The 57,671-nt window shown below is 54.7% G+C and carries 32 protein-coding genes (2 of these 32 only partly in view); 26 read left to right on the forward strand and 6 right to left on the reverse strand.

The genetic code is table 11. From position 1 onward, the window contains the following. The 16 genes from DFP98_RS07220 to DFP98_RS07295 form a co-directional block, all read left to right on the forward strand. Positions 1 to 1,551: the 3' portion of a glycoside hydrolase family 31 protein gene (locus tag DFP98_RS07220; protein ID WP_116059897.1), read on the forward strand. 12 nt of this gene lie to the left of the window's left edge; the window shows 1,551 of its 1,563 coding nt (coding positions 13-1,563); the start codon falls outside the window, past its left edge; the stop codon is at positions 1,549 to 1,551. 142 nt (positions 1,552 to 1,693) lie between these two features. After that, entirely contained in the window at positions 1,694 to 6,523 is a 4,830-nt protein-coding gene (locus DFP98_RS07225; protein WP_147310139.1) for a discoidin domain-containing protein, read from the forward strand. A 79-nt stretch (positions 6,524 to 6,602) separates the two neighbouring features. Continuing rightward, a complete protein-coding gene (locus DFP98_RS07230; protein ID WP_116059899.1) occupies positions 6,603 to 8,426 on the forward strand; it encodes a cache domain-containing sensor histidine kinase in 1,824 nt (607 codons plus the stop codon). Positions 8,427 to 8,451: 25 nt separating this feature from the next. Further along, positions 8,452 to 10,074 carry a response regulator gene (locus DFP98_RS07235; protein WP_116059900.1) on the forward strand — a complete coding sequence of 541 codons (1,623 nt, stop codon included), beginning with the start codon at positions 8,452 to 8,454 and terminating at the stop codon, positions 10,072 to 10,074. A gap of 164 nt (positions 10,075 to 10,238) precedes the next feature. Then, complete coding sequence (locus DFP98_RS07240; RefSeq protein ID WP_181917536.1) at positions 10,239 to 11,579, forward strand: ABC transporter substrate-binding protein; 1,341 nt, start codon at positions 10,239 to 10,241, stop codon at positions 11,577 to 11,579. 21 nt (positions 11,580 to 11,600) lie between these two features. After that, positions 11,601 to 12,470, forward strand: coding sequence for a carbohydrate ABC transporter permease (locus DFP98_RS07245; RefSeq protein ID WP_116059902.1), 870 nt, complete (start codon positions 11,601 to 11,603; stop codon positions 12,468 to 12,470). Next, positions 12,467 to 13,294 (forward strand): carbohydrate ABC transporter permease, encoded by an 828-nt coding sequence (locus DFP98_RS07250; RefSeq protein WP_116059903.1) that lies wholly within the window; start codon positions 12,467 to 12,469, stop codon positions 13,292 to 13,294. Before DFP98_RS07245 ends, DFP98_RS07250 begins: the two co-directional genes overlap by 4 nt. Before the next feature lie 386 nt (positions 13,295 to 13,680). After that, complete coding sequence (locus tag DFP98_RS07255) at positions 13,681 to 15,069, forward strand: sialate O-acetylesterase (protein ID WP_116059904.1); 1,389 nt, start codon at positions 13,681 to 13,683, stop codon at positions 15,067 to 15,069. An 82-nt stretch (positions 15,070 to 15,151) separates the two neighbouring features. Then, positions 15,152 to 16,189, forward strand: a complete 1,038-nt coding sequence (locus DFP98_RS07260) for a Gfo/Idh/MocA family protein (RefSeq protein WP_116059905.1) — start codon at positions 15,152 to 15,154, stop codon at positions 16,187 to 16,189. Further along, on the forward strand, positions 16,186 to 19,458 hold the full coding sequence (locus tag DFP98_RS07265) for an alpha-mannosidase (protein ID WP_116059906.1): 3,273 nt from the start codon (positions 16,186 to 16,188) through the stop codon (positions 19,456 to 19,458). Before DFP98_RS07260 ends, DFP98_RS07265 begins: the two co-directional genes overlap by 4 nt. 10 nt (positions 19,459 to 19,468) lie before the next feature. Next, positions 19,469 to 20,509: a zinc-dependent alcohol dehydrogenase gene (locus tag DFP98_RS07270; RefSeq protein ID WP_181917537.1), complete on the forward strand. Its 1,041-nt coding sequence runs from the start codon at positions 19,469 to 19,471 to the stop codon at positions 20,507 to 20,509. Between the two features lie 66 nt (positions 20,510 to 20,575). Further along, positions 20,576 to 21,598 carry a LacI family DNA-binding transcriptional regulator gene (locus DFP98_RS07275; protein ID WP_181917538.1) on the forward strand — a complete coding sequence of 341 codons (1,023 nt, stop codon included), beginning with the start codon at positions 20,576 to 20,578 and terminating at the stop codon, positions 21,596 to 21,598. Positions 21,599 to 21,728: 130 nt separating this feature from the next. After that, on the forward strand, positions 21,729 to 23,045 hold the full coding sequence (locus DFP98_RS07280; protein ID WP_116059909.1) for an ABC transporter substrate-binding protein: 1,317 nt from the start codon (positions 21,729 to 21,731) through the stop codon (positions 23,043 to 23,045). Positions 23,046 to 23,129: 84 nt separating this feature from the next. After that, positions 23,130 to 24,029, forward strand: coding sequence for a carbohydrate ABC transporter permease (locus tag DFP98_RS07285; protein WP_116059910.1), 900 nt, complete (start codon positions 23,130 to 23,132; stop codon positions 24,027 to 24,029). A 15-nt stretch (positions 24,030 to 24,044) separates the two neighbouring features. After that, a complete protein-coding gene (locus tag DFP98_RS07290; protein ID WP_116059911.1) occupies positions 24,045 to 24,872 on the forward strand; it encodes a carbohydrate ABC transporter permease in 828 nt (275 codons plus the stop codon). 109 nt (positions 24,873 to 24,981) lie between these two features. Then, complete coding sequence (locus tag DFP98_RS07295) at positions 24,982 to 29,997, forward strand: discoidin domain-containing protein (protein ID WP_116059912.1); 5,016 nt, start codon at positions 24,982 to 24,984, stop codon at positions 29,995 to 29,997. A gap of 75 nt (positions 29,998 to 30,072) precedes the next feature. On the opposite strand, the gene DFP98_RS07300 is transcribed toward DFP98_RS07295, so the two are convergent. After that, entirely contained in the window at positions 30,073 to 30,471 is a 399-nt protein-coding gene (locus DFP98_RS07300) for a hypothetical protein (RefSeq protein ID WP_116059913.1), read from the reverse strand. An 857-nt stretch (positions 30,472 to 31,328) separates the two neighbouring features. On the opposite strand from DFP98_RS07300, the gene DFP98_RS07305 reads away from it, so the two are divergent. Continuing rightward, positions 31,329 to 32,180 (forward strand): AraC family transcriptional regulator, encoded by an 852-nt coding sequence (locus DFP98_RS07305; protein ID WP_116059914.1) that lies wholly within the window; start codon positions 31,329 to 31,331, stop codon positions 32,178 to 32,180. A gap of 13 nt (positions 32,181 to 32,193) precedes the next feature. Here the strand turns inward: DFP98_RS07305 and DFP98_RS07310 are convergent, their stop codons facing one another. Beyond that, entirely contained in the window at positions 32,194 to 33,075 is an 882-nt protein-coding gene (locus DFP98_RS07310; protein ID WP_181917539.1) for an AraC family transcriptional regulator, read from the reverse strand. 156 nt (positions 33,076 to 33,231) lie between these two features. On the opposite strand from DFP98_RS07310, the gene DFP98_RS07315 reads away from it, so the two are divergent. Together DFP98_RS07315 and DFP98_RS07320 are read left to right on the forward strand one after the other, a co-directional pair. After that, complete coding sequence (locus DFP98_RS07315; protein ID WP_116059916.1) at positions 33,232 to 36,126, forward strand: family 78 glycoside hydrolase catalytic domain; 2,895 nt, start codon at positions 33,232 to 33,234, stop codon at positions 36,124 to 36,126. Positions 36,127 to 36,607: 481 nt separating this feature from the next. Then, a complete protein-coding gene (locus DFP98_RS07320; RefSeq protein ID WP_181917540.1) occupies positions 36,608 to 39,880 on the forward strand; it encodes an Ig-like domain-containing protein in 3,273 nt (1,090 codons plus the stop codon). Between the two features lie 63 nt (positions 39,881 to 39,943). Here the strand turns inward: DFP98_RS07320 and DFP98_RS07325 are convergent, their stop codons facing one another. Further along, positions 39,944 to 41,176, reverse strand: a complete 1,233-nt coding sequence (locus DFP98_RS07325; protein WP_116059918.1) for a response regulator — start codon at positions 41,174 to 41,176, stop codon at positions 39,944 to 39,946. Further along, the gene (locus DFP98_RS07330) at positions 41,151 to 43,028 is read right to left on the reverse strand and encodes a sensor histidine kinase (protein WP_116059919.1); all 1,878 of its coding nucleotides are present in this window, start codon (positions 43,026 to 43,028) and stop codon (positions 41,151 to 41,153) included. The genes DFP98_RS07325 and DFP98_RS07330 overlap by 26 nt, the downstream gene beginning before the upstream one ends. A gap of 186 nt (positions 43,029 to 43,214) precedes the next feature. On the opposite strand from DFP98_RS07330, the gene DFP98_RS07335 reads away from it, so the two are divergent. The 7 genes from DFP98_RS07335 (at position 43,215) to DFP98_RS07365 (ending at position 55,156) form a co-directional block, all read left to right on the forward strand. Continuing rightward, complete coding sequence (locus DFP98_RS07335) at positions 43,215 to 44,111, forward strand: ABC transporter permease (protein WP_116059920.1); 897 nt, start codon at positions 43,215 to 43,217, stop codon at positions 44,109 to 44,111. A 31-nt stretch (positions 44,112 to 44,142) separates the two neighbouring features. Next, positions 44,143 to 45,036 carry a carbohydrate ABC transporter permease gene (locus DFP98_RS07340; RefSeq protein ID WP_116059921.1) on the forward strand — a complete coding sequence of 298 codons (894 nt, stop codon included), beginning with the start codon at positions 44,143 to 44,145 and terminating at the stop codon, positions 45,034 to 45,036. A 65-nt stretch (positions 45,037 to 45,101) separates the two neighbouring features. Next, the gene (locus tag DFP98_RS07345) at positions 45,102 to 46,871 is read left to right on the forward strand and encodes an extracellular solute-binding protein (RefSeq protein ID WP_116059922.1); all 1,770 of its coding nucleotides are present in this window, start codon (positions 45,102 to 45,104) and stop codon (positions 46,869 to 46,871) included. A gap of 44 nt (positions 46,872 to 46,915) precedes the next feature. Further along, positions 46,916 to 49,921 (forward strand): discoidin domain-containing protein, encoded by a 3,006-nt coding sequence (locus DFP98_RS07350; RefSeq protein ID WP_116059923.1) that lies wholly within the window; start codon positions 46,916 to 46,918, stop codon positions 49,919 to 49,921. Between the two features lie 403 nt (positions 49,922 to 50,324). Beyond that, positions 50,325 to 51,596, forward strand: coding sequence for a sialidase family protein (locus DFP98_RS07355; RefSeq protein WP_116059924.1), 1,272 nt, complete (start codon positions 50,325 to 50,327; stop codon positions 51,594 to 51,596). Between the two features lie 154 nt (positions 51,597 to 51,750). After that, complete coding sequence (locus tag DFP98_RS07360) at positions 51,751 to 52,686, forward strand: helix-turn-helix domain-containing protein (protein ID WP_116059925.1); 936 nt, start codon at positions 51,751 to 51,753, stop codon at positions 52,684 to 52,686. A 100-nt stretch (positions 52,687 to 52,786) separates the two neighbouring features. After that, positions 52,787 to 55,156, forward strand: a complete 2,370-nt coding sequence (locus DFP98_RS07365; protein ID WP_116059926.1) for an alpha-L-rhamnosidase-related protein — start codon at positions 52,787 to 52,789, stop codon at positions 55,154 to 55,156. Positions 55,157 to 55,607: 451 nt separating this feature from the next. Here the strand turns inward: DFP98_RS07365 and melA are convergent, their stop codons facing one another. Both melA and DFP98_RS07375 read right to left on the reverse strand, forming a co-directional pair. Next, positions 55,608 to 56,990 (reverse strand): alpha-glucosidase/alpha-galactosidase, encoded by a 1,383-nt coding sequence (melA, locus tag DFP98_RS07370; protein ID WP_116059927.1) that lies wholly within the window; start codon positions 56,988 to 56,990, stop codon positions 55,608 to 55,610. Between the two features lie 133 nt (positions 56,991 to 57,123). Then, positions 57,124 to 57,671, reverse strand: partial view of an AraC family transcriptional regulator gene (locus DFP98_RS07375; protein ID WP_116059928.1) — the 3' portion only. 322 nt of this gene lie beyond the right edge of the window; the window shows 548 of its 870 coding nt (coding positions 323-870); the start codon falls outside the window, past its right edge; its stop codon occupies positions 57,124 to 57,126.

Below are 57,671 nucleotides of genomic sequence, written 5' to 3' on the forward strand. Positions count from 1 at the left end.
GAGACCGTTATCGAATTGCTGGAGCAAGAAGGCTGGTGGGGCGGAGCCGTCAACGACGGGATGAGGATGCCCTTCGGATCGCTTCCTATCGATCGGGACTTGGCCGCCGGCTTGGAGATGAATCAAGGCGTTCCTTTGCTGATTTCAAACCGGGGCCGGTACGTGTGGTCGGAAGAGCCGTTTCGTTTCGCTTTCGAAGAGGGACGGCTATCGGTTCGGGGCAAGGCGGCTATTCGGTTCGGACGGCAGGGCAACACGCTTAGAGAAGCGTTTCAATTCGCGTCCCACGCTTTTTTTCCGCCCGACGGCCTAATTCCCGACCCGCTACTCTTTCGCGCCCCCCAGTACAATCTGTGGATCGAGATGAAGTACGAACCGTCGCAGGACAAAGTCGTCGCGTATGCGCAGCAACTGCTCGATAACGGATTTCCTCCGGGAGCGATCATGATCGACGACAATTGGCACGATTCCTACGGTTCGTTCGAGTTTCACCCCGGGAGGTTCCCGGATCCCGCATTAATGGTAGAAACGTTGCACAAGAAGGGGTTTCAAGTAATGCTATGGGTCAGCCCGTTTATTACGCCCGACACGGTAACGTTCCGAATGCTTCGGGATAGAGGCTATCTGCTGAAGGACCGGACCGGGGAGATCGCTGTACGGGAATGGTGGAGCGGATACAGCGCCCTGCTGGATTGCACGAACGAGGAAGCGGCGGCTTGGTTGCGCGGCAGGTTAAACGAACTGAGGGATCGTTACGGCATTGATGGATTCAAATTCGACGGCGGCGACCCGGATTTTTACGAGGATTCCGATCTGTCCGCGAATCCGGCAAATAAAAACCGGCATTGCGAGGCGTGGGGCGAGCTCGGACTCTCTTATTCTTTGAATGAGTATCGGGCTTGCTGGAAGCTGGCCGGCAGAGCGATTGTTCAAAGGCTAAAAGACAAATATCATCAGTGGGAGCAGGAAGGGCTTGCTGCATTGATCCCATGCGCTCTGGCACAGGGGCTGGCGGGCTATGCCTATATTTGCCCGGATATGATCGGCGGCGGGGATATTCAAAGCTTTATTCATCCGGATTTTACTTTTGACGAGGAGCTGTTCGTTCGTTATGCGCAATGCTCGGCCTTATTCCCGATGATGCAATTTTCCGCGGCTCCCTGGCGATTGTTGAATGAGGAGAATCTGTCCTATTGTGCAGAGGCCGCTCGTCTGCATGTGAGGATGGGGGACCGGATTCTCGCCTTGGCCGAAAAGGCCTCGGTTACCGGGGAGCCCATTATGCGAGCGATGGAATACGCATTCCCGGGGCCGGGATACGAGGGCATTCAAGACCAGTTTATGCTCGGAGACGACATCCTGGTTGCTCCCGTTCTGAAGAAGGGCCTTCTTGCACGCGAGGTTGTCGTTCCCGAAGGCTGCTGGAAGGGCGACGACGGCGTAGTCGTTACAGGTCCGTGCGTATTAGAGACGGCAACGCCGCTGTCCAGATTGCCTTGGTACGAGAGAGCGGCTCCGGATTCAACGAATGGAGCAAGCTTCGCTCGCTAACCGATTTAAATAATACCTTTAGGAGATTAAGATCGTCCAACTGAAAGCGCAACCATCTCTGCTACAATCAAGGCACTTGGCGATCCGCGAAGGGAATTCGCACAATTCGCGAGGATTGCCGCACATCGAGGAGGAGATCGGTTTGCGTTTTCAACGAAGTATGACCGTCCTATTATCGCTATGCATGACGATCGGAATGTTCGGAGTCAACCTGTTTGCACGGAGCTCGACCGCATCGGCGAACGGGCAGACGCTGACGGCGGAAATGTGGCGGGTGGCGGAGATCGGGATGAGCAGCGCGGTTGCGTACAGCAATCCGTTTCTGGATGTTGAGGTGACGGCGACCTTCACGGGACCGGGCGGAGAGGTGATCGTTCGTCCGGGCTTCTGGGACGGCGGGAACGAGTGGAAGGTGAGGTTTGCCCCGACCGCTCTGGGAGAGTGGAGCTATCGGATTTCCAGCAGCGATCCCCTCAACGCGGGATTGAAGCTTAACGGTACGCTGACGGCCGTTCCGTACTCCGGGGACCGGGAAATCTACCAGCGCGGCTTTCTTCACGTTAGCGATGAAGGGTCGCATCTGTCCTATGCGGACGGAACGCCGTTTTTCTGGCTGGGAGACACCCATTGGTTCTTCGATAAAAACGAGTCCTGGGATACGTCGAACAAGCCCGGCACGTCCTCGCAGTTTAAAAGCATAGTCGACCGAAGAGTCGCGCAGAAATTTACCGTGTACCAGAGCGTCATTTTTGGCCCGCACGATTCCTACTGGGCCGCGGGACAGCAGGGAACGGAGATCAATCCGGATTATTTCAAGAACGAGCTGGATCGCAAAATGGCTTACATCGCCGACAGCGGCCTGGTCAACGCATTCGGAATCGGCTTTCACTCGAATATCGACGGCTTCGTGCAAGGCTCCGAAAGATTGGCCGCTTATGTCGCGGCGCGCTATGGAGCTTATCCGGTCGTCTGGATTACGTCTGGTGAAGGAGCGGGCTACGACCTAGGTCCCCGCGAAGCCCGGATTGACGGTTGGAGGAGCGTCGGCAAGGCAATCAACAAGTACGACGGCTACAATCATCCGCAGACGGCTCATAGCACGGCTTTGACGGAGAAGGAGAGCCTCGGTCTGCCGCAGTTCTATGAAGGGGAGGGCTGGTTCGACTTCGAAATGTTCCAGGGCGGCCATCAGAAAATGGTGCCGAGCGGGGATTACGATTACTATCATCGGCAATACGGGCTTCCGTTCCTGGAGTCGGAAGCGAATTACGAGCAAATTTATAACGGTTGGGCCACCGATACGATTGTGCGGCAGTCCGCCTACCGTTCCGTTCAAGCCGGGGGGATGGGCTACGGCTACGGCGCGCACGGAATCTGGAACGCATCGTGGGACGATGCGGACACGGCGAACGACTACGGCTACGGGCATCGCAACTGGTACGACGCGATAGATTTCGTCGGCGCCGACCAGATGACTCATTTGATCGATTTCTACCGTTCGCTTGATTGGCAGCGAATGACGTATCGCCCAACGGGGTGGGCGACCTGGACAGGCGAGCATGCGGAGGAGCTGACCGATCCGCTGCTTCGCGCCGACGATGCGGCCAATGCGGTGACGGTGTACTTCAATGCGGATAACTCTTCGCAAGGTACGCTGACGCAATTGGATGCCCAGGCCGCTTACGAAAGCCGCTGGTTTAATCCGCGCACGGGAGCCTATACGACGATCAACGGTTCGTTTACGCCGGCCGGCGGAGCTTGGTCCGTTCCGGAGAAGCCGGACGCTCAAGATTGGCTGCTGCTGGTGAAGAAGCTGACTCCGTCGCCTTCGACGCTTGTCCCCGCGTCGCTGGAAACGCTCGTATCGCAGGGCAAGCCGGCAAGCGCCTCGACAATCAATCAAGGCACGCTCGTTCCCGCCGATGCGGCATTCGACGGAGACTACGGCACGTTCTGGACGGCGGCGGACGGCCAGTTCCCGCAATGGCTGCAAGTGGACTTGGGCAAAATCTACGAGCTGTCGGGCATTGAGCAAACGTTCTATAACGCGAACGACTGGAACTACGCCATCGAAGGCTCGACGGACGGTCAAAGCTGGCAGCGCTTGATCGACCGTACGGGCGCGCCCGTATACGGTACGAAGTTTGCCGAGCGGGTCAGCGGCAAGGCTCGTTACGTCCGCCTGCTGGCGACCGGTTCCTCCAACGACTGGGCGTCGAGCACGGAGTTCAAGGTGTACGCGAAAATCAATTCGGCCGCGGCTGTCCGATCGACCGCGTATTTGGTAGACGACCGCGAACGGACGGTCAGCAAGGTGCCGGCCGGGACGTCGGTGCAGCAGTTTATGGACGACGTCGTTCCGAGCGTTAATGCGTCTATGCGGCTTCTGCTCGCAGATGGGGTTACGGAGGTTACGCAGGGAAGCGTCGGCAACGGCATGACTCTGTCCGTCGAATCCGAAGACGGCTCGACCGTTCGTTCCTACACCGTGCAGACGGTATCCAACAAAGGGGTTAATCTGGCGAGGACGGCGACCGTTACCGTCTCATCCGTAGAGAACGAGTTTTATTCCGCGGCTAACCTAATTGACGGTAACAGCGATACGCTGACCTGGTCGGGCTGGGCGGCCAAGCTGTTCCCGGCGTGGGTGGAGCTGGATTTCGGCAGCGAGAAGACGTTTAACCGGATCGACCTGTATACGAAGAAAAACTATGAACAAAAAGAATACACGATGCAGATCTGGAACGGTACCGCTTGGACCGATCTGTTCCCGACGGTGACGGACAACACGGCGGATCATCGGGCGCACGTGTTCGAGCCGGTCGCGGCCTCCAAGCTGCGGGTATGGATGACGCGAGGCAACGTCCAGCAGGATACGGAGCCCTCGGAAGGTCAGCCGGGCGAGAAGGTGGCGCGAATCAACGAGCTGGAGGTGTATCTGTCTCCCGGCGATAAGCTGATCGATCAACTGACGGTACAAGGAGCCGGAGGCGTGAACGAAATCGTCTCGGCTGGCGGGACTTTGCAGATGACGGCGACGGCCCAGCCCTCCGATGCGTCCGAGCTTGGAGTTGTCTGGACCGTAACCGGAACGGACGATGCGCCGACTACGCTGGCTTCCATCTCGAAGGGCGGCTTGCTGACCGCCAAGAAGAACGGAACCGTGAAGGTGACGGCTGCGGCGCTCGACGGTTCGGCGGTGAAAGCCAGCGTGTCGGTCGCAATCTCCGGGCAGTCGACGGAGCCCCAGAGCGAGCTGCTGTCGCTGAACAAGCCGGTGCAGGCTTCGAGCGTGAACGGCCCGGCGGAGGCGGCGACGGACGGGAACGAGAGCACGGCGTGGATCGCATCGGACGGCACGTTCCCGCAATGGATCGTTGTCGATTTGCAGCAGGTTTACGAAGTCGATCGGATCGACCAGACGTTCTTTAACGAGGATCAATGGAAATACAGGCTCGAAGGCTCGACAGACGGCACTGCTTGGACGGAGTGGATCGACCGTACGACCAACCAACAAGCGACCTCGTCGTTCTCTCACGCGGTTGACGGAACCGCCCGTTACGTGAAGATGACGGTGACCGGCGCCAAGAGCGAATGGCCGAACTGGGCTTCCAGCGTGGAGTTTTCCATCTACGGGAAACCGCCCGCAGTCGATCCCGGTAATGGCAACGGGAACGGAGAAGGCAACGGCGGGGAAACTGGCAACAACGGAAATAACGGAAACGGAGGAGAAACGGGCAATTCTGGCGGTAGCGGCAATAGCGGCAGCGGAGCCGGCGGCGCGCAGACCGGCCAGGCCGGAGGCGGGGCGTTGAGCTGGGCCGACGGCTCGGGCGGCAAACCGGAGCTTGCGCTGCTGCAACCGGCCGACGGCACGAACGCGTTTCGCATCGACGCAGCGTTGCTAGGGCAGGGCTTCGCCCGAACGAAGCCTTCGGCGAACGGGGTGGAGACGGTTGCGATCAAGCTTCCGGCCGCGGCAGGCGCAACCTCCTACACTCTGGAGCTGCCCGCCTCTGCGTTAAGAGACGGTCAAGCCGGTCAGCGGCTCGAAATCGTCACGCCGCTCGGCAAGCTGCTTGTCCCGCTTAACCAGCCGGAAGGCAGCGTGTGGAGCAACGCGGCCCGCATCGGAATTGCGCTAGCGACCGAAGGCTCGTCCGTCGCTATACGCTGGACGGCCGACGGCAAGCCAATTTCCTTCCCGGAATCGATACGCCTGGCCCTGCCGGTTCCCGCATTCGAGCGGGAAGGAGATCGTGCGGTTGTCCGCCGAATCGATAAGGAAGGCCGAGCCGCGACGCTGGCGCTGTCCAGGTTCGACTCCGCGGCAGGCGAGGTATGGTTTAACGGAAGCGACTCATTCCGCTACGAGACCGCCGTCGTCAGGAAAAGCTTTAGCGATCTCGGGAATAGAAGCTGGCTGTTGGAGCCGATCCATATGCTTGCGGCCAGGGATATCATCAAGGGAGTAACAAGTACGGAGTTTAAGCCGGATCTCCCCGTTAGCCGCGCGGAATTCGTGGTCATGCTGATGCGAATGCTCGATGAAGGCGAGCCTGTCGAAGCTGCTGCGGAGACCGACTTCCCGGATGTGAAGCCGGGCAGCTACTATTACAATGCGGTCAGAGCGGCAAAAGCGCTTGGCATCGCACAGGGAGACGGGTACAATACGTTTAACCCCGCCGGCTCGCTCAGCAGGCAGGATATGAGCGTGCTGCTTGCCCGACTGCTCTCGCGGACCGGAGCGGCGGAAGCGCCGTCCGACGGAAACGACAACGGATTGGCGCATTATGCGGACGATGCCGAAGTGTCCCCGTATGCTCGTTCAAGCCTGGAGCTTCTGACGGCGGAGGGCATTATGGAGGGCGACGGCAAGCTGCTGCATCCGCGGAAGGAGCTGACCCGGGGGGAAGCCGCCGCAGCGTTGTTCCGGATGCTCAAGAGGATGGAGAACGATTTGCTTCAATAGCAAAGGAAAAAACAGGGAGAAGAGCTAAACCGTTCTCCTTGTTTTTCCTATTTATCCGCAAGGGGGAAGCGATCTGAATTTGCTCAGACGGCTGAACGGCCACTTGAAATGGAAGCTCTTCTATCGAATCACGTTCGTCAGCATTATTCCGATCGTCGTTTTTGGATTTTTCCTCTACCGTTACCTTCAAGATCAAACGAACGACAAATACAACGACTACACGCAGAGGCTAGTGCAGCAAATTACGAGCAATCTGGACAGCAACATGCAGGAGCTGGACAAAATCATTACCCCCGTTTATTATTCGGACGAGCTGACGGACCTGCTTATGGGCACGGGGAAGTTTGACTATTTCAGCAATTACAAGCTGCTTACCGGAGTGTTTTACAACTCCATTTATTCGCGCAATTCAATTTACGACCTTGAGCTGTTCAACCTGCAGGGAGATCGGGTTATTGCCGTGAACGGCAGCCTGACGACGGGCAAGGAAGCTGAGGAAGAGTGGTTCCGGGATACGCTGGCCCAGAAAGGAGAGCGGCATATTTTTCTGGAGCGGGTGGCCAGGGAAGGCCGCGAGGACTTCGTCGTGTCCATGTCCCGTGCGATTTACGATTTGAACGCGTTTACGATTATCGGCGTCATCCGAGTGAACGAAAATCAGCGGGAAATCAAGCAAAACCTGCTGGATGTGCAGATGGATTACGACAGCGACGTCGCCGTCCTGACCGACGGAGGGGAGCTCGTCTACAGCAGCAACTCCGAGCTTGTCGATTCGCGCTCGCTGGACGGCTTGATGGAGGATGTGGCGGGCGCCACGGGCAGCGTGAGCGATAACCGGGCGATGCTGAACGGCAGCCCCTACTTGCTCGCGATGCGCGAATCGCCGTATTCGGGCTTTAAAGTCGTGCTGTTAACGCCGGAATCGGAAGTTCTCAAAGAGAGCGATCGGGTCAAGAACTACTTTAGCTACTTTCTTGTCATTTATTTGCTGACGACGCTGGGCATCGCGCTGGGGCTGGCTCATCATATTTCCAAGCCGATCGTGCAGATTCGGGGGAAAATGAAAAGCGTGGAGCAGGAAAACTTCGACGTTCGGGCGGAGGTGCGGGGGACCGACGAGATCGCGCAGCTCAGCAAAGGCTTTAACCAAATGGTCAAGCAGATCGACTCGCTTATTCACGAGAAATACGCGATGAAGCTGCATAAGCGCGAGGCCGAGTTGAAGGTGCTGCAAAACCAGATCAATCCGCATTTTCTGAACAATTCCCTGTCGTCGATCATCGGTTTGCTGCAATCGGGCGGAGCGCCGCAGTCGGGAGCCAACGACGCGGCGATCCGGATGATCGCCTCGCTGTCGCACATTTTCAGATATAATCTCGATACGCATGAGCAGACCGTCCGGCTGGCGGACGAGCTCGGCAACGCGAAGCACTATTTGGCGCTGCAACAGATCCGCTTCGACGATCGATTGGATTGCCGCTTCGAGATCGAAGAGGGCTGTCTGGATTGCGAGGCGCTCAAAATGTCATTGCAGCCGCTGATCGAGAATGCGATCATTCACGGCGTGGAGCCCAAAAGAGGGACAGGCGAGGTGCTCATCTACGCCCGGAAGCGCGACAGCTTCCTGATTGTCGGAATCGCCGATAACGGAGCGGGCATGGCCGAGGAGCGGCTTGCCGAGATTAACGAGCTTCTGCAAACCGGGGCGGAGGAGCAAAGGTCGCTTGCCGATCGCGAGGCGGGCGTGTTTAACGTCAACGCCCGCGTCCAGCTTCTGTACGGAGACGAATACGGTCTGAGCCTGAGAAGCAACGAAGAAACGGGGGAAGGCGTCGTAGCCGAGCTGCAATTGCCGTTTAAACCTAGCCGGAGCGTATCGGCGTCGCCGACCAGACAGCATTAGATTCGAACATGACGGGGTGGGACGGATGATTAAAGTGTTTATCGTTGACGATGAGAAGTGGGTTAGGCAATCGATCAAGCATTCCATCGCTTGGGAGGAGCACGGCTTTGAGATCGCGAGCGAAGAGGACGACGGCTTGGACGCGCTGGGCAAAATTATGGAGCTGCGGCCGCAGATCGTCATCGCCGATATCCGCATGCCCGGCTTGGACGGCATCGAGCTGTTCAAGATGGTCAGAATGAAGCTCCCGCATACGCTGTTTATTTTCATCAGCGGATACAGTCATTTCAATTACGTGCAGGATGCTTTGAATTTGGGAGCGTTCAACTATATTTTAAAACCGATCGACGCAGGCAAGCTGCTGGAAGTGCTGCTTAACGCCAAGAGCAGGACGATCCAGCTCGAACAGAGCGTTCGCGATCAGGCTATGGCGAGGCATTCGCTCGGCATGCTGAAAAATCGGTTCCTGAACGCGCTGCTGGACGGCACGAGATTCGCCGAGACCGCTCTTGCCGCCAAGCTTAAGCAGTTCGGCCTGGCTTTCCCGTTCGGAGGTTTCGTCGTGCTGCGCATCGCCATCGACAACTACCGATCTATCAAGCAGCATCTGAATTTCAACGACATCGAGCTGATGTCGTTCTCCCTGCGCAACATTGCCGCAGAAGTGATCGCGAAGTACGGGCTGATCGGCGCGATGGCCGATCTTTCTTCCGGGGAGCTTGCCGTCCTGCTGAACGTTCAGCAGGACGGCTGGGAGGAGACGGAGCCATACGTGCGCAAAGCCGCGGAGGAGATCGCCGCGTCGGTGAAGCAGTACCAATACTTCACCGTCACGATCGGAATGGGCGATCTTGTCGACGAGCTGGGACGGCTGAACGAATCGAACGCGCAGGCTGGAAGAAGCCTGGATTACCGGTTGGAGCTCGGCAACGACCGCGTGATCGCTCCTTCCGATCGCAAGGAGCGGGAAGATCGCTTCGACCTGCTCCCCGTCGAGGAAGAGACGGAGCTGCTCAAGCTGCTGGACGGCTTAAACCGACCGGCGTTTAACGAACGGATCGACAAGCTGTTCGGCTCGCTGAACGGGAGTCGGATTCGCCAACCGTTTCAGCTCGGCTTTCTATTCCGTCATATTTGCGGTTTAATCTTCATGATGGCGGCGCGCAAGGGGCATTCCACCTCCCATCTGCAGGAGGAGCAAAGGGCGGTTCACGATCAGGCGGAAGGGATGACGCAGGCGGACGAATTCCGGGAACTGCTAAAGAGCGTTGCCGACCGCTACTTGCTGGCCGCGGACGACGCGGGCGATCAAGGCGAGAAATCGAGCGCCGTCCGCAAAATGCGCGAATACGTGTACGCCCATTACGAGGAGAAAGTCGACCTTCAGGTGCTTGCCGGACATTTATACATGCATCCGGTCTATTTGAGCAAAATCTTTAAGCAGGAGACGGGCGGGAATTTCACCGACTTTCTGCTCGGTTATCGGATGAGCATGGCCAAGGAGCTGATGCGCCATAAGGCGTACGAGCTGTCGGACATCGCGCGCATGGTCGGGTTTGATGACTACAGCTATTTCAACAAGCAGTTTCGCAAGACGCAAGGCCTTTCCCCGCAAGAGTTCCGCAAAACCGTTGAAATGATTCCTTGACTTTGGTCAGGGAATTTTTTGCGTGCCGCCATCTTCGAAACAGGTTGAAATAGTACCAGCGAAGATTGAAATCGTCAAATTGTTTCACCGCCGGATATTGGGCTAGAATGGGCATACAGAGCGCTGCTGTAACGTTTTTCGCAAAATACGAGGAGGTCTATCCAATGAAAAAAAGCATGACGACGATTGCAGCAAGCCTTACACTGCTTATGGCCTTATCGGCTTGCGGCGGCAACAACGGGAATAACGGGAACAGCGGCAGTGCGGACAATTCCGCGGCGCAGCCGTCCGGCGGCTCCGCATCCGCGGAGGCTCCGGCCAAGGAAGTCACGCTTAGAGTAACGAGTTGGGTGCCGGAGATGAAGCCGGCCATGGAGAAGATCGGGGAGCAATTCGCCAAGGAAAATCCCGGAGTCACGGTTGACTTCAGCATTATCCCGGGCGATCAGTACGAGAACATTACGAAGACGAAGCTGTTGGCCAACGATGCGCCCGACCTGTTCTTCATGTTCGCAAGCAGGGTCGATGAGTTGGCCGCGAACGGTCTGATCGGGGAGCTGTCGGGAGCAAGCTTCTACGACCGGCTGCTGCCGGGCTTTCAGAAGAAATCGGCGGACGGCAAGCTGTACGCGCTTCCGGTCGACTACTCGGCCTACGGCGTGTTCTACAATCAGGACGTGTTCAAGAGCCTGAACCTGACCCCTCCCCAAACTTTTGCGGAATTACTGTCCGTCTCCGAGACGATCAAGGCCGCGGGAATCGAACCTTTTGCGCTTGGCGCCAAGGATTCCTGGACGATCGAAAATATGGCGCTGCCGATGTATGCGAGCATGACCAAGCCGAACGAGCCGAACTTCGGCAAAGATTTGTACGACGGGAAAGCGTCGATGTCGGACGCCGCGTTCAAACGCCCTTTCCTGGCTCTGGCCGAGCTTCAGGACAAAGGTTATATCAACAAAGGAGCGCTGGGCATCGATTATCAGCAATCCGTCGCTTCCGTGCTCGAAGGCAAGACCGCGATGATCGCGTCCGGCAGCTATGTCGTCGGAACGGCTTCGACCTTGGAGGCCGACGCTCAACTGGGCTATTTTCCGTTCCCTGCGGACGAAGGCGATCCCGGACTGCTCATGATCGTGGACAAATCCTTGGTATACAGCAGCAAAGGTAAAAACCCCGAGCTGGCGCAAAAGTTCATCGATTTCTTCGCTCGTGCGGATATTATGAAAATGCATATCGAAGGCTTAAACGCCATCCCTACGCTAGGGGACACGAACGCAGCTTTGCCGCAAGCGCTTCTCGATCTCGGAGCGAGCGCGGCCAAATTTCGCTCCTTCTCTCAAGGCTTCTATCTGCCGGGCCGAGCGTACCAGACGTTTACCGAAAAGCTGCTTCCCGAGATTATTACGGGCAAGGGGGCGACGGACGCGCGGTTTGCGGAGCTGGATAAGCAATTGAAGGAGGAACTGCAAAATCCGAAAGTCGCCGTTCCATTCGAGGAGCAATGATGGCAAAGGAAATCCGAGCCTATGAGGAATAAAATCTGGACGTTGTTGTTTTTGGTTCCCGCCTTGTTTTTCTTTATCGCAACCGTGATTTATCCGTTGCTGTACAATTTTGTGCTTTCATTTACGAATTGGGACGGCTATTCGATGTCCGGCGTCCGGTTTATCGGATGGGACAATTACCGCAGTCTGTTCACGTTTCCGGATCTGCTGCAGCCGTTCGTCAATACGCTGAAATTCGCCGTTTTCACGACCGTTATCCAGAACCTGCTCCAGCTTCTGCTGGCGCTCGTTCTGGACAGCAAGCTGAAGACGAGAAGCTTCGCCCGCGTAGCCTTCTACATTCCCGCGCTGCTCAGCGGCGTCGTTCTGTCCTCGATCTTCACCTATCTGCTCGGCTACAACGGCGCCTTGAACGAGTTTTTGCGCTCCGCGGGCTTGGAATCCCTCGTGAACGACTGGTTCGGCAACGGAGATACGGCGCTCGGGCTGCTGATGGGCATCAACGTATGGCAGTGGACCGGCTTCGGGGCGATTATCTACCTGGCGGCGCTGCAAGGCATTCCGACGGACTATTACGAAGCGGCGAAGATCGACGGCGCCGGGGCGGGCAGCAGGTTCCGCCACATTACGTTCCCGCTGCTCATGCCTGCGGTGACGATTCTGACCTTCCTCGGCATCTCCGGCGGACTTAAGCTGTTCGAGCTTCCGTTCATCATTACGAAGGGCGGGCCGGCCGGAGCGACGAACACGATCGCGACGTTCATCTTCTCTCTGAACGCGGGCGGAAGGGTCGCGCTGGCCTGCGCGATCAGCATAGTCTTGATGCTGTTCATTGCTTTGCTGACGGGGCTGCAGCTGTTCGTGACGCGCAAGCGGGAGGTGGAGGCATGACGGCGACAAGCAAGCGTTGGCGCTGGCTGGCGGAGACGGCGCTGGGGGCGGCCGCGCTTCTGATGCTCCTTCCGCTGCTCTATATGACGGTGTCCAGCTTCAAGACGATGAAGGAAAACGCCAAGCCTCTGTCGCTTCCCGGCAGCTTGAACTGGGACAACTACGGCACTGTATTTACCGAATCCAATGTGTTCCGAATGTTCGGCAACAGTCTGTTCGTTACGACCGTATCGATGATCCTGATCGTTATCGTCGGTTCGATGGCCGGCTATGTGATCGGGCGTTCGCGGAAGCGGTGGGCGAACGGCGTGTACTTGTTTTTTCTCAGCGGAATGATGATCCCTTTTATCGGCTCGATCGTTCCGATGTACCAGATGGTCAAATCGCTGCATATGATCGACAATTTGCTGCTGCTCATTCTGATTCCGATCGGAGGAGCGATGCCGATGGTCATTCTGATCTACACCGGCTTCGTCAAATCCGTGCCGCGGGAATTGGAGGAGTCGGCTCACATCGACGGAAGCGGCTTTCTGCGAACCTATTTTCATATTGTGTTTCCGCTGCTGCTTCCCGCGACTTCGGCGGTCGTTATCACCAATATTATCGCGCTGTGGAACGACTTCATGACGCCGCTTCTGTTCATCTCTTCGGAGAGCAAGCATACGATCGCCCTCGGCATCTATGCGTTCATGTCCGAGAAGACAAAAGATTGGGGAGCGGTCTATGCGCTAACGACGGTGACCGTCATGCCTCTGGTGCTTGTTTTCCTGTTCGGCCAGAAGCAATTCTATAAAGGCATTACGAGCGGCGCTGTTAAAGGTTAGCCGGGACGATCGCGAATGGGGCTGTCTCATAAGTAAACAGAGTCGAACCAAATGATTATCATCGACGGTTAATGTCGAGGGCATCTATCTCCTTCCGATGCTATACGATCCCGAAACCTGAATGGGTAAACCCGTGATAAGGTGGTTTCAGGACCGTATGAGGCAGTCTCCAGGAGATAGATGCCCTTCTTTTTCATCGATAATCTTCTACGCCCTTACATACGAGACAGTTTTATTGGACAATGGGAAGATCCCCGAGGGTTGGGCGGGGCTTTTCGTCACGAATGTTATTGACAGAAGAAATCCGGGCTTTGTATAATATAAAACAAAGGTAAAAGCTTTTACCTAATTAAACGAGGTGCGTGTCATTAGATAGGAGGGGCATATTGCCGAAAATCGTAATCGAAGAGCCGGTTCCTCATCGCATATTTCAAAGAAATTCGGATGATCGGGCAGATATCTCTTTCTCTCTCGTCGTCATGGAAGCGTTTCAAGGCAAGGTGGAAATTCGGATATCCGATTCATCATGGCAAACGGTAGGGAGAGTCAATCAATCGCTCGAACGCTTTAAGGACAAGATTGAAAGCGTTGCCGTTGGCCAACATTTCGTGGAAGCGCGGATCATTCACGAGCAAACGGGCGAAGTTCTGGAAGAGACGCGGATCGATCCGATATTCGTAGGCGACTTATGGCTCTTGGCGGGGCAATCCAACATGGAAGGCTGCGGCAAACTCATCGACTGCGAACAACCGCAATCCGGCGTCAGTTGCTTTTATTTCGGAGACCGTTGGGATATCGCGGTCGATCCGCTAAGCTGGCAGCTTGAGTCGGACGATCCGGTTCATTGGGGCGATACGGCAGACAGGCAGAAGGCTATTCGGGATCATCGGGAGCATCGGGTTAACGGAAGCGGTCTCGGGCTTGCTTTCGGCAAACATCTACTACGGGAGACGGGCGTTCCCATCGGACTGATTATGGTTGCGCATGGCGGCACTTCGATGACTCAGTGGGATCCCGGGCTTGCCGATCAAGGCGGAAGATCTTTGTACGGATCCATGCTGCGCATTATTCAAGTCGTCGGAGGCAAGGTAAAGGGATGTTTATGGTATCAAGGCGAGAGCGATGCGACAAGCGCGGATTCGCCGCATTATTTCGAGCGGTTCAGAAATTTCGTGCAGAGTCTTCGTCTGGACGCCATGGATTCCGCTCTTCCCTTTATTTATGCTCAATTGGCGCCTGTATTCATCACGCTTGGCACCCTTCCGGATTGGCCGGAAGAGTCACAATGGAACAAAATACAGCACGAACAGCTTCGAATGGAAAGTGAGTTGGAACGCATTCGTCTTGTGCCCGCCATCGATGCCAAGCTCGACGATTTTATTCACGTCTCCACGGAATCGTTAAGAGAGATCGGCCGAAGAATGGCTTGGGCGGCAATGGAAATCGCATACGGCCGGCCTATGGTTCGATCCGGTCCTCGCCTGTTGGGAACGTCATGGAATCGCGCCAGGACGGAGCTTCTATTGGATCTGGCTGGGGTAAACGGAGCTTTACGGCCGGTTGACAAAGTATTCGGATTTCGTTTGACGAGCGAAGGCGCTCCGGTGCCATTCGAAGCTTGCGTGTCGGATGATCGCAGTCAGATCGTGCTTCGATTTAGGGCTCCGGCTCCAGAAAATTGCGAATTATGCCACGGATCAGGGCTTAACCCCGTCATCAATGCAAGAGATGAATTGGGGATACCTTTGGTTGTATTCGGACCGATTCTCGTATAAATGTCCGGACCCTAAGAGGGTCTGGATTAATTATCCATTTTAAGTAAAAGCTTTTACCACCATAGAACGAGGAGACAGAAAAATGAAAGTGAATCTGATCGGCGCGGGAAATATCGCGGAATACCATGCGCGTTCTATTAAAGCATTAGGATACGAGCTCGGCATAATAGCGGATTTTAACGAAAAAGCGGCGAAAGCGCTAGCCGAGAAATACGGAAGCAGATGGACGACCAGCACGGATTCGCTATTATCCGAGCAAGCGGACCTTGTAACCGTGGCCGTGCCGAATGCTTACCACTTCGTAGTAGCCAGCGCGGCACTAAGTTCGGGTCACGCCGTACTGTGCGAGAAACCGATGACGCGATCGGCCGACCATTCCAAGCGTTTAGTCGAACTGGTCAAACAAACGGGATGCCCCTTTTTCGTCGGTTATATGAAGCGCATGCACCCGACGGTCCAGAAGTTCGCGGACTTTTCGTCGCGAATCGGACAAATGAGAAGCGGTTTGGTTCGGGTTTATCATCCCATGCCGAGAGAAAGCTGGCCGATGATTACCGAGCAGCTTGCGAAATTTCCAAGTACGCCTATGGATGGCGTGTTCGTTAATTCGGGGAGCCATATGCTCGATCTGCTGCTGAAATTCGCGGGTCCTGTGAAGAAAGTAATGGCGGCACGAATGCAATACGAAGACGGTTGTTATCCGAAAGCGGACAAGCTAGCCCATGCGCTGCTGGAGATGGAGAACGGTGCGACGATTGTCGTAGAATGCGGCTGGCTTCCGTTGTCCGGCGTTGGAAAAAGAGAGAACGGATGGGATGAATTGTTGGAGCTTCGCGGGGAGTCTGGACTGGCCACCCTGCATACGACCTGGTGGGAGCGGCCGCAGTTCGAATCTCCCGTGGCCGAACTGTGGGACGAATCGATCAAATCAAAGGAGTCGTATATCGGAGGCATGATCGACAATTTTCAGGAGGAATACCGTTGGATCGAGAAAGCCCTTGCCGGCGAAAATACGCCGCTAGCATCGGCGGAAGAAGCGTACGCGGTGGATCGATTAATCGACGATATTTTCGAGGCGGCAGGCGTTCCGATCCATGTAGAAGGAGTTTTGTCAGAATGAGCGCGGCGCACCGGGCGGATCGCGTGGATTGGAGAGAAAAGCTTGAGCTTATCCGGAACGAGCTGCAGGCAAAAGGCAAGGCACTGCAAGGAGCTTTCAAGCTAAAAGAATGGCGGACAACGACGGGAGAGAGGACGCCGGAGCAAGCGTTGGACGAGCACGCGAACTGGCCTGAACATTCCTTGGTGTACGCTTGGTCACCGCGGGATGGCGATCGGATGTTCTTTAACCGCGTCTCCGTGCCGGCCATGGTGATGGGTATCCCCCTTCTTTCCTCCCAAATTGGCTTGGAGCTGTGGTTGAATATTGGGGCCGCGGTTTATGTCAACGGCGAAGCGGTCTACCAGGTCGATTACTGGGCGGATACGCAAGTCGTGCCGATCGAGTTAACGAAGTCGGCAGGCGGAAACGATACATTCGACTTATTTATTCAATGTAAACAAGGAGACGGCTTCGGTTATTTCCAGATGGCGGACATTCGCATCGACGCTTTGGACGAATGGATCTTTCAACTGGATACATTGGAGGAGGAGCTGGGATTCGTCCGGTTTTTGATCGAGAACGGCGATATCTCGGAAGAGGTCATAGCCGGAACGCTGCATGAAGCATTGGAAGCATTCGATCATGACGCCTTAATAAACAATCGTTGGGAAGCTGTGGAAGCGAACATAAAGGAACTCCGTTTCCGCTTATCCTTCCTTCGTCCTTATGCCAAATCTTATAAAGTGCATCTGGTCGCTCATGCTCACATCGATATGAATTGGCTGTGGCCATGGAGCGAAACGGAGAGCTTGATCGTTCGGGATTTCGAAGCGATGCTCGGGATCATGGAGGAATTTCCCCAAGTTTGTTTCTCCCATAGCCAGGCTGCGACATACCGACTCGTTCAGAGCCGTTATCCGAAGCTTTGGGAACGGGTAAAGCGTCAAGTGGAACGGGGCGTCTGGGACGTGACCGCCTCCACGTGGGTGGAGGGAGATCTGAACCTGTCGGGGTACGAGTCGCTCGTTCGTCAGTTCCTTCTCGGCAAATCGTACGCCCGAGAACAGCTAGGCGTAGATCCTATCGTCTGCTGGGAGCCGGATACGTTTGGACATCCGGCCACGATGCCACAAGTGCTGGCCGGAGCGGGCATTAAGTATTACTACCACAGCAGAGCCGGGCGGGGGATTCCCGTGTATTGGTGGGAAGGGGCAGAGGGTTCGCATATTCTCGTCTATAACGAGCCCAGTCCGACGGGGTACATGGGCCGCATTTTCGCTACGCGGATCGTTCCCGGATTAACGGCATTGGCGCGAAGCTACGGTTTAAAAACGGATATGTACGTCTACGGAATCGGCGATCATGGAGGCGGGGCAACGCGACAGGACGTGTTACGGGCGATAAGGCTGAATGAAAGTCCGCTTCTTCCGCGTTTCGAATTTAGCAGAACGGTCGATTTTTATGAGGAACTGGAACGGTTCGGCTCGCGTTTTCCCGTCATTCGAGGAGAACTGAATCCGATCTTTACGGGCTGCTACTCCAGCCATGGGGATATCAAGAGAGCGAACCGTCGAACGGAACACGCCCTCGTGCAAGCGGAGACTCTCTCGTCTATCGCCGATATTCGCCACTGGTCTCTTAGGAAATCTCCCGAAGTCGGAGCGGGTGGGGACCGCATCGGGGAGCAGCTAGCCGAAGCTTGGCAGAGGCAATGCTTTAACCAGTTTCACGACATCCTGTGCGGTTGCTCTATTCGGTCCACTTACGACGAGGCCGTACCGGCTGCCGAACAAGCGGAGAAAACGGCAGAACTCGTTAGTCGGAAAATGATGAGGCGGATTAACGAGGCTTCTGCAGAGTCGCCGTCCGCCAAAAAAAATCGAGAGCAGACGCACGAAACCTTGGTCGTCTTTAATACACTGTCCTGGCATCGCACGGACGCGGTTGTCTTGCGACGGGAGGATTACCCCGACGCCGAGCATTGGAAGGACGGGGATTGGCTTGAGGATGAGGCGGGCAAACGAGCCGATCTTCAATGCACCGGGGGGGAGATTGTATTCGTAGCAAAGGGGATCCCCCCGCATGGGTATAAGGCTTATCGTTACTACAGAGCCTCCGAGGCGCCGAAGACGAACCCGGATTGGAGCATTCTCTTGTCTCCATTTGGAAATCCGATCCTGGACATCGGCAGGTACCGCACGGAAATCGACCATGAATCCGGCACGATCATCGACTTGAAGGACAAAGAGTCGGGAAAGCGCTACAGTTACCCGCATGAATGGTCCGACCGATCGCCAAAGGGAAAACTGAATTTGCTAGAGGTTCAGTACGAAGCTCCCCATGCGATGTCCGCATGGATCATTGGAACGATCTCCGGGACGAGACGTCTCGTCGAAGGGGCCGACGTCCGCATGCTTCATCAAGGGCCGGTATTTCAGGCAGTCGAAATCAAGCATCGATTCAACGAATCGGAGATTTGTCAGCAGATCCGGGTTTACCGGGAGCTGAACCGCATCGATTTTCCGACAGTGGTCGATTGGCGAGAGCAGGGTTCGGGAACTCGGGAAGCCCCGATGTTGCGAGTATCGTTTACGCCTTGCATTAAGGCTGCGGAGCATACTTCTCATATCCCGTTCGGCACGATCGAACGACCGGCGGACGGAACGGAGATTCCCGCGCTGCATTGGATCGACGTGTCCGAATCGGCAGGAGATGAGGGTTACGGAATGACCTTGCTCAATACCGCCAAATACGGGCACTCGATTCAAGGGAATACGATGACGATGACCTTAATCCGTAGCTCGTACGAGCCGGATAACTCGGGGGACGTAGGCCGTCATGAATTCACTTACTCCGTTTATCCTCATTCAGGGAATTGGAGGAAGTCGCATTCCGATCGAAGGGGATGGGAGATCAACCAGCCTTTGAAAGCGATTCTTCTTCACTCGAATGAGTGCGTGAGAGCCGACTGTTTCAGCGCTTTGCAAGTGGAGGAGCTCACCGCGGACGGCTGGAGGGAGGCGACAGGGACGATCGTCTCCGCGTTCAAACCTTCCGAAAGGGTCGGGGGCGGCAATGTCAAAACGGTCCGACTCGTTCAAATGCATGGAAACGCCGTCCAAATACGTATCCGTGCTGCCATGCCGATGAGGGCGGTGGAAGAAGTCGATCTACTGGAGGAGCCGATCCGTACGATCGTGAACGCCGAAGGGAGCCTCATGGAAATTGGCGGAATAAAGGAGGGAGAAATTCGGACGATTCGTCTCCATTTCAATACACATGAATAGGAGTGTTCCCGTGTTCTATCAAAGCGCTTATGTAAAATCGCCTTGGAATTGCGAGCTGCGAACTTTGCAGCTCCCCGATAGTCTTCCGGATGCGCACGTTCTGATTCGAATAGAGGCTTGCGGGATTTGCGGAACCGATTTAAGCCATGCAGAGAATGGGATGGAGGAGTGGCAGCCCTTTGGTCATGAAGTCGCTGGCGTCATTGAACGAATCGGTTCGCATTGCGACGATCTGCAGGTTGGCGATACCGTCGTTCTGGAGTCGTCGGGCTTCTGCGGGCGATGCGATTGGTGTCGAGACGGAAGAGTGGACTTATGCAATAAGGCCCCTAACTTCTGGAAGTCGGGACCCTCGCTGGGATTTAGCGAGTATATGATCGTTCCTGCGTGCTGCGTTGTCCGTTATGAGGGGATGACTCCGGAAACGGCTTGTTTGGCCGAACCGGCAGGGGTCGCGTACGATATGGTCAAGACGGCGGATATTCGGCATGGGGATCGGGTATGCCTCGTCGGGCCGGGGCCAATCGGCTTGATGGCCATCCCCATGGCGATAAGGAGCGGCGCCGATGAAGTCGTGTGCGTGGGGCGCACGCGAAACCGCAAAAGATTGGAAGCAGCCGAGATGCTGGGCGCCCGAGTCGTCGCGAGCGATCTGCCCTTATCCGAACAGGAGGAGCTTCACGGCCGTTTCGACCGCGTGCTCGTCACCGCTCCGGTTCAGATGATTCCGCAAGCTTTGCGCTTGCTCGCTTACGGAGGAATTCTCTCCTACATCGGTATCGGCACCGAAGACGGGAGGATCGAATTCGACGCTAACGATTTCCACTATCGCAAGCTGCAATTGCGAGCAAGCTTTGCTAGTCCGGCGCTCTATTACCCTACCGTTCTGAAGATGCTGAAGAAGGGGACCATTCCCGCCGATACGATCATCTCCCATCGCATGCCGCTTAGGGATATCGCTGGAGCGATGACGATGTGCAAGGAGGACAAAGGGGCCACGATCAAGGTAGTCATAACCCCCGAAAGGAGGCGGGCATCCAACGAAGGTTAGCGGGAAGTTGCATTGTTTTATATAATGGGAAGATCAAGCATCGAAACGTAAAAGGTGAGAGGTCCTTTGTCTATTCACGAAATCGCCAAGCGCGCGGGCGTATCGATCGCCACGGTCAGCAACGCCTTGAACAACAAGAAAAAAGTAAGCCACAAAACGCGGGAACGCATCATGCGATTAGCCGAAGAATTGAATTACGTTCCGAATTCTTTGGCGCAGGGCTTGCTGGCTAAAAAGACGAATATCGTCGGATTAATCGTACCGGATCTTTCGGTACCCTATACGTTATCCATCATCCGTCATCTGGAATTTTATGCTCGTGAGAACAGCTTATTTATTCTTCTCGGACATACGGACGGACAGTTCGACACCTTATGGAGCATCGTGGATAACTTCATCAATAAAAACGTGGACGCGATTATCCTCGCAACCGGTCTTGAGGGAGCTCAGGAAGAGAGCATGGCCAAAGTGATCGCGCGCATTCAGAAATTTAACGTGCCGATGGTCATTATGTCTCCTTTACGGTCGCTCCATCAGCACAGAACGAATTACGTGATTCCGGATTTAGAGGAGGGATCCCTCCAGATCACCCGGTATTTAATGGAACAGAACTTGCGCAGCGTTGTCTATTTCGGCGGCAATCCATCGGAATATTTAACCGAGGTCCGGCACCTGGGCTTTACGAAAGCGTTGGAGGGAAGCCGTCACCCCGTATCTCCGGACATGTTTTACTATTGCGGATATACGTTCCAGAACGGCTACCAAGCTATCGTCCGCTATCTGGATGAGGGGCAGGAGCTTCCTCAAGCTATCGTGGCGATCAACGATATGGTCGCATTCGGAATTCTTCGGGGGTTGAGGGAAAGAGGAATCCGCGTACCCGAGGATGTCTCGTTGGTCGGGTACGACGATATCGAGCTGCAGGTATTGGATTTCCTCCCGCTAACGACTGTTCAAATTCCGGTGGACGAAATGTGCAAGCTGTGTATCGACGGCATCATGAAGTGCAGGGAAGGGAACAACTTGACCTTCCAGTACTCCTTGAAACCTAACATTGTGATTAGAGACTCGGTGAAGACCAGGTCCTAGATTCAGGCGACTGCCGAGCTAACGCAGATAAGCGACGTTAGCTCGGGATGTCGAGATCGCAGGACAAAAGTTTGAAAGCGATTACATTTTGGGTTTTTTACAAATATTAACCTTAAGGGGTGTTTGTTTAATGGCAGTTTCTAAGAAAAGAATTGTTTGGACGAATGCAGCGCTTGTATTGATTCTGATATTCTCTTTAACGGCATGCGGCGGCAAGAAAGAGGAAACGAAAGCCGGTCAGACCTCCTCCTCGCAAGAAACAAGCGACGAACCCGTGACGATCACTTACTCCACGTTCAGAGCGGAAGACGAAGTTATTTTCAATCAGCTTATCGAGAAATTCCAGCAGGAAAATCCCGGGATCACCGTTAAATTCGAGTCTAACAAGGACGGCGGCGCTTATTATCAGACGCTGAAGGCCAATCTATCGTCCGGACAAGCCCCCGACGTGTTCGACATTCATCCCAACACGGACTATACGACTTTCGCCAAAGAAGGAATAATCGCGGACCTGTCGGACCAACCTTTCGTAACCAACTATCAGGACGGACCCAAAGCGCTAACGACGATCGACGGCAAAATCTACGGCTTTAACCATGCCGTCAATTTGATCTGCGTTATTTACAATAAGGAAATATTCAAAAAGCACAATGTGGACGTACCTAAGGATTGGAACGATTTCGTAAGCATCGTAAACAAGCTTAAAGCGGGGGGCGAGGGCGGAATCGCCTATGCGGGAGGCGATGTCAAGACGGTGTGGTTGTTCAACGCCATTGCTAACGAGCTGATGAATCCCGCAGACTACAAGGCGTTTACCGAAGGAATAGACAACGGCAGCGTCACGACGATCAAAGATAACGCGAAGATTTATACAGCGTTGAAAACCCTCTCCGAGTATAACAAACAAGGGCTGCTATATACGAATTCCGACGGCGTGAAGTATCCTCAGTCGTTGTCGCTCTTCGCGCAAGGGAAATCCCCTATGGTGATCATCGGGACATGGACGTTTGGAACCAAGGATACGGACTATCCGGGAATCGACGTAGGCATCTTCCCGATCCCGACGCTCGAAGGGACCCAAGTCGGGTATGCGGAGCCGGCGCAGATTTCCGTAGTGAACGCCAAGTCGAAGCATATCGAAGCGGCGAAGAAATGGGTAAACTTCCTAGGCTCTCCAGAGAATGCGGCAATCTACGTCAACCAAGCCAAGATGACGACGACGGTCAAGGGCGTCGAGGCGAATTTCGACGGTGCGGATATTCTCGGGGTAGAGATGAAGAAGCAGGTGAACGTCTTTCCGATTATCGGCACTCAGAACGTAGACAGCTATCAGGCGGATTACGACGCGATGAAAGACAATATTTTGTTCAAAGGCGAGGATGTGGACGAGGAAATCGCCAAATTCGAAAAACTGCTTCAAAAGGCAAACCTTAAAAATCTGAAGTAAGTAACAGAAAGCCGTTAACCCTATGATGCGGGCGTTGAGCGGTAGACGAATCGTATCATAGGGTTTAACAAAGGAGAGTTATACGTGCAAAGCAGCCTGAGAAAGAAACTATCTCCCTATAAGTATGTGTTGATCATGCTTCCCGGGCTTATCGTATGGTTCGTGCTTGCGATCTGGCCCCATCTTCAAGTGTTCCCGATGGCGTTTTATAAATGGAACGGCTTTTCCTCCAACAAAGTATTCGTCGGTTGGCAAAATTTCGAATCCTTCTATCGCAGTTCCGGGTTTATGGTCGGATTAAAAAATACGGTATTGTACGTCCTGTTCCTATTCGTCGTTCAGACGGTTCTCTCCGTTGTTCTGGCGGTCGTCTTAAAAAGAAACACGAGGCTCAATCGGTTTTTTCGCACGTTTTTCTTTCTTCCGCTTGTGTTTTCGTCCGTCATGGTCGGGTTAACTTGGGGATATATGTTCGACCCGAACTTAGGGATGCTGAATCAAATTTTCGGCGCGCTCGGAATAAAAAGCCTCGAATCGTTTAATTGGCTGGGGGAACCGGTAAGAGCTATTTTCTGCATCGTAATGGTGCACATATGGGCGAATATCGGATATCCGTTGACTATTCTGACAGCCGCATTGCAGACGATTCCGGACGATCTGTACGAAGTATCGGAGATCGAAGGTGCGACCTCCATGCAGCAATTTAGGAAAGTCACGCTGCCGTTAATCACTCCCGCCTTGCTCCGAATTACGCTGTTAACGGTTATAACAGGCGCCATGGCCTTCGATTACATCATTATCCTCGGTTCCAGCGTAGGCACCGCCAACGAGTTCGATACCTGGGCCGTGAAGATCTATCAGGGGCTGCTAGGACCGAACCTTGGGGTTCCCGCAGCCATTGGCGTATTTCTTGGGGCCGTTCTTTTTATCATTTTTCTCATTCAGTTCGTCTTTACCAAAAAAGCCGAAGATGCGATTCATTAAAAGGAGGGACACCGCTTGAAAAAAAATAACGCGTTCGGCAGAATTGGCGGAAAGCTTGTCGTATACGCCTATGCCTTGTTCCTCCTGGCGCCCATCTATTTTATTACGGCAACCTCTCTGAAAGGAGAGGGGGAGGTGACCAAGAACCCGCTCGGCCTTCCCGCGTCACCGATGTTCGGAAATTTCGCGGAGGCTTTTACTCGGGGGAACATCGCCAAGTACAGTCTTAATAGCGTAGTCATTACGGGAACAGCGGTCGCATTGAGCTTGCTTAACGCCATCGTCGTATCTTACTGTCTGCATAGAATCGCACACAGAAAAATTGGAATGCTGATCTATGCGCTGATTATGAGCAGCATGCTTATTCCCGGCGTCGGCTTCGTCACCTTGCTGCATCTTTATCAAGATCTTCACCTCTATAACAATCTTTTGGGTCCGATTTTGATGGGAGCGACGGCTAGCTTGCCGTTTAACGTATTCATTTTGGTCGGTTTTCTCCGGACGCTTCCGAAGGAAATCAACGAAGCCGCCGCCATCGACGGCTGCAACGATAGACAGCTTCTCTTTTATATTTTGCTGCCGCTGGTGAAGTCGGCTATTGCTACCTTGGGCATATTCGCTTTCGTGAGCAACTGGAATAGCTTGCTTGGACCTCTGATCTTGCTTAAAAATAAAGAGCTCTTTACGATTCCGCTTGGGCTGCTGGATTTCAGGGGGACCTATACTGTCGAATACAACTATATGTTTGCCGCAATTCTGATCACTTCTCTCCCGTTAGTGCTTGTTTATCTTAGATTTCAGAAATATTTCGTCGAAGCGTTGTCTGGAAGCGTAAAGGGATAAGCAAATAATTATACGGAAATGAATTTCGGCAAGAGGATTAGCGAGATTGTCGCTGGTCTTTGCACGCGAATGAAAGCGGTTACCAAGATGCTGAGAGGGGATAAAATTCATGAAACAACTCAGGATAAAAGGTTTCGTTTGCTTGATGGTTGCGTTGCTTCTCGTTCCGTTTTTCCCGAACCCGCGCGCGCAAGCCGCAGCTATCTCCATGCCCGCGCTGGGGGATTCTCTCAAATTAATCGTACGCAACGACGAAAATTCAGGCAACCATTATCTCTATCAAAGCTTCTCGAATTCCTCCTATACTTTCCAGCCGGGCGATTATCTCGAATACGACGTGAACATTGATCAGCGGGCCGCAGGAATTGGGGGACTCGACATCGAGACGACGACGGGCCAGAAGCTCCGGAATTCCGGTTGGTCGGATCAGAACGGACTCTCGGGGCATCCGGCCGCGGATATTTCCGCTTACGCCTATAAGAGTGGTTACCACCGAAAGCTAGCGATTCCGAACGCGCTCGTAGGCACGACGGCCGACAAGTGGATGGTCGCAGGGGAGGCCGATAATCCTCTCAATGTGTACGCGGCTCGTTACGATAACATCGTCATTACGGACGGGAACGGAACCGTTCGGAAGATCGTTTATCGTCGGGCGGCGGACGCCAACCGGAATGTCGTGGAGCTTAACGCCTATACTTCGTCATCTTCCATGGCAACCGTCGTGGATAATTGGGACAAGGAAAACGCGGGAACGGCTTTGCGATTGGCGGTGACAAACGACGGGACCGCTAACAACCATTATTTGTATCGAAGCTTCTCCAACCGGCCGTACACTTTCCAAGCGGGCGATTACATCGAATACGATACGCAGTTGGAGAACTATTCTTCGGGGCTGGGCGGCATCGATATTCAGACCGCGGACAATCTGAATTTCAGGGATTCCGGTTGGACGGATCAGAATGGAATTAGCGGTCACCCGGCATCGGATGTTTCTTCCCTGGCCTATAAGGACTGGTATCATCGAAAGCTGGCCGTGCCCGCCGCAATGGTCGGCAAATCGTCCGTGAAATGGATGGCCGTCAGCGAAAACGATACCGAGAACGGAGTAGGCATCGCTTATTACGATAACATCGTCGTGACCGACGGCAACGGGAACGTGAAACAAGAGATTTACAAGGAAGCATCGCATATGACTCTAAACTCGGTCGAAATTTCCGCCCATGCTTCCTCTTCGGCCATGACGGCGATTATTCCCGTCGCGATGGGCGGAATTCCCAGCGCCAGTTCTTCTTATCTCACTGGAGATCCTTGGCAAGGAGTCGGCGGTCCCGGCAAAGCGATCGACGGCAATTTGGCCGGTTACTGGCATTCGAGAGATGCAGGCCCCAAATGGCTGGTCATCGACTTGAAACGAATTTACAATATCAAACGTTGGGCGGTCTGGCATGCTTCTTCTTTCGACGATTCACCGCTATACAACACCCAAGACTTCAAACTGCAAACCAGTTTGGACGGCGTGACTTACACCGATGCAGCTACCGTAACCGGAAATAAGGCGGGCATTACGGATCTAGATGTAGACGTGAACGCCAGATACGTCAGGCTTTACGTGACAAAAGGGACTCAGGATGGTGGAGATGGATTCGCGAGAATTCGCGAATTCGAAGTGTACGCTTCCTCGGAACCGAATATTTCAACGTATAAACCTGTCATCTCAAGTTCGTTCCAGCCGGGCGGCGAGCCCGCGAACGCCGTAGACGGATCTTACAACGCCTGGATAAGCCATTCGGCTTCCCCTAGTTGGCTAAGGGTCGATCTGGGCAAAGTCTATAAAGTCAAGCGCTGGGTTGTATGGAACGCGGCCGTTCGCGGCGAACCGGCCGTCTACAATGCTAAAGATTATAAGCTGCAAGCGAGCGACGACGGAGTAAACTTTACGGACGTGGATACCGTCTCGGGCAATACGGCGGCGGTTACCGACCGGAATATCGAAGCCGTCGGGCGTTATTTTAGACTCTACATTACGCAAGGAACGCAAACCGGTTCGGACGGGTACGTTAGATTGGCGGAGCTTGGGTTATTCGGAGAGCTCTACGGAACGGATACGCCCGTCACGTCGAATAAAACGGTTACGGCAAGTTCAACGGACCTAGGTACATCGGCTGGCAACGCGGTCGACGATCTCCTAAACACAAGATGGCGTTCTGCCGGGACGGGAACCCAATCGCTGACGGTCGACCTCGGGCTGACGCATGTTCTCGACAGGTGGGTCGTGAAGCATGCCGGCGCTAACTGGGAGAATGATCTAAACAATACGAGAGACTTCAAGCTGCAGGTAAGCAACGATGGCACGAATTACACGGACGCAGATACGGTCAGCGGGAACGAGGAAAAATCGACGGATCGCAAGATCGCGCCTGTAATAGGGAGATACGTTCGGTTGAGCATTGTGCAGGGAACGCAGACTGCGGGCGACGGCAAAGCGAGAATTCAGGAATTCAAGGTATACGGATCAGCGATCAACGCCGATCAGAATCCGGGCATCGTTACGACGTTGCATCCGACGGACGACATCGTCGTTGCTTCTTACGATGTCACCTCGGCTCCATATTTTGCCGACAAGACGGGTACGAACGACTCCACCTTGGCGATTCAAAAAGCTTTGGACGATTGTTACGCAACGGGCGGGGGAGTCGTGTACGTGCCTGCTGGCAAGTATAGAATTACGGATTCGCTCTCTATTCCCGCGCATGTCACGCTTCGGGGCGACTGGCAGGATCCGGATTCAGGGACCGATTACGGAACGGTAATCGTGGCGGACGTCCCTAGCAGCGAGCTGGAATTGCCCGGATTGATCCGAATCGGCGGCAGCGGCGGGTTAAAGGGGATGAAGATTTACTATTCAAACCAGTCCGCGGCAAGCCCGGTTCCTTACCCGTATACGATCGAGCTTCCGGGACGCGCGTATCAAGGAGAAGATTACATGCACCAAACGGTGCAGAACGTTACGCTGCTTAACTCCTATAAAGGCATCATCGCCTTTAGATCGAATACTTCGGCCTATGATTCCGTAGGAGAGGAATACTATTTGAACAACGTTAAGGGGACCGTGCTCAAGCAGGCAATGAAGCTATATAATACGGCGGACGTAGGCAAAGCCGTTCATGTTAAGTTCAACAATTCCTATTGGGCTGATGCTTCCTCGGGCTACAATCCGCAAAGCCGATCTTCCTTGGACGCGTTTACTAGAACGCAGGGGAAAGGATTGGAGATCGGCGACACCGAGTTTAGTGAGTACTACGATATCTCTTTGCATGATTACGAGATCGGCGTTCATGTCGTCAACGGATCGCGAACGGCGGGTAGCGGAACCTTCTTCGGGCTGGACGTTCAGAATAGCAATATTGCGCTAAAGGTGGATTATTTAGCGAGTCCCCAAGTCGGTTTCGTCTTTTCGAACTCTACGTTTAAGGCGAATCAAGGCGCTAATCCAGTGGCCGTGCAATTAAACAATAACATTCCCGCGCCGTTTATTTTCAATAACTCGACAATCGGCGGCGGAGCGGCCACCGCCGTGCAATTGACGACGAGTTCGTTCGTCAGTCTCAACAATTGCAAGTTCGACGATTGGACCGGACCGTATGCCATTACGGCGAATAACGGGTCGATAACGGTCGAGGGGAGCACGTTTACGCCGACGCTGACCTCCTCCAAGAAGGCCGTCGGTTTGTCGGGAGCCCTTACGTCGGCGGCTGTGCTCGGCAATGCGTTTACAGGGGATCCCAGCTTCTTTTATGACAATACTAGCTCTGGAGACGTAAAGGTCCAGCATACCGGCTATACGTTCGCGCAGCATGGCGTGACGGGTCATACGTTCAAATCATCGCTGCCCAAGCCGCCCAATGCTAACTTTTATAACGTCAAGACCTCCTATGGAGCGAAGGGAGACGCGCTCGCTGACGACACGTCGGCGATCCAGAGCGCATTGAACGATGCCGGCCTTGCGGGAGGAGGAACCGTCTACTTGCCGCCGGGGCAATACAGAATCAATACGCATCTTACCATCCCCGACCATGTGGAACTTCGGGGGGCCGAAGACGTCCCGCATAAAGGAGACGTTAAAGGCTCGGTGTTATACGTCTATGAAGGCCGCCGAACAAGCACGCCGGACAGCGATACGGCTTTTATTACTCTGAGCGGAACCGATTCTGGAATAAGGGGATTAACGATCTACTACCCGGAACAGACGAACAGCATCAGCGCATCGGGAACGTTTATTACGTATCCATGGGCCGTGCGGGGCATCGCGAGAGGCGTGTATGCGATCAACGTCAATCTTGTGAATGCTTACAAGGGAATCGACCTCGGTTATACGACGGGTTCTGCGGATAATCACTATATTAGCAATGTGAACGGAACTACATTCAAGAATGCCATTGCCGTCGGGAATAGTTCGGAAGGGTGGATAGAGGATACGCTATTCAACGCGACTTACGCAGTCAGAACGACTTTGCCGAATAGAATTCGCGAAGAATACGTCTTTGATTTCCTCTTCCCCTTTACTTGGAATGAGCAAATCGCGTATTTAATCGGCAAAGCGGATAACGAGCATATGCTGAACAATTTCGTGTTCGGAGCGAATACGGCTTACAAATACGTCTCGCAAGGAGGCAGCGGCGGGAATGTGACGTCTATTAATAATTCGGCCGACGGGACATTTAACTTTATGGAAGTCAACGGGACGGGGGCGAGCGGACTAACGGTCGTCAATTCCCAGACGACCACCTATTTCCCGAACTCGAAGCATATTCAGATGAACGGCGGAACGGCCAAATTTTTTAACTTCACTAGCGCGAAGGTGTACTTCGACAACCCGGGCATTCACGTGACGGGCGGGGATTCCGTATTCCAAGGCATATTCTATCCCGGGCAGAACGTCATTTCCGGGGGGACGACCCATTGGAACAGCGTGTGGTTTCAAAACTCGGGAGTTTCAGGAGCGCAGCTTACTATTTCTCCAGGGGTATTCGGATCAAGCGTATCGGGATCCGCGGGCAAGGACGTGCTGAATATCGTTAATCATGCGGGTCCCGGCATGGAACTGAGCAATAACGTGAAATATTGAGGAAGCAATCATGAAAACGGCCTGGCAGCTTGGGGAGACTCCCCCGAGCGCCAAGCCGTATTTTTATTCCGATTTTTAACTTGGATGGTTCCGCGTGAATAGCTTCTTATCGAAAAACAAGATCGCGATAAACAGCACGATGGCGACGAGAAGGATGGACGCCGGAATAATGAACGAAAGCAGCGTCGCCGTATTTTCCGCTTTGTAGTAAGCCAGCATGCCGAACGGCATTAGCCCGCCCCCGATCAGAGCGGCCCAAACTTGCAGCTTGGCCGTTCGAACCATGCCGATCTCTTTGAAGACGTAATAAAAAATGCCGTAAGCGAACAGGGTTAGCCAGCCGACAACAAGAATGTGCGCATGGACGGGAGTCATCGAATAGTCTTCTTTGCCGGCCATATCCGAACCGATAAGAGCGCCGATTAGCGAATATATGGCCGCGATTCGGATCAACCATTTGCTGTATGCGATCATGATGGAATTCTCTCCTTGTATATAAGTTTGAACCAGTGAAAAGGAAGTCCATTGCATTCCGTAAGGGATTGTTTTGCCGACTTCGGACTGGTTGTTGGGTTGCGGCTGTTCTACAACGGAAAAGTCATAAACCGCAGCCCGAATCTGGCCTGAGCGAACGATGGAGGTTTGTGCGAAAAATCGTACAAAGCAGCCCGAATCTGGCATAGGCGGCGGACGATTGTAGGGAAAATCGTACAAAGCAGCCCGAATCAGGCATAAACGACGGACGTTTATGCGAAAAATCGTACAAAGCGACCAAAGATCAAGAGGTGAATGTCACTAAAGCGTCTTCGATGATTATACGGATAAATATTGGTGATTATATGGAAATGTTGTGGATCGTGATTCTATCTCCGGGAGGTACAAACTCTTTCTTTGTCTATCGATCATCTCAGGCAATTCTGTTTATGGGATATCCCTCAAAAACTGCGGCAAAACCATTCCCTTTCCCCATTTCAATTGGTTATCTCTTTGACGTCTTTGGTTCAACTTATATGGTTTTGCCTATAACTGTAGTCGTGCATTATGAACGGAGCGTGAACGGAATGTTACGAGATCGCGGTAGCTGCGATGCAGGGAGGAGAAGCGTTGATAAGGCAAGAATTTCTGGGGCGAAGGAAGTGCGGCGCGGCACGGTACGGCGCTCCGCCTTCCGATTCCGTTATTGAATCCCTCCGAGTTAGATGTACAATAGGGAGGAAATATATTTGCATATGATTGTTTTCGTTTATGTCAAATTAGTGTTTAGTTACAATGGTTATTCCGTAGGCCATGGACCATCTTTTTGATCATTATTGACATCGAGGGGGCGCGGCATGAAAATCAGATTGTGCGGAGCCGGCACGCTGCTGAGAGGGGCGGAGAAGCCGGGCGGCGGCATGCATCCTTCCTGCCACGAGCTTCTGTACATTACCGATGGAAAGGTTCGGTTCAAGTGGAGAGGGAATATGTGCGAGGCGGAAGCGCCGGCCGTATTCATGCTGCCCGATTCGACGCCTCACGAGCTCGAAAGCTTGCAAACAGAGTCCCGTTTTCGGTTTTTGGAGCTGTTCGAGCCGGAGGATTTCCGGTTTACCGATCGTCAGGTGGACGAATGGAACTTCATGCAGGCGCGCAAGGAAATGTACGCCAAGACGGTGTTGGCCGCTTCGGTCCTGCAGGCTCTCGATTTCGTCTATCATCTTCATGCGACGGGAGCGGCTGGGGAGGATGACGATTTGGAGACGGTGTGCCTGCTCGAAATTCGCAAAATCTATCGGCTGATCGCACATATTTTGAGACTCTCCGCGAATTCCGGAGCTGCAAGCCCTTCTCGCAAGCCCAAGGTCGGGGCCCGCGATGCGGTGGACCTGGTTGTCGATTACCTCGATTGGCGCTATAAGGAGAACGTGACGCTGGAGGCGCTCGCTCAGCTTGTCGCACTCGATCCGTCGTACCTCGTCAGGCTGTTCAAGAAGCATATGAATAAGACGCCCTTCGAATATTTGCGGGATCTCCGCCTGAAGGCCGCCGCCAGCTACTTGTCGGGCAGCGATATGGCGATCGCGGACATCGTGCAGGAGACGGGCTTTAACAGCGTTCATCATTTTACAAGGCTGTTCAAGTCGTACTACGGGCAAAGCCCGGCAGAATGGCGCAAGCAGCTGCGAAGCTCCGAGTCCCGTTAAAGCGCTCCGGCGCCTAGCGCGGCCCGGCGCGATACTGCCCCGGCGTCATCCCCGTCGCCTGCTTAAACAGGCGGTGGAATCGCTTAAGGTCGGGAAGCCCGGACTGAGCGGCAATGTCGGCGACGGTTAAGGAGCTCAGGGAAGGATCGGCGAGCAGCATGCGGCTGCGGTCGATCCTTTCTTTGCGGAGCAGCGCCGAGAAGCTAAGCCCGGTTTGCTCTGCAAGATCGCGCTGCAGCTGCCTTTCGCCGATGCCGGCGTGTCTGGCGATTTGCGCCAGCGTAATCCTTTCGTGAAGCCGCTCGCGAATGTACTGCAGCGCCCGCTCGATCCGGTAAGGGACGGCGTCTCTTGCAACGGCGTCTGCACCCGGTTCCATGGCGCGCTCCATCCCGATCAGAAGCTGCAGCAGCAGGCCGACGAGCATCGTCTCGAAGCCGGTTCGCTTGCTCTCGAACTCGGCATGCAGCGACTCGAACAGACGCCCGAATTCGCCGTTTGTCTCCCGCATCCGCAGCCATCCGCCCGGCTCGGACACGAGCTGGCGGAAACGGTATAATCCGTATTCGGCAGGCAGAAGCGAGGTCAGAAATTGAAATAGTTTCTCGTCGAAAATGCAATTGACAATCAGCAGCGGCTCCTTGGCGCTTGGAGAAGACGGACGGAAGATGTGGGAGACGCCGACGGGCAGGAAAAACAGATCTCCCTGGGAGACGCGGATCGTCTCGTCGCCGATATAGTGGAAGCCGGCGCCCGACCAGACGTAGCAGATCTCGATAAAATCGTGCTCGTGCTCAGGTAGATCGAACCGCTCGCTGACTCTGTTGACGAAAATATTCAGCCCGTTATGAAAGAATAGCTCTCCTTTTTCCAGCCAAATCCCCGATCTTTTCATCTTCATCCTCCGTTCCCGTTGTTGCATATCTACCCGTCGCTGCTTGAATGTGAATGAAGTCATCATAAACCTATTCCAAGTCGCGATCAACCCATAACGTTACTCGCCCGATTTTCTACAATTAAGAGAGATTATATTGACGAAAGGTGTGTACCTATGAGCTGGCAGGCATTATGGATTTGGGGAGACGGAGAGGAAAGCCCCCGCAACGAGTGGAGATGCTTCCGCAAAACGTTTGACGTTCCGGCCCAAGGAGCGGAATCGGCTTCGCTGCGGGTTTCGGCGGATTCAAGATATGTGTTGTTCGTTAACGGAACGCAGGTAGGAAGAGGCCCGGTACGGTCGTGGCCGTTCGAGCAGTCTTACGATACGTACGAGGTCGGCCATCTTCTGCGGGCGGGAGAACCTAACACGATTGCGGCGCTTGTCCTCCATTTTGGGGTTTCGACCTTCTATTATTTGCGCGGGCGCGGCGGGCTGCTGGCCCAGCTCGACTATGGCACGGGCGAGGTCGGCTTAAAGACGGACGCCTCCTGGCTCACTTCCATCCATAACGGGCAGCATTCGAGATCGCCGCGCATGTCGTGTCAGCAGGCTTTCGCGGAGTATGTGGATGCGAGGGATTGGGACGGCGATTGGATGAATGCCGATTACGACGACTCGGGATGGACGGGCTCGGTAGAGCTGGGAGAAGTCGGAATGGCTCCGTGGACGTCCATGAAGCCTCGCGACATCCCGATGCTGACGGAAGAGCTTATTTATCCGGTTCGCGTCGAAGCGTTGGCTAAGGTAAGCACGTTTAAGCTGTCGACCGTCATCGACGTGCGCAGCGTCATGGCTCCGGGCAGCGAGGAGCATTCGGATATCGTACAGTTCACCGGCTACGTGGCGACGACAATTCGGGCCGGTAGAGCGGCGCGGGCGACGATGGGCTTCCTTGCTTGGGGAGAGTGCTTGAAGCGCTTCTCCTGGAACGGAGAGATTGTCGGGTCGGATCGCTTCTACGGCATTATGCCGGAGCGGTATGTGGACGTCGAGCTGAAGGAAGGGGACAATCTGCTGCTGATCGATGTCTCCACGGAGCGAGTTCATCACGGCAAGCTGAACATCGGCGTATATGCGGATGATCCGGCTGAACTGAGCTTTGTTTATCCGGGTGCGGGCGAGTCGGAGTCCGCGTTTCTGGCGGTCGGGCCTTATGATTCGGCGGTTAACTACGATCATAAGCCTTCACGCGAGGTAAACTGGGAGGACGAGGCGTACAAGTCCGTGCTTGGAGACGTAAAGGGAGCGGAGGACCTGGGGCGGTACGCGGCCGTGTCGAAGCCGATTCCGCTGAAATACGTGGCGGAGGCGGACGTCTTCGGTCTATGCGTATGGCGGAAAGACGATGTGAAGCTGGCCGTTCCCGCGCAGCTTCAGAACGCGGTCATCCCGCATGGGGAAGCGGGAGTCGTTCCTGTGTTCGAAGGCTTCGACACCGAGGTGCTGTTCGACCTGGGCAAGGAGTATTCCGGTTATCTGTCGTTCGAGATTGAAGCGGAGCCAGGAACGGTGCTGGACTGGTACGGCTTCGAGTACATGGCGGGAGAGTACCGTCAGCAGACGTACGGACTGGACAATACGGTTCGGTATGTAACCAAGGCGGGACGCCAATCGTATTCGACGCCTGTCCGCAGAGGGCTGCGGTATTTGGCGCTTAACGTGCGCGGAGCTTCCGCCCCGGTGAAAATATACAACGTCGCGTTCACGCAAAGCAATTACCCGGTCGCGGAGGTCGGACGATTCGAATGCTCCGATCCGCTGCTGAACGACATCTGGGAAATCAGCCGGCACACGACAAAGCTATGCATGGAGGATACGTTCGTCGATTGCCCGGCTTACGAGCAGACGTTCTGGGTCGGCGACAGCCGCAACGAGGCGCTCGTCAGCAACTATTTGTACGGCGTACAGGACATTCTGAAGCGCTGCCTGCGCCTTGTTCCGGGATCGAAGGACCAGTCGCCGCTGTATGCCGATCAGGTTCCGAGCGGATGGAGCAGCGTTATTCCGAACTGGACTTTCTTCTGGGCAATCGCCTGCAAGGAATATTACGAGCAGACGGGGGACAGAGCGTTCGCGGCCGAGATGTACGAGCATGTTCGCTTTACGATTGAGCACTACTTGCAGAAAATCGACGAGAACGGCCTGTTTAACGTCAAAGGCTGGAACCTGCTCGACTGGTCCCCGATCGATCAGCCGAACGAAGGCGTCGTGACGCATCAAAACCTGTTCCTGGCGCAGACGCTGCGCGTAGCCGCGGAAATGGGCGAGCTGTCCGGGGATGCGGAGGGAGCGGCTCGGTATCGCGAAGCGTCCGATCGGCTGGCGGCGGCCATTAACGAACATCTCTGGAACGAGGAGAAGCAAGCCTACATCGACTGCATCCATGCGGACGGCCGCCGTTCGAGCGTGCTCAGCATGCAGACGCAGGTAGTCGCTTCGCTAACCGGCGTTGCCCAAGGCGAACGCAAGCGGAGGATGGACGCCTATCTGTTCTCTACGCCGACGAATTTCGTGCAGATCGGTAGCCCGTTCATGTCCTTCTTCTATTACGAGGCTTTGGCCAAGGTTGGCGGCGTATCGGTCATTCTGGACGATATCCGCAAAAACTACGGCAACATGATTCGCCACGGCGCGACGACCTGCTGGGAGCAATATCCGAACTTCGCCGAAAACCGCGCCAACCCCGACGAGCTGACGCGCAGCCACTGTCACGCGTGGTCTTCCGCTCCGGCGTATTTCCTCGGCCGCGAAACGCTTGGGGTACGCAGCCTCTCGGCCGGCTGGACAGAAGTCGAGATCGCTCCGGTTCCATGCGGACTCTCGTGGGCTCGCGGCAGCGTGCCGCATCCGGCGGGCGGCAGAATCGACGTCAGTTGGACCGCGGACGAAGCGGCTGGGCGCATGCAGCTATCCGTCTCTTATCCCGCGGACGTGAGCGTGCGGATCAAGCTTCCGGAAGGCTTCGCGGGCGAGGTCAAGGAAACGAAGCTGGAGCGTCTAGTTTGAGGAAAACATAGGTAGAACATCAACGGCTGTCCCGAAAGCGAGCAACTCCGCTTATGGGACAGCCGTTGATGTTTTCCGACACTTTAGGTCCTTCCGAGGGTGTGGAATTTTTAGTAAATTTTATAGGTTTATGATATACAATTACTTTTATAACAGGAATTTTTTTCTAGTCAGGGATAGAGTATTGCTGTAGAATAAAATCGTCGTCAAAATTCGAGTGAAACTTCTATACATACAGGGGAGGGAGTTTGAAGCTATGACATCGGGAACAGCCGCCGGGTCTAGTCGTACAAGCCCGTTTAAGAGACGGATATTCGCTATACTAACCATCTGCTTTATATTGATTTGGAGCTTGTCTTCAGCACTAGGGAACGTGCATGCGGCTTCCACATTGACCATCACTAAAGAGCCGGAGGATATTGAGGTAACTGAAGGCGCCCCGAATCAAACGTTTTCTGTCGAGGCAACAGGAGATGGCACTTTGACTTATCAGTGGTATAGGTCTGCCGGCGGCAGCACCTTCGGATTGCCAGGCAAAACGGAATCCACATTAACGATCCCGATCCCGGCATCTGCCTTTGAGTCGGACTACTACGTTGTTGTTTCCGACGGTGTAACCAGTGTAACAAGCCGATCGGCCCACTTAAAAGTGAATGCGGTGTCGTTCGCTCCTGTGCCGACGATTAATTCGCAACCGATAGGCGACGAAGATCTGGAAGAGGGCGATCCGAATCCGGTTCTCAGCGTTTCGGCAAGCGTCTATAGCGGTTCATTGAGCTATCAGTGGTATCGCAATACGACGAACAGCACGTCGGGCGGTTTTATGCTAGAGGGCAAAACAACGAGTACGTTAACGGTGTCGGCAGGCGCAGCTCACGATTCGTACTACTACGTAGTGGTGACGAATAGCGCGCCCGATATGAAAACGTCAAGCGTAAAAAGCAACACTGCCCATGTACTCGTAACGGATGTTACTGCACCTTCCGTAGCGGTTTCATCGGCCATAAACAGGCCGACTGCGCAAGCTGCATTTGCCATTAGGATTCTATTCAGCGAGCCTGTAACGGGATTCTCGGCGGCAGGTATCTCCGTCAATAACGGCAGTGTCGGCAATTTTCAGGAAATAGGCGGTATACTGTACACGGCGGACGTTACTGCGGCAGCAGAAGGTCCGGTTACAATCGATATTGCCGCCAATGCGGCGCAGGACAATTACGGTCATGGGAACACGGCGGCAACGCCTTATGTCGTTACCTATGATACGACTGGACCCAAGGTGAATATTTCCTCATTGGCCGCGAATCCGACGAATCAGTCGTCGTTTGTCGTTACGCTGGCTTTTGACGAACCGCCGCTCGATTTTTCGGCCGACGATATTGCGGTAACGAACGGGACGGCCAGCCAACTGCAATCGGCGGACGGCTTGACGTACACGGCAGTCATCCAACCGACAACCGACGGAACGGTAACGGTTAATATGGCGGCGGGCGTGGTGAACGATGCGGCAGGCAACGTGGGAACAGCGGCATCGACCTCGTTCAGCACCGTCTACGATGCTACAGCGCCAACTGTAAGCATTGCTTCGTCGGCATCGAATCCGACCAACCATTCTCCGTTCGAGGCGACGTTCACCTTCAGCGAAGCGGTCACCGGTTTTGTGCTAGGCGACATTTCAGTAACGAACGGAAACGCAAGCAACCTGGCTACTTCGGACAATGTGACCTATACGGCAGAAATTACGCCAGCGTCAGATGGGCCGGTAACGGTAAGCGTTGCGGCAGGCGCGGCAATCGATGCGGCGGGCAACGCTAACTTAGCGGTTGCGACGCCTTACAGCACCGTCTACGACACTACTGCGCCCGTACTAACATCGGTGAGTATCTCCAGCGACAATACGTCGCCTTCACTCGCGAAGGTTGGGAATACGGTAAAGGTAACCTTCAGCGCGAACGAAACGCTGGCGAATTCGCCGACGGTGACAATTGCGGATCAGGCTGCCTCCCTGACAGAAGCTGCGGGCGTATACACCGCAGTCTATCAGTTGACCGGGGCCGAGGCGGAAGGCGCGATTCCTCTGCGGATTGCGTTTGGCGATCTGGCGGGAAATGCAGGGACAGCGGTCGTCGAGACGACGGATGCAAGCACTGTTGTTTTCGACAAGACGCCTCCGGTACCGATTATTTTAAGCCCGGGCAACCAAACGCGAACGACCGACAAACGTCCGGAGATTAAAGGAACAGCGGAACCGGGAAGTACGGTTGCGATTACAATCAATGGCGACGAAAGCCGCGTGCAAGCGGACAGTAACGGCGAGTGGCAGTTCAGGCCGGTAAATAACTTGTCTAATGGAACGTACACAATCACCGTTGACGCAACCGATCCTGCCGGGAACGAAAGCGAGGTTCAGGCCGAGTTAACCCTTGTGATTTATACGGAAAGTACATCCGGAGGCACTACGGAAAATACGCCTGAGGCTACCAAAGAAAATGAACCCGATCTCTATACGGACGTTCTGATTAACGGCAAAGCGTTTAAGCTCGGCAAGCTGACAACCAGCCGACAAAACGGCCGGTCCGTCGCAACGCTTACGATCGATGAGCGCGGACTGGAAAAAATGCTTGCGGGAGAAGGGCCGCGAGCAGTGCTCACGATTCCGATGAATACGGAATCCGACGTTCTGATCGGAGAACTGAACGGGCAAATCATTAAGACTCTGGAGCAAATGCAAGCCGTAATAGAGTTAAAAACAAAGCGAGCTACGTACAGGCTGCCTGCACAGCAATTTAACATCGATGACCTGGTTAAACAGTACGGCAATTCGATTAACCTGCACGACATTGTTGTACAGATCGAGATAGCGGCTCCGACAAAGGAAATGACGCAGCTGCTGGAAATTGCCGCTAAGAAAGGATCGTTTACGGTTGCCGCCCCTCCTGCGAGTTTCACGATAAGAGCTTCGCATGCGGGCAAGATTGAGGAAATATCGAAGTTCAATACTTACATTGAACGGACGATCACTTTGCCGAAAGGTACAAATTCGAGCAGAATGACGACGGGAGTCGCGATTGAACCGGATGGAACGGTACGCCATGTCCCGACCCGAATTGAAGTTGTCGATGGGAACTATATCGCGCATATCCATAGTCTGACGAACAGTATTTACACTGTTGTATGGCATCCTCTTGAATTTGCCGATATGGCGAACCATTGGGCGAAAGAGGATGTTAACGATATGGGCTCGCGAATGGTGATCGACGGTTCAGGAAACGGACGGTTCAGTCCTGATGTCGATATTACGCGTGCGGAATTTGCGGCGATTATCGTGCGCGGGCTCGGATTAAAACTTGAAAACGACCGGGAAGCGTTCTCCGACGTGAAATCCGCCGACTGGTACAGCGACGCCGTTCAAACGGCGTATGCCTATAGCTTGATCGACGGATTCGAAGACGGGACTTTCCGGCCGAATGACAAGATTTCACGCGAACAAGCGATGGCTATCCTTGCTAAAGCGATGAAAATTACAAACGGACCCGAAGCGGCAACCCTGACTGCCGAAGCGGCTGAAGAGACGCTGCGTTCCTATACGGATGCGGCCGATGCATCGGCTTGGGCCAGAAGCGGTATTGCAAGCAGCGTAAAATCCGGATTGATATCGGGCAGAAGCGAATCGGCGCTCGCACCAAAAGCGAATATCACAAGAGCTGAGGTTGCGGTTATTGTCAAACGTCTGCTCAAACAAGCCGGCTTGATTTAAGCTCTGCTCATTCTCCCCACTACACAATCGTCTCGGCATAGCTGTGGCAGCCGCCGCAGCTTCTTATTCCGCCGAGGCGATTTTTCTTTTGTAATCGGTCGGATAGATGCCTACTAGCTTATGAAAGACGTTCGAGAAATATTGAACGTTGCTGAAGCCGACCGCAGCGGCGATTTCTCCCATTTTCAGATGGGACTCTTCCAGCAGTCGCTTCGATTTCTCGATGCGTATGCGATTGAGATAGACGGAGAACATGTCCCCCGTCGTCTTGCGGAAAAGCTGGCCGAGATAGGCGGCGTTAAGGTTGAAGATGTCGGAGAGCGTCTTAAGGGACATCTCCTCTGCATAGTTTCGATCGATGTACTCGATCAGCTTCAAGACCGTCGGATGAGCGGCCTCCGTGTCGCCGGTTCTTACGCTTCCGGAAGCCTCCTCTGTCGGGAACGTCTCTCTGTAGCTCGCGGCTACGGATCCGTAGCCGCTTACGACCGGGCCGAGCACGATGGAGACGTTCAGCTTCAAATAACGCTTCACATTGGAGGAGCAGGCTCCCAGCCTTTCTTCCAGCATCTCCTCCAGTTCGTCTCCGTTCATGCTTTCTTCGCCGCTCCACCCGAACAGAAGAATCGGCTCTCCATGCAAGCTCCGAAACGCAATGCAGCCCGCGAACCTGTTCATCGTCTCCTCGCAGACGTTCAGAATGGCCGAAGCAAGCAGGCCGGATGAAGCTTCTCCATCCCGTGGCGGCCTCTCCTGAATCACTCTTGCAATCCGGTAGTGGTCGAAGGAGAGGTTGATCCCGAGAAATTCCGCGCGACTGGTCAATTCGTCGTGCCCGATGCGGCCCGCGACCCAACGGAATAGGATGTTCTCCTTGACGATGCTGTAGTTCTGCCGGTGATGAATCGAGAGCTGGATCTCGTGATCCAGCTTTTCTATCGTATTCAGCAAGGTGCTGGACAGCTCTTCCTCTTCAAGCGGCTTGAGCAAATAATTTTCCACGCCGTACACGACGGCCTTCTTCACAAGCTCGAATTCATCGTAGCCGCTGAGCACAATAAACTTGACGTTTAAGCCTCGGCTTTTTGTCTGGCGAATCAATTCCAATCCGTCCATGACCGGCATCTTAATGTCGGTGACGACGATATGAATCGAACTCTGCTCCAGCGCGCGAAGCGCTTCGGCGCCGTTGCCGGCCATGGCGACGATCTCCGCGCCGTGCTCCTCCCAATCGATCACATATTGCAAGCCGTCCAGAATAAGCGGCTCGTCATCCACGATCAAAACCTTGTACATAATCTCGAAGCGCCTCCTTCGAACGGGCCAGAACGGTTACCTGGACTTCGGTTCCCCGACCCTTTTCGCTCATGATGTGTATGCCGCACTCGTCTCCAAAGATCAGTTTGATTCTCGCTTCGACATTGAGCAGGCCAATGCTTCCGGAGCCGTAAACTAGCGGTTGGCGGAGTTGCTCGGCAATGGAGGCCAGACGGGCCTCGTCGATGCCTTCCCCGTTATCCGTCACGGAAATGACGATGGAGTCGCCGGCTCGTCGTCCGCGTACGGTAATGAGATTTCTCGTTTTGCCCAGATCGATTCCGTGCGCGATCGAATTTTCGATAATCGGCTGCAGCATATGGCGGAACACGCCGAAATCGAGAATGCCGTCCTCCACGTCGAATTCGATTTCGAGCCGGCCCTGGAAACGGATGTAGTACAGCTCCAGCAAGGACTGGCAGTAGTTCATCTCCTCGCGCACCGTGACGATCATCTCTTCCTTAATGCTGCTGCGGAACAGCTTGGCCAAAATTTTGATCATCTGCCCGACTTCCGTATCTCCCGATTTTAGCGCCTTCATCCGGATCGCTTCCAGCGTGTTGTATAGAAAATGCGGATTGATCTGCGATTGCAGGGCGTACAGCTCGGCGGTTTTCTGCTTCAGCTCCGAATCCTTCCGGCGCAGCTCCAGCACGAACTCGCGTTTAATGTAATCGTCCAGCTGCTCGCTCATCTGATTCAGGTTTCTGGAGATGATGCCTACTTCGTCGTGGTGTTCCTTAACCGGTATGGCGGTCAGATTGCCTTTGCGGATTTCCTTGATTCTGTACAGAACGTCCTTCAGTCGCCTGGAAAAATGTCTCGTGCTGAGAACCGTCAGCACAATGGTGACCAAAAGGCAGATCGAAGCGGCGATCAGCACCATCCGCGTAATGTAGCTAATGCCTTGATTGACCTCGCCCAGCGGAATGATCCCGACGGTGACGAAGCCGAATTCGTCGTCCTTGTTGACGTTAACGATCGATTCGCGGCCGTCGACGATGCGGCTGTCCGACGATTCCTGCACGAGGTCCCAATAAGGAAACGGCTGCTTGTAATATTTTCCTGAGGAATCGTAGACGACCTCTCCCTCCGTCGTCAGCACGAGCTGCGTTCCGATCAAATACTTGCGATAGGGCTCATAGGCGCGCCGGAACGATTCCGTATCGTAGGTCAGCAGCATGTACCCGGAAAAGCCGGATGGATCGTTCGGGAAGCGAATGTAGTCGTAGACGGCGTAGACGGTGAGCGGATCGCTTCCGCGAGAGCCGTCGAACGCGGGAAGAATGTACGTTTTTCGAGCGTTGATGTCGGCGGGAGTTCTATCCGTCAAAGCTTGGCGAACGTGCTCGACATAGTCGCTCAGCTTCGTTCCCGCCGAGTACCGCGTCGCGCTCATCTCGTAGTCGAAGGTCCGATTCATCATCACCATATCCAGAATGTTCGTATCGCTGGAGAGAACGGTATCCATCATATAACGATTGACGTAGGCGGCTTTCTCGCGCAGATTGCCCGTTATCTCGCCCGGAGCCGCACCGTGGCTGATGTCGGCGAACGCTTCGTAGACCGAATCCTTCTTGTCCGGATCGTTAAAGGTGTACAGACTCGTCATTCGATTTTTCAGGTTGCGATTCTGTTCGTGGAAGTAGTCTCCGACGAGTTGAAGCACCTGCTTGTTATAGGTGATCGCCTGCTCCTTCAGCAGGCCGGTAATATTCGTAACGATGATAAAAATAAGAGCGCTGACGGTGAGGAGGATAATGACGGAATAGAGGAGCAGCAGCTTATTGAAAAATCGATTCCGAATGTAATTGTAAAAGAAAGCGCGCATCGTTTGTCCCACCCTTCGTGTCTGTCGTGAAGTCGGCTTCTAGGCAGTAGAAATTTGACGAAGAGGCTCTGAATCCTGCTGCGGATTGGGCCGATCTATAGTTTTTATTACAGATTTGCAATCTTTACAATTGAGAGCGCATTCGGGCGTGCCCTATGATGTGAACTATAGAAAGGAGCGCCTAGGATGAACAAGACACAGAGAGCGGGCATGCTGCTGCTCATATTCCCCTTCGTCGCACTCGTATTCGTATTTAATTATTTGCCGCTGTTCGGCTGGTCGTATGCCTTCGTCGATTACAGCCCGGGAGTTCCGCTGATCGAGCAGCATTTCGTCGGCTTTAAGTACTTCCGGATCATTTTCGAGGGAGGCAACGATTTCGCGATCGTCATGCGCAACACGCTCGTCATGAGCTTGCTGGGCCTTCTGACCTCTCCGCTTCCGATGATTTTTGCAATTGCGCTGGCGGAGGTTCGCGGAAAGTGGCTGTCCAAATGGATCCAGACGGTGACGGCGATTCCCCATTTTATTTCCTGGGTGCTCGTGTACGCGATTTTCTTTACGTTCTTCTCGCTGGAGGACGGGGTCGTCAACAAGCTGCTGATGGACATGGGGCTGATCGAGACCGGGACGAACATTCTCGGCAGCGACGGCTACGCCTGGTTTTTCCAGCTGATGGTTGCAACCTGGAAAGGAACGGGATGGGGAGCGATCATTTATTTGGCCGCCATCGCGGGCATCGACCAAGAGCTGTACCAAGCCGCCGATATCGACGGAGCGGGACGGTTTCAGAAAATCTGGTACATTACCGTTCCCAGTCTGATGCCGACTTATTTCGTCCTGCTGCTGCTGGCCATCTCGGGCATACTGAGCAACGGCTTCGAGCAGTACTACGTCTTCCAGAATCCGCTGAACATCGACAAGCTGGAAGTGCTCGACACGTATATTTATACGCTCGGAATCGCTCGGGCCGAGTATGCGTTCTCGACTGCAATCGGGGTGTTCAAGTCCATCGTGAGCATCGTCCTGCTGCTGTCCGCCAACTGGCTGTCCAAAGCGATTCGCAAGCAAAGCATCATATGAGGGAGTTCCAGCGAAAGGAGAATACCGCCCCATGAACAAGAGCTGGAGAGAATATCTATTCCAATTCGCCAACTCGGGTACGCTTCTGATCTTTGCGTTCCTGTGCGTCTACCCATTTTACTTTATCATTATCAATTCGCTTAGCCATCCGACGGAGAGCGCCAAGGGCGTCTATTTTTTCCCGAGGGAGATTACCCTGTCCTCCTATGAACAATTGATGCAGATTCCGACCATCTTTCAGAGCATCTTCATTTCCGTGGCGCGGACGGTCGTCGGCACGATCGTTACCGTGTTCTGCAGCGCCTTCGTCGGCTACATGGTCACCAAGAAAGAGCTGCCGTTCCGCAGCTTCATCTATCGACTGATCATCATTACGATGTTTTTCAGCTCGGGGCTGATTCCCTGGTACATGCTGATGAAGACGCTGTATTTGAAAAACAATTTTCTATTGTACGTTCTGCCCGGAGCGGTGTCCGCCTTCTTCATTATCCTGGTGAAAACGTACATCGAATCGCTTCCTTCTACGCTGGAGGAATCGGCTCAGATCGACGGAGCGGGTATTCTGACGATCTTCTTCAAAATCATCCTCCCGCTGTCGCTGCCGATTATCGCCTGTATCGCCGTCTTCACCGCCGTCGGGCAGTGGAATTCCTGGGCGGACAATTTCTACCTCGTGACGGACAGCAGCTTGAATACGCTGCAATATTTGCTGTATACGAATCTCAAATCGAATATGGCGGATATCATGCGGACAAGTGCCTCCGGTACGATGCTGGGCGCCGACCTGGCAAGCACGGGCAGGGTGACGCCGATGTCAATCCGGTATGCGATCACGGTCATTACGGTCATTCCCGTCATGCTGATCTATCCGTTCATGCAGAAATACTTCGTCAAAGGCATTATGCTGGGCGCGATCAAAGGCTAAGCTGAAAATCTCCGGCTCTTCGCGGGAGTTTTCATATAAACTACTAGAATGAGAGGGGTATTGGAATGAGAACAAAGGTGACAAAGGGAGTCGCAGCGGCGCTTGCGCTAACGCTCTTGTTCGGCTGCTCGAACGGCAACGGCAATAGCGGCGGCAGCTCCGGCTCCGGCGAGGCCGGGGCATCGGCCTCCGCAGGAGGAGAGAAGCAGCAGGAGGTCGTCAAGATCAAGGTGGCCGCCAGCATCGCGGCGGCGGAGCCGAACGGGGTCATGCAAAATCCGGTCGCCAAAACGATCGAGAAAGAGCTCGGCATCCAGATGGACATGACGGCGGTCGGAGCAGATTTCGGCGAGAAGCTTAACGCGATGATCGCGAGCAACGATCTGCCGGACCTGTTCTGGGTTCCGGACCCGGCCAAGCAAATTCCGATGATGGTCAAAGCCAATCAATTGTACGAGCTAGACGATCTGCTGGCCCAGTACGGCGATAATATCACCTCCGATCCGAGCGGCAAGGCGATGATCGAGCTGCATAAGAAGACGTTAAGCCCGGACGGCAAGCTGTACACGATCGGCATGCTGAGAGGGGCGACGACCGCAGGCACTCAGCCGCTCGGCGCGAACTTTATTCGCTGGGATCTCTACAAGCAGCTCGGCTATCCGAAGCTGGAGAACTTCGATACGGACCTGCTTAACGTGCTGGCCGAGATGCAAAAGCTGGAGCCGAAAAACAAAGACGGGCAGAAGGTGTATGCGATCGGCGGCTGGTTCGCGGACGGTCTGGGCTGGGGCGACTGGCCGATCACCTACACGCTGTCCTTCACGGAGGGCAAAGGCTATCTGACAAGCGATCGGACCGTCTATTACGATCTGGCGACGAACGAGATTTCCCCGAACAACGATCTGAAGGACAAGAACGGCATGTTCTGGCGCTCTCTGAAGTTCTATAACAAAGCGAATCAGATGGGCATTCTCGATCCGGAGTCGTTCACGCAGAAGTCCGACAAATACGAGGAAAAAGTAAAGTCGGGCCGTTATCTGTACAACGTGCCGGGCTGGCTCGTCACCGATATCAACAGCCACTACGAGAAGGCGGGAATGCCGGATAAAGGCATGGTGGCGCTGCCGCCGATGAACACCGACGCGTTCATGCTGATCAACAACTTGGCTTCGGGAGGACGGACGTTCGCGATTTCGAAGAACGCGAAGAACCCGGAGAAAGCAATGCAACTGCTCAATTGGCTTTCTTCTTATGAGAACGCCCGCACGGTCTGGAACGGACCGGAAGGCGAGAACTGGAACATGGAGAACGGCAAGCCCGTTCCGACCGACGACTATTTGCAGCAAAGCTCCAGCGATCTGGCCTTCAACAAGCGGACGGGCGCGCTAATGTATTACCACTTCGTCGGCTTCGGCAGCGGAACGGTCGATCCGAAGACGGGAGTGCCGGTTAATCTGTTCGAATGGTCGGATAAGGCGGTCAGCCGTCAGCTGAAGCCGGTTCACCAAGACATGCTGGAGCACTACAAGGCCGACAGCCTGTTCGATCTCTATTCGTCCAAAGTCAAAGTGTATCAGGAGAATGCGCTGTACCGTCTCGGAGAGCTGCCCGAGAACTTGAAGACGCAAGGAACCAATCTGCAGAACTATACGTTCAAAAATATTTTCAATCTCATCCTCGCCAAGGACGACGCCGAGTTCGAGAAGCTGCAAAACAATTTCATCGCCGGGCTGGACGACTTCAAGGTCGACGATATTTTCGCTTACTGGCATGACAAAGCGGTCGAGCAGCAGCAAGAGCTTGCGCCAATCTTCGAGCTTCTGAAACAACAATAATCGGACCTAGGGCATACACGCCCTAGCGAAAGGGGACGTCTGGGATGGGAAAAAGGATGGCTTCATTGGGCTGTGCACTCGCGTTATCCGGTTCGCTGCTGCTGATTCCGGCCGAATCGAGCTTCGCGGCTTCAGGCCCCAAGCTGTCGTTTGATCTGACCGCTCAAGGCCGTACGATTCATAATGCCTTTTCCGATATTAACGCCTGGGACTACGAGATCGATTGGACGACAAAAGCGGCGGGCAAGCCGGCGAATACGTTCGCGACCAACTACCCGTTCGTCAAGAACGTTCAGTTCATGACGGCAACCGGAGGCTGCTATGTCGGTTTCCCCGGCTGCAGCGCCAACCGCGACCTGTTCGCCGATCCTTCCGACCGCACGACGCTGACGGATTACGACTTCTCCCGGCTGATCGGAGCGCTTCATCACGTCGTGGATCAAGGGTTGAAGCCGCACATCAAAACCGGCAACATCCCGATGAAGCTGTCCGACGACCCGGAGGTAGGCGTTATGGAAGCGAATCTTAAGCCTCCGAGCGACTACGATCAGTACTACGCTTACATTAAAGCGTTGGCCGATGCGCTTGTTGCGGAGTTCGGGCTTGCGGAAGTGAAAACCTGGACATGGGGCGTCTTTACCGAATACGAGAACCCGGAATGGTTCGACGACGGCGTAAGTTCCGCATCCACCCAGACGGCCTTTTTCAAAATTTACGATTATACGGTAGCGGCGCTGGAAGACGCGATCGGGGCGTCCAACTTAACGGTCGGAGCCCATAGCATGACCGTAACCGAAGGATTATGGGACGAGCTGGCTTTCATCGATCACGTCGCGGGAGTCGGCCCGAACGGCACCAATTATAAGACGGGGCTGCCTGGAACGCAGATCGACTTTTTGACCGCATCGTTCTACGATTTGAAGCCGGGAGTCCGGATGCCGAACGGCAAAAGCTTCGTCGATACGATCGAGACGCTGCGCAAGCGCTCCGTCGCCAACGGGCTGGGGAATCTAAAGTACGGCATCGACGAAGGCCGCATCAACTCCGGCTCCGATTCCAAGGCGCTGTATTCGCGGATCGTCGCCCACAGCTTCCAGGGGTCTTCCGACGCCAAGCAGTTCAGGACGATGCTCGACTGGAATATCGATTGGTTTTCCGCTTGGGGACTGAGTACGGAAGCGATCTGGGGCGGCGTGCCCGCCGTCTCGACGCATATTGCCAATCTCGGCTACCGCATGGTTGGAGATAAGCGGCTGGACGGCGGCTTCTCGGGAACGACGGCCGATCCGAGCAATGAAGTGAACGGCGTGGCGGGCTACAACGCCTCGACCGATACGGTTCATCTTATGATCTATAATCACAATAACGATATGAGCCGTACGACTGCGGAGACTCCCGCAGTTACGCTTCGCAATATCGCTCCCGTAGCGGGCAATACGGTTACAGTGAAGAAGTGGATCGTAGACGATACGCACGGCAACTTCTGGCCGACCTGGTGGAACGACAAAGCGAACCGGGGAATTCCGGATTCGGCGTATTCCTGGTCCAAGTACACGATGGAAGTGCCGAAAAGCTTGAAAAACACCGCAGACCGGGATTACTGGTACTCGCGGGAAGCGGATTACAAAGCGCTGGCAACGCTGACGCCGGTCACGACGACCGTATCGCTCGTCGGCAATCAACTAACGCTTACGCCTGAACTCGACCATCATGGCGTTGTGTTCTACGAGATTACGAACGCCCGCAGCGCGGGGACGACGATCGTCGACGAACTGGACGACTGGAGCAAGGCTGAGTCGCACACTTCCGGGCTTGTGCTCGACAAGGCGAACGCCTCCGCTCTCGGAGATCGCAGCCGGGCGATACGGACGAATAACGGAACTACACCGCAGTCTATTATTTATCGCTTGGACGGCGCGACTCGGTTTAAGCTGACCGGATTGTTCGCGACCGACGAGGAGTCGGTGATTCGCAATTTCAAGTTCTACGCATCGTCGGACGGATCGAATTGGACCGAGCATGACGGATGGGGCTATGCGGATTCTCCGATTAACGAAGGGTACTGGACGAAGCGGGTCTATACGCTTACGAAGCTTGCGGACAATACGAACTACGTAAAAGTCGAGTTCCCGACCGGGGGAGCGGTGGCGTACAGCCCGCAGATCGGGCAGGCGCAAATCTCCGACGTCCCGTGGAATTCGGCGCCGATCATCGACGAAATGAACGATTGGACGAAGGCGAGCGCGCACAGCTCCGGTTTGGTTTTCGATACGGCGCACGGAGCTGCGCTGGGCGATTCCAGCCGGGCGATGCGAACCTCGACGGGTTCGACTCCGGAATATGCGATCTATCGCAGCGAAGCGACGGACCTTCAATTGACAGCGTTGTACGCGACAGATAACGAGCCGGGCATCCGCAACTTTAAGTTCTACGCTGCGCCGGACGGGGTAACATGGGAGGAGCAGACGGGCTGGCACTACGCGGATTCGCCGATCAACGAGGGCGCCTGGACGAAGCGCGTCTATACGCTGGGCAAGCTTCCGACGGGAACTCAGTTCGTGAAGGTGGAGTTTCCGACGGGAGGAACGCTTTCCTACAGTCCGCAGCTAAGCCAAGTTAAGCTGAATACGGCTTCCATGGTCAACTTCGCGAAGGGCGCCGCGGCGTCGGCGTCGAACACCGATACGGCTAACGGCTATGCCGCTGAGAAGGTTAACGACGGAGCCGCCACGACGGATTGGAGCGGCTGGGCGACGGACGGAACCGCGCTGCCGCAATGGGTGCAACTGGACTTCGGTGCGGCGAAAACCTTCAGCCGAGTCGAGCTGTACACGACATCAGGCTATGCCATTAAGGATTATCAGATTCAATACTGGAACGGCTCGGCATGGGTCGATTGTTTGACGGCAATCACGGGCAATACGTTCGATCACCGGACGCATACGTTTGCGGCGGTAACCGGCTCGAAGCTGCGAGTTCTCGGCACGAGCGGGCCGGCGAACCAGCCGGAATACCTCCGGGTAAACGAGATCGAGGTGTATGCGGAGTAAGCATGGCGTAGAGATAGGCAGAGGGCGTGCTATCCCGTAAACGAGCGGTTTTCGGGAGCGGCACGCCCTTTTTTTTCTACAGCTGACCAATTCGCATGCATGAACTCGAAGGAAGAATGAAACACCACTCGAATAGATCTCTCCTGCTGCCCGGTATGCCAATACGTGAGTAGATTCGTTACGTCTGTTAGTCGCTGCTTGCGAGGCCAAGAAAGTGTCTCCATGCTGCCCCAGGCGCGGAGCGAAGGCCAAGAAAGTGCCTCCACGTTCAACGGACGGGGACTGGCAAAGTCCGCTGACAATATGGGTTCTTCTCTTGCCGCCCAGCGAACCGTTCCCCTAGAAGACCAATGTATGCCGATTGGTCAGTCGTAGTTTTTTTGAAGCGAAGGAGAGAGATTCATTGAATAAGCAGCGAATTAAAGAGCTTGCCGCCGACTATGCGACGGTGTACGAATCGCCCGATCCGAGGGGCGTGTATGCGTATAGCCCGGGCATCGCCGTCCTTCCCGGAGGGCGCTTGCTTGCCACATTGGACCTTGGAGGTCCCGGAATGCCGAACGTGGAGGGGCCGAAGCGGGTTATCGAAGGCGGCTGGCTATGGTTCGGCAAAGCGCTGACCTCGGACGACGGCGGAGGGACGTGGACGCATCGCGTCGATTTTCCGTTTATGCATGCACGTCCGTTCGTCGCGGGAGCATCCGTATATATCCTCGGCCACTGCCGCGACCTGATGATTATGAGATCCGACGACGGCGGCGAAACCTGGAGCGAGCCGCAGGCGTTGACCGAAGGGCAAACCTGGCACCAAGCGCCGTCCAATGTGCATTATTCGAAGGGGAACGTATACCTGGTTATGGAGCGGATTGCAAGCCCCGAGCGGTTAGGCTGGCCGGTCAGCGTCATGGCTCCGGTGCTGCTCCGCGGCAGGGAGGATAATGACCTAACCCGCAGGGAGAGCTGGACGTTCGCTTCGGAGCTTGCGTTCGAGCAAGTCATTCCCGAGGAGGAGCTGGATTATTTCGGCGTTCCGTTCTACCCGGTCGAACGGGGCTCGTCGAACGAGCTCGCCCCTGGCCGGGTATGTTTTCGAATGGGGTGGCTGGAGACGAACGTCGTACAATTCGTCGATGAAAATCATTATTTCTGCGATCCGATGGGCTCCACCTTTCATCTGTGGATGAGGGCGCACACAGGAGGCACAGGCTTTGCGGCGATTGCCAAAGCGGTCGAACAGCCGGACGGAAGCATCGCGACGATGCTGGAGCGAGCGCCATCGGGGCGAAAGATAGCCTTTGTTCCGTGTCCCGGCGGGCAGATGAAATTTCACATTCTTTATGATGAAGCAACCCGTTTGTATTGGTTGCTCAGCACCCAAGCGACGGACAGTATGACGAAGGCGGAGCGGCTTCCTCCCGGCAGGTTCAATCTTCCGAATAATGAAAGAAATCGGCTGCAGCTCCACTTTTCGAAAAACGGTTTCGATTGGTGCTTTGCGGGCTTGGTGGCGAAGACGGAATCCGATAGAGAGGCGAGGCATTACGGCAGTATGGCGATCCTCGGCGACGACTTGCTCGTGCTGAGCCGCTCGGGAGACGGTCAAGCCGCGTGTGCGCATAACGGAAATCTGATCACGCTGCACCGGGTGCGGAATTTTCGGGAGTTGGTCTACTGATCGGAAATCGAGTTCTTCCCGGTCTACGTCCCATTCGACGTATGGGTATTTTGTGAAATGTCCCGATACCTCTATCGAATGTCCGGATTGTTTTATTTTTTTGGCTTCGCCGTTTGCTATACTGGATCTAACGAAAGGACGGGGAGGAAGCCGGATGAACGAAATCTTGCCTTTATTCCGATCGGCCGTTTACGGCATCGATCCGTCGTTTCCGTTTCATATCGAGCGCAACGTGCACGACCGTTACACGCAGCTGCAGCTCCATGCGCACGAATTCGTCGAGCTGGTGTACGTCGTCGGCGGAACGGCCAAGCATCGCATTCGTTCGGCGGTGTTCGGCGAGCAACGATACGAAATCTCTGCCGGCGATATTCTGATCGTGAATCAAGGAGAGGAGCATACGTACGAGCTCGCTCACGACGAACGGCTGGAGATCGTAAATCTGCTGTTCGCGCCGGAGTTCGTCGACGATTCCTATCTGCACGCTCCGGGACAGTCGCAGCTTCTCGATTTTTTCTATGTCCAGCCTTACTTGAAGGAACCGGCCAGATTTGCGTCCAATCTGAAGTTAGGCTTCCGCGGGGCAGGGGAGATCGAGCAGATCATCGGAAAAATCGAGAACGAATTCGGCGCGAGACGGCTTGGCTATCAGGCGTTGATTCGGCTTTCGTTTAACGAGTTGATCGTGCGCCTAAGCCGCTTCTACTCGGAAAGCGTGGGTACGGGGCGGAACCGGGACGTTCACTCCAGCGCGAACGAGTATATCCGCAGGGTCGTCGGGTATGTCGAACGCCGTTATCAAACGGACATCGAGATCTCCCATCTCGCCAAGCTGGCTTGCTGCAGCGAACGTCAATTGACCCGGTCCTTCCGGCAGGCGACAGGCGAATCGGTTGTCCGCTTCGTTCACGCTCTAAGGATTGAGAAGGCGAAAGCTCTGCTGGTCCGATACGGGGATACCGTCGCGGAGATCGGCGCGGTTGTCGGTTTTCGGGATGCGGCTTATTTCATCAAAGTGTTTAAGCGGCTAACCGGAATGACTCCGAAGGAGTACCGAATGGAAAGCCAGCTTGCCCAATCCGGGGAATAGCTCGCATGCGTTGACGGGAAACCGAACGCATAAGCGTTATTTCTCCGATGGCATTTAATTAAAGCGCTTACATAAAGGTTGTTGAGGAGGCGTGCTAAAGATGGAGGAAGAAAAAGTATGGAGCGCGGAGTGGATATGGCTGGATGAGGAACAGGCGCCTAAAGACGGCAAGCCTTATCGTCTCGTCTATTTTCGGAGATCGTTCGACGTGCCGGAAGACGCGGCCGTTCGATTGTCCGTCGACGTATCGGCCGATAGCAGATACCGGTTGTATTTGAATGGAGAGCCCGTCAGCGTTGGTCCTTGCAGAGGGGCGGCAGGGACGCATTATTACGAAAGCGTCGAGCTGACGGCCAGGCTGAAGCCGGGCCGCAACGTTCTGGCCGCTAAAGTGCTGCATTTCGGCAAGGGCTCGCCGCACCCGGATTCCGTAATTAGCAGTCCTAACGGAGCGTTTCTTCTGCAGGGAAAGCTGATGTCGGAAAACGGAAACGAAGTGGAGGATTTGTCGACCTCGGGCGGCGGACAATGGCGATGCCGGCCCGACCTGGCGCTATCGCTATTGCCGGAAACCCATACGTGCGTAGGCGGAGGGGAAGCGGTCGACGGGTTTCAACTGGAACACGGCTGGACAAACGAGACATTCGACGATTCGGAATGGCCTGCAGCGGTAAAGGTTAGCCGAGTGGCAGATCCTTTGTACGGGGCGCTTACGCCTTGGCAGCTCGCCGCGCGCACGATCCCGATGCCGTACGAGCAAGAACGGTCGTTCGTCCGGCTTATGCGTTTCGACGGCGACATGGATGCTGGTGGGCGGCTTAATCTTGGCGAGCAGCAGCTTCAGGCATGGGTAGCGGGCAACGAACCGCTGCGGCTGCCGGCGGGAGCGAAGCTGAACGTCGAATTGGACGCAGGCGAGCTGACGACGGGATTTCTGCGATTGATTGCGCAAGGCGGCCGCGGCAGCGAGATTGTTTTCATTTGCGCCGAGTCCTATGCGACGCCGGAAGGGAAAAAGGGAGTTCGGGACGACCCGGAAGGAAAAGTCATTCAAGGCTATCGGGAATCGTATCGGGTAGCCGGCGCGGCGGAGCCGCAGCAGGAAATCTACGAAACCTTTCATTATCGGACGTTCCGCTTCGTGCGGCTGGAAATTACCGTAGGCGACGAACCTTTGATTTTTTGCTCGGCGGACTATAGGGAGACGGGCTACCCGCTGGAGGTTAAAGCCTCGTTCGCCAGCTCCGATCCTACGTTTACGCCGCTGTGGGACATCAGCGTTCGCACGCTTCAGCGCTGCATGTACGAGACGTATATGGACTGTCCGTATTATGAGCAATTGCAGTATAGCATGGATACACGATTGCAAATCTGGTTCACGTATTTGATCAGCGGGGACGACCGGCTGGCTCGCAAAGCGATCTTCGATCTGCACAGCTCTCTCTTGCCGAGCGGCATGCTGCTAAGTCGTTCTCCGGCTATGCTGCCGCAAGTCATCCCGGGCTTTGCCTTGTTCTGGATCATGATCGTTCACGATCATTATGTGTATTGGAACGATGCCGAGCTGCTCAAACGATACCGCCCGACCATCGACGCCGTGCTCGACTGGTTCGAACGCCGCACAGGCGAGGACGGGCTCGTCGGTCCGATGCCGCAAGGCTACTGGTCCTTCGTCGATTGGGTGCACGAGTGGCAATCCGCTCGCGGCGCTCCCGTGCCGGGGCGGCGCGTGCCGCTTACCGTGTACAATCTGATGTATGCCGACGCGTTGAATAAAGCGGCCGATATCAACGAGCGCACCGGCAGACGGGACACGGCGACGGAATATCGGGAACGGGCTAACCGCACGATCTCTGCCGTTAAACGGCATGCTTATTCCGAGGAACGGAAGCTGTTCCAGGACGGCCCGGGCATCGAAGAATACAGCCAGCACGCACAGGTATGGGCGGTCCTGTCCGGCGCCGTGCAGGGCGAAGAAGCGCGGCGATTGGCCGTCGCGCTTGCAGAGGACCGCTCGCTGCTTCCGGTGTCCTATGCGATGGCGTTCTTCTACTTCAGAGCCTTGTCCGTCGCGGGGGAATACGATCGTTCGTATCCGTTATGGGACATGTGGCGAGACCAGCTTAAACTGAATATGACGACATGGCTGGAGGATCCGGTATCGGAGCGGAGCGATTGCCACGCTTGGGGGGCGGTGCCGCTATACGAGTTTCCGTGCGAGGTGCTCGGCGTGAATCCGGCGGCGCCGGGGTTCGCCCGCATTCTCATCGAACCGAAGCCGGGCCCGCTGCAATGGGCCGAAGGCAGCGCGATTACGCCTCGCGGCGCGGTCCATGTTGCGTGGCGGATCGAACCGGAGACGGGCCGATTCAGTCTGCGCGCCTCGGGCCTTCAGGGAGTGCCGGTCGAGGTTCGCTTGCCGGGCGGATTCTCCGCATCTTACGAGGGGCTTGACGAGATCGAGATTTAGCTCTAAAAGATAAGCTCCGAAGCTTATTGCGATTCCTTTGCGGAGGTCCCCAAAGCTCGCTCCTGAAACCTGAATGGGTAAACCCGTTGCAAGGTTTCAGGAGCGTCTGAGGCAGTGTCCGGGATCAACATGACCGACAACCGCAATACTTCCAGATAATCATCGGAAGTTATCCATATTAATCATCGAAGACGCTTTAGGGACATACACTCCTTGATCTCGGTTGATTTATACGGTTTTTCCTACAAACGTTCGTCGTTTGAGCCTGAGCAGACCAGCTTTGTACGATTTTTCGGACAAATGTCCGTCGTTTGAACCTATTTCGAGCAGCTTTGTGCGATTTTTCGGCTAACTTCCCTGCGTAGACTCATGTGTGCAAATAGATTCGCAGTAACAGTTTTAATCGATCATCTCATGCAACTCTACTTATAGGGCGGACCCTTCACATTTTCTAAGAGATCCGGTAATAGCCTGCTTCAGGCTGCGGGATGTCTTTCCACGTGCGGTTCTCTCCGTTGAACTGAGGCAGCCAAGGAGCCAGAGCTTCGAACATCTCGTCGACCATGCTCCAAACCTGCTCGGTCCCGCATATTGCGGCGGTTAACGGATCGTGCAGAATAGCCTGCTTTACGAGTTCGTGATTGCCGGTAAGCGCGGCTTCTACGGCCATTTCCTGAACGCTGATGCTGGCCCGGCACGTGGCTGCGCAAGCAAGCGGCAAGTCTCCGATCCAAGTCGGCGCGATGCCGTGGCGGTCGACGTAACATGGAATCTCGATCGTGCTGCCGTCCGGGAGGTTGGTGATCATTCCGCGGTTTTCGATGTTGAAGTTGCCCCGATATGGACGGCCCGTTTCCAGGGCCTCGATAATATAAGACCCGTGCTCTTCGGAACGTTGTCCTAACGGAATCGACTCCAATTCCCCGTTCAGCCACTTCGGATACATCGCCTTGTAATCCTCGAAACGCTCTAGACAGTGTTCCAAATACCCCGCGGTGACGCCGCCGATCCATTCCTTGTCGTTAATCCATTTGTTCATATCGGCAGACTGTTTGCGGTACCATGGAAGATATTCGCTTAAATGCCCGTTGGATTCGGTGGAATAGTAGCCGAACCTTCTTAGCACGTCGATTCGGCAAGGCTCGGTCTGCGGAAGCGTCGGGTGCTTCTCGAACGCTTCCAGCATTCCCGGAAGCAGATCCTTCCCTTTATGGGACACCTTGATAAACCAGGTCTGGTGGTTGATACCCGCGCAGATTTGATCGATCTCGCTCTGCGGCAAGCCGAACGCTTCGGCGATCTGCTCGTGGCCATGCTGCACGCCGTGGCATAAGCCTACGACGCGAACGCCTCCTGCGCGGCGAACGGCCCAGGTGTTCATGGCCATCGGATTCGAATAGTTAAGCAGAAGCGCGTTCGGAGCAAGCTCGCGCATGTCGCGGGCGATATCGAGCAGCACGGGAATCGTGCGGAGGGCGAAGAACACGCCGCCCGGTCCGAGCGTATCTCCGACACACTGCTCTACGCCGTATTTAAGAGGAATCTCGATGTCGTGACGGTAAGCTTCGAGCCCGCCGACCCGAGCTAAGCAAATGACATAATCGGCGTCCTTTATTGCCTCCCTCTGATTCGTTGTGGAATGGATCGTCACCCGATCAAGCCCGTTGACTTCCAGCATATGCCGGCTAAGGTTCGTCACCATCTCCAAATTTTCCGCGTTGATGTCCATCAAGCGGAATTCCGTGTCGCGAAATTCGGGTACCGCCATCAGATCCATGATCAACCTGCGGGTAAAGCCGATGCTTCCGGCTCCGATCATTGCGATTTTCAACAATTTCCGCACCTCCGTATGAAATAATTGCTCATTTAGTCCTTACGGATTTAATCTTATGTCCGTAAATATAAGGAGTAAATAGCAATATATTTTCTGCGAAATAGTATTAAATTGCTCTTCCTCGTCCATTGGCTTATTCGACGAAAATGGGTTTGGCTGGACTTCCGTCGCTGCCGTCGCGATATTGCTGAGGAGAAATCCCCGTCAGCTTGCGGAAAACCTTGCCGAAGTAGCTGCCGTTATCGAAACCCGCGGCGACGGCGATGGAGGCGATCGACGCGTTCGTCTCTCTCAGCATTCTGGAAGCTTCCGCAATACGGATTCGACTCAGATGCTGAACGGGAGTCATGCCCGCGTATTTCACGTATTGCCTGCAGAAATGATACTTCGACGCGCCGGCGGCCGCCGCGATGTCTTCCAGCGTTAACGGAAGATGGTAGCGGCTTTCCATGAAAGCGCGGGCTTTCTCAACGGCGTCGGGGACGGAGCGCTCGATTTCCCTTTTTCCTTCCAACGCGCGAAGGCAACTGACGATCCATTCGTACAGCCGCACCGAAATCTCGTACTTGTCGGTCAGCGTCCGGTCGTCGGCGCCGCGCATCATCTCCAAAAGCATAGCGATCGGCTTGGAGGAAGGATCGAGCGCCACGACCGGCCCGTTCTTCTCGACGATCTCGTTCC

Origin of the sequence: Cohnella phaseoli, assembly GCF_003386235.1 — a bacterium.
GTDB classification, from domain to species: Bacteria; Bacillota; Bacilli; order Paenibacillales; family Paenibacillaceae; genus Cohnella; species Cohnella phaseoli.

Coding starts and splice junctions, on each gene's coding strand:
- DFP98_RS07260 (WP_116059905.1), top strand. CDS start 15,152: ATGAAAGTGAATCTGATCGGCGCGGGAAATATCGCGGAATACCATGCG.
- DFP98_RS07240 (WP_181917536.1), top strand. CDS start 10,239: ATGAAAAAAAGCATGACGACGATTGCAGCAAGCCTTACACTGCTTATG.
- DFP98_RS07235 (WP_116059900.1), top strand. CDS start 8,452: ATGATTAAAGTGTTTATCGTTGACGATGAGAAGTGGGTTAGGCAATCG.
- DFP98_RS07330 (WP_116059919.1), bottom strand. CDS start 43,028: ATGCGCGCTTTCTTTTACAATTACATTCGGAATCGATTTTTCAATAAG.
- DFP98_RS07295 (WP_116059912.1), top strand. CDS start 24,982: ATGAAACAACTCAGGATAAAAGGTTTCGTTTGCTTGATGGTTGCGTTG.
- DFP98_RS07305 (WP_116059914.1), top strand. CDS start 31,329: ATGAAAATCAGATTGTGCGGAGCCGGCACGCTGCTGAGAGGGGCGGAG.
- DFP98_RS07265 (WP_116059906.1), top strand. CDS start 16,186: ATGAGCGCGGCGCACCGGGCGGATCGCGTGGATTGGAGAGAAAAGCTT.
- DFP98_RS07325 (WP_116059918.1), bottom strand. CDS start 41,176: ATGTACAAGGTTTTGATCGTGGATGACGAGCCGCTTATTCTGGACGGC.
- DFP98_RS07280 (WP_116059909.1), top strand. CDS start 21,729: ATGGCAGTTTCTAAGAAAAGAATTGTTTGGACGAATGCAGCGCTTGTA.
- DFP98_RS07365 (WP_116059926.1), top strand. CDS start 52,787: ATGGAGGAAGAAAAAGTATGGAGCGCGGAGTGGATATGGCTGGATGAG.
- DFP98_RS07300 (WP_116059913.1), bottom strand. CDS start 30,471: ATGATCGCATACAGCAAATGGTTGATCCGAATCGCGGCCATATATTCG.
- DFP98_RS07315 (WP_116059916.1), top strand. CDS start 33,232: ATGAGCTGGCAGGCATTATGGATTTGGGGAGACGGAGAGGAAAGCCCC.
- DFP98_RS07360 (WP_116059925.1), top strand. CDS start 51,751: ATGAACGAAATCTTGCCTTTATTCCGATCGGCCGTTTACGGCATCGAT.
- DFP98_RS07340 (WP_116059921.1), top strand. CDS start 44,143: ATGAACAAGAGCTGGAGAGAATATCTATTCCAATTCGCCAACTCGGGT.
- DFP98_RS07250 (WP_116059903.1), top strand. CDS start 12,467: ATGACGGCGACAAGCAAGCGTTGGCGCTGGCTGGCGGAGACGGCGCTG.
- DFP98_RS07245 (WP_116059902.1), top strand. CDS start 11,601: ATGAGGAATAAAATCTGGACGTTGTTGTTTTTGGTTCCCGCCTTGTTT.
- DFP98_RS07335 (WP_116059920.1), top strand. CDS start 43,215: ATGAACAAGACACAGAGAGCGGGCATGCTGCTGCTCATATTCCCCTTC.
- DFP98_RS07345 (WP_116059922.1), top strand. CDS start 45,102: ATGAGAACAAAGGTGACAAAGGGAGTCGCAGCGGCGCTTGCGCTAACG.
- DFP98_RS07350 (WP_116059923.1), top strand. CDS start 46,916: ATGGGAAAAAGGATGGCTTCATTGGGCTGTGCACTCGCGTTATCCGGT.
- DFP98_RS07310 (WP_181917539.1), bottom strand. CDS start 33,075: ATGAAAAGATCGGGGATTTGGCTGGAAAAAGGAGAGCTATTCTTTCAT.